Origin of the sequence: Acidaminococcus hominis, assembly GCF_900291475.1 — a bacterium.
Classification (GTDB): domain Bacteria; phylum Bacillota; class Negativicutes; order Acidaminococcales; family Acidaminococcaceae; genus Acidaminococcus; species Acidaminococcus hominis.
Window position 1 is genome coordinate 1 of the sequence record NZ_OLMM01000005.1, and the last position, 57,671, is coordinate 57,671.

Here is a 57,671-nt window from a genome sequence, read left to right on the forward strand (position 1 = left end):
AGAATGGATGTGATCCATCGTGATTGCTCCTTTGTTGATGATTTCTCGCAAAACCATTTTAGCATGAGGCTTCACTATGGATTTTTATTTTTTGATTAACTGTTCAAGTTCATTTTACAACTGACCGATGAATCATAATTACTGAAATTTCAGTATTAGCCTTGTTGGTTTTATTGTATTATTCTATAATGTAAAAGTACACTTAATTATTGACTCATTTATTCTTAAATTTTTTAAGGAGGTCAAAGGAAGAGTTCTATGGATACACGGCTTATCGAACATATCATCAAAATCGCTGAAGAAAAAAGTATCACCAAGGCTGCTGAAAAGCTCTACCTGACGCAGTCAGCACTCAATCAACAGCTGCTGAAGCTGGAACATGAACTGGGTACCGAACTGTTTAAACGAAACAAAGCAGACTGGAGTCCTACCAAAGCGGGGGAGATTTATCTTGAAGGCGGCAAGGAAATTCTCCGAATCAAAAAACAGTCCTACAGACGCATCAGTGATCTGACGGACAGCTATAAAGGCACCATTACTGTGGGCATGACCCCCGTCCGGGGGCCGGATATGTTCATTCATGTCTATCCCCATTTCCATAAAACTTACCCCAATATGGTTGTTGTCCCCTATGAATTGAGTGTTCACCGCATGCAGCCCATGATTGCCTCCGGGGATCTTGATATCGGTTTCGTCACCTTATTTGACAAGCAAAAAATCGATAATGAATATATCAACCTATACGAGGAAGAAATTTTAATAGCAATTCCTTCCTCCTTGGATGTGTCAAAGTCGGTGATTCCTAGGGCAAATGGCCGACCAGCACTGCCACTTAGCGCCTTGAAAGATGAGCCTTTTATTTTTTTAAACAAAGAAACCACCATGCGCCCTTATATCGATAAAATATTCCGGGAACAGCAAATTGTACCCCAACTTCTGTTTGACACCGCCAACACCAATACCATTCTGGAAATGGTGCGCGCCAATATCTGCTGCGGAATTGTTTCTGAATCCACCGCTCGCCGGTATAAGACAGGAATCCAATATTTCTCTTTTGAAAAACCGCTGAAGTGGAATGTTACAGTTAGCTATCAAAAAGGAGTTCTGCTGAGCAAGGCTTCTCTGCTCTTTATTGAGTACGCCAAAAAGTATTGGCTAAGTTTACTGGAACGCAGCCGGAATAATATATAAAAAGACGGGATACCTATTTCAACACGAAACAGGTATCCCGTCTCTTTATTCCAGCATCATAAGGGTGTTACAAGATTCCCTTCTTGATCAAACTTCATGAATTGCGGTTCATCCAGTGCTTTGAGACCCTCATATTTTCCTGCAAGCACATCCTGATAATAGGCTTCTGAAAGCATGATTTTCCCAATATGCAGGCTGTTTTGTATCCGAATTACCCTTGCATGGTCCTTATCTGCATTATTCAGCGTACGGATACAAAATTGAATGGCTTCCTTGTCCGTTGCCATAATAATAGGAATTTCTGCAGAACGGATAACAGTATTGGTAATCGTATTGGGATACATTTTTTGCAAATCAATCTTATCAAAGAGGCGCTTTGTAATTGCACTGGCAAGCCCCGTACCTAATGCATTGCCATGGGACGCTTCGGTCAAATCCAAGAAGCAGGTTCGCTGCACCTTTACCCCACCAGAAGCATAGGGCGTGGAGAAGGTTCCCGTAATATTCGGGTCAACGCCCGTGCCGCTGATGTTTTTGCCGATTTCATTGACTACAAGAACGTCACATTCTCCCACAATCAGCTTAGGCATATTTCCAAAAGCTTCCTGCAGCAGCCCCGGTTCCTCATCCAAAATATCATCGGCGTGAACGGCCACAATTTTAGCCGTTTCATCGTAGGCATTCTCGATTGTCCCTACTCCCATGAGAATCGGCGCCTTTTCAAGAATGACCTTGGCATTAGCCGGTAAATTTTGGGCAATGAGGCCCATCCCATCGCTATGAACACTCTCTGCTCCTTTTTGTTTACCCAAGCCAACAACCATCATCTTGCAAAAACCGCTTTCGTACTTACCTCTAAAAGCATTATGAGGTTTTACGCGACAAGAGACAATGATTCCATCAGATTCGTAGGCTAGGCGATCAATATAAACAGGTTTTCCTAATTCAGAATACCCTAATAAAACAGCATCCATGCAAGAGCGTACCGGACATCCCATGGAGGCTTCCGTAATATTATAGCCTGTTAAAATTTCTGTCTGTCCTTCAGCTGTAGCACCGCCATGACTCCCCATGGCAGGAACAATGAAAGGGTTTGCACCGCGGGATTTTACAAAGTCTACAATCGCTTTAGTAATAACATCCACATTGGCTATACCCCGGCTGCCCGCAGTAATGGCAATGTTTTTCCCAGGCTGAATAAGCTCCGCAACACGCTCCTTGGACATTTCTTTTCTTACTACTTCTGGAATGTCTTCGCGCGCAATCTTAGGCCGTGGAAAAGTCTGTTCTGCCCGAAACATTTTGGGAATGGGTACATCTTTCAACAATTGCGAAACGATACCGCCTCTTTGAATCTCCATAATCAGTTCCTCTTTTCAAGAATAATCAAGGCTAATTGATTTTCTCGGTTATATTACAGATGCAATTGCTGTTCCTTCAGATACCGCATTAGTTTATCCTCAAAGTCAGCAATGTTTTGCTTATTTTGGACGGCCGTCATAAATCGCGGCGTCACTTTATAACAAATTCTATTGGGTGGCGGCGTAGTCATCTCATAGAATTGTATTCCTAATTTTTTAATCCGTTCATCACTTTGCAAGTACTTTGCAGAAGATTCCGGAATAATACTCCAGGTTTGTTTTGACAACACACCTGAAAGTGCGTTAGAAGTCCCAATCACAGCCAGTGGCTGAGCATCAGCACCAAAAATTTGAGTATGCCAGGGCATAAAGGACGGTGACCAATCCGCCAGCAGTTCCTTTCTAACATCCAGTTTAGCAGGATCAAGCACTGCTTTATCTGTGCCAAGATCACCAATGACAAAATGCTTTTCAGAAAACAGCGGCTGGGTTTCCAGGAGATGGCTCATCCTCTGCCGCACAACAAAGCCAAAATCCAATTGATGCTGTTCAAGTTCATTATAAATATGAAAGGACGAATACGTATAACAACTGAGCAGCATCGTATTTTCGACTTGTGCTAAATCTATCAGGTTCTTGTAAAACGGACTAAATACGAAAGTCAGAGATTCCACACTGCCGATTCTAAAGCTCTGCGTCTTTCGTTGGTTATGAAAATTTAAAATCGTGCTGTGCAGAGACATCCATTGTTCTGCCAAGGGGATAAACTCAATACCCGCTTCAGTAAGATAAAACCCTCGTTTCCCTCTTCCTCGGCTTACCAATACGTCCTGAATTTGACGTTCTAAAAGATGAATGCGGTGACTCAGCGTGGACTGAGAAATGCTTAGTTTTTCGGCAGCAACGGTAAAGCTTTTACATTGAACCAGCGTCAAAAAAGTCGCAATCAACTCCGTATCCACTTCATCACTCCTCCAATATCTATTTAATTGATAATATACCACCATATTATCAATTTTACAATTTCTATTTTTCATGGTATGATAACCATAAAGATTTCGAATTTTTCAAGTATTAGCCTTGTACGCTTGATATTCAAAATCTGAGAAAAAGGTGTGAACAAAATTGAATAACTTAATTGTAAAGTTAAATTCTCATGACAACGTTGCCATTGCTGTAAAACCCTTAACGAAGGGGGAAACTGTAACAGAAAGTCTGACTGCACTGGACGATATTCCCCAAGCGCATAAAATCGCACTTTGTGATATCAAAAAAGGTGCAGAGATTCTGCGCTATAATACGGTAATCGGTTACGCCAACAAAGATATCAAAAAAGGGCAATGGATCAACCAGTACATGGTAACCTTACCTACTGCACCCTCCTTGGATAACATGGAATTTGGCACAAATATTGTGACCGAGCTTCCTACTCCTCCCAGAACAAGCTGGCTGGGTTACCCCAATCCCAACGGCGGACCTGCTGGAACCCGCAACATTTTGGGTATTATGACGACGGTCCAATGTGCAACAGGTGTAGTAAATGCAGCGGTAAAAAAAATTCGGGCAGAATTATTGCCGCAATTTCCCAATGTAGATGATGTTGTTCCCATCAATCACTCCTACGGCTGCGGCGTGGCAATCAATGCTCCAGAAGCAGTAATTCCCATCAGAATCCTGCAAAATCTAACTCACCATCCAAACTTTGGCGGTCAGGTTATGGTTGTATCCTTAGGCTGTGAAAAATTAACGGTAGAAAAACTGCTGCCGCCAGAAGAAAATACTCCGGATAATGTTATTGTACTCCAAGAACAACAGGGTTTCTCTGGAATGGTTAATGCCATCATGACCATGGCAAAGAAAAAGCTCACTATATTGAATGAACGCAAAAGAGTAGAACTTCCTTTAAGTGATCTTGTTGTGGGTCTGCAATGCGGTGGAAGTGACGCATTTTCTGGGGTTACAGCAAATCCCAGCGCTGGCTATGCAGCCGATATGTTGGTAAAAGGCGGAGCTACTGTTATGTTCTCCGAAGTAACTGAAGCAAGAGACGGTGTGCACCTGCTTGCCAAACGTTGCGTATCAAAAGAAGTTTGCCAAAAGTTAGCTTCTGAAATGAAATGGTATGATCACTACTTAAGTGAAGCCCATGTAGACCGTGATGCAAACCCTGCTCCGGGCAATAAAAAAGGTGGACTTGCCAATATCGTAGAAAAAGCAATGGGTTCCATTGCTAAATCGGGTACGTCCCCTATTGTAGAAGTTTTATCTCCTGGAGAAAAACCGACAAAGCACGGTTTAATTTATGCTGCTACACCCGCTAATGATTTTGCTTGTGGTACTTGTCAATTGGCCAGTGGAATGAATGTGCATGTGTTTATGACAGGGCGTGGTTCTACTTATGGGCTTGCCTTGGTACCAGTCATTAAAGTTAGTTCCAGAACAGAATTAAAAGAACAATTACCCGATATCATTGATGTGAATGCCGGCACCATTGCAACGCATGATTCCACTATTGAAAAAGTAGGCCTTGAAATTTTTAATCTGATTCTCGACACCGCAAGCGGCAAAAAGAAAACTTTTGCAGAACAATGGAAAATAGAGAATGATCTCTGCGTATTTAACCCTGCTCCCTTAACCTGATTTGATTTCAGCTATAACAATCATATCTACATAAAAAAATCCCCTTTCCGCCAAACTTGGTGAAAAGGGGATTTTTTTATTCGCTTACCATTTCAGTTTTCTGTGGGTGTTGAAGAAGATGAACCCGCAGGCCATGAATACTACGAAGATGGCGGCACCAACGCCGGCGGTAAGGCCAACGCCGCTCATCAGCCAGATAGGAGTCAGACCTACGAAGGCATCTTTCCAGCTCATCAGGGTAGAATATACGCCGTGGCTGTCACCTGCATGGGATTGGGAATCCGGGTCGATGGCACGAACCAGAGCCAGGCCGGTGGAGGTGTTGCCGGTAGCAGCGCCGAAGCACATAACGGCTTTTTCAAACCATTCTTCCTGGGCAAAGGTCTTAGCGCAGAACAGTACCAGGGGTACGGTCAGGGCAGTCAGGACGATGGAGTAGATGGCCAGGGCCAGTGCATAGGTAGCGATGAACTTCAGGTTCAGGGTAGCCATAGCGGTGAATACTACCAGTTCCAGGAAGAAGCCGCTGAGCATTTTGATGGTCTTCAGGTCAACAAATTTTTCCAGATGGAACACTTCGATGAGTTTCCAGCCTACAGCACCGCCGATAACGCCGTGGAGCACGCTGGGGAGAATCTTGAAGAAAGGAATGTAGGTGCCCAGGAACTTGAAGATGCAGGTGCCCAGGAACAGGGAACCCAGCAGCCAAGCGCATTGCAGGGCCAGGTGGTTGATGCTGATACCGGTGGTAACGGTAGTACCGGTGGATTTGCGTTCATTTTCCGGCAGTGCACCGCCGTAGAATTGGGGAGGCTGCTTCTTGGGTTCCTTTACGTAGGTGCCCCAGCCTTTGCGGACGCCGAAGTTTACCAGGGCCATACCAACAACCATGGCCACAATCAGACCTACGGTGGACAGCACCATACCTACAGCCATGTTGCCTTCAATGCCCAGCTTTTCAAAGGAAGCTGCGGCAGCGGCTGCAGTACCATGGCCGCCGTGGAAGGAGAACACACCCATTACGCCCCAGCCCAGGGGCAGGCCCGGCCAAATGTCACGGAGCAGGGCGCCCAGCAGGGTGCCGATGCACATTTGCATACCGAAAGCCGGCATAGGCAGGCAGATGTAGTCCAAATAGGAATGGATTTTTTCTTTGTTGAAGCTTACGCCAAATACCAGGGAAGCCATTACTACGTTGATCAAAACGCCGGGAACGCCGCCCATAACTTTGGGGATTTGGTAGATACCCAAGCCCTGTTGGCCGCAGGCCAGCATCAGCAGGCCGCCGATCAGGGATGCCGGGAGGAATAATTTTTGCAGGGGTTTTACAATTTCACGCACGCCCCAGCCCAGCAGCATGAACATGCAGATCATCATCAGCATATCGAGTAACTGTTTAACTGTCATCTTCGCACCTCATTGCTTTCTTCAAGATAGAAAAATTATTGCGTTCAACCATAAACAAACTTGCTTTTTGTTTGCCTTAGATTCTCCGTACCGGACCCTCTACCCGGTACGGGAACCCTCAGCTGCCAATTTGTGCTCCAGTGAAAGCGGCGAATTTTGGGAACCCTCTTCCTCTCCAGCCGCTTTCCACAAATTGTTTTGCTCTCAGGAGTCTGCCAGGTCTCCAGTCCTGGCAGCTTCCTGTAATAGCCTTACCTAGGGCTTAGCCTTTGTACATGCCGTCGATGACTTCGACGCCTTTATCGGCCAAGCGCTTGTCAACCCATTCTCTCTTGGAGTTGCCGGTTTGGGCAGCCACCAGTTTGGCTTCGTCCTGGGCTTGGAAAGCTTTGGCAGCTTCCAGTACGGTTTCGCCTTCCTGCCAGGGAATCACGATAACGCCGTCCTGGTCCATAACGATGATGTCGCCAGGGTTAATGCTGATACCGCCGCAGGAGATGGGCACGTTGATTTCGCCAGGGCCTTCTTTGTAGGGACCGCCGGGGTTGGTGCCGGTAGCGTAGATGGGATAGGTCATTTTGCGGACAGCGTCGATATCCCGGATAGGACCATCGATGATGATGCCGCCGATGTTCTTGGAACCGCCGTAGGTGAACATGATTTCGCCAATCAGGGAACGGTATTCTTCGCCGCCATCGTTGGAAACGATCAGCACATCACCAGCTTTGGCCATGTTCAGGGCCTTGTGCAGCATCAGGTTGTCCCCGGAACGGGTTTTGATGGTGAGAGCCCGGCCTACATTTACGGGATCCGGAGGATTGCTTTGCAGTTTGATGCGGGGATGCATCCCTACCAGACGGCCCATGGTGTCAGAGATGTTGGCACAGGGGATTTTCTTGAAAGCGTCCAGCAGTTCTTGAGCAACTTCCGGTTTTTGCAGGAATACACGATTTCCAATAGACATTTACAATTCCTCCTTGAAATAGACAGTTCCGAGAATCTAATGTGAATTTATAATTTTCAGTCATTCACTTTTCGTAATTGTATGATATCTTATTGTGTCAACAATGTGAAACAATAATATTGGGGAAAATCCACAAAGAAATTTTGTTGATTTGAATAAAGGTTGATGTAGGCTGGTTGGTTTATGGTTCACTTTGGTGGTGCGGTCCGCGAACCTGAAGTGATGTGGTGCCGAGTATCCCCTCTCCTACAGCACTACCTTCAGAAAAAGGTAGTGCTGCTTTCCTCTCCCCTACAGGGTAGAGGTTTGGGTGCCCTTCGGGCAGATTGGCAGCAAACCCCATCCCGGCTGCGCTTGCTTTCTTGGAGCGCAGCCACCCTTCCCCTTTACCTGTCCGCACAGCGAACAGGTAAGGAGAAGGCAGGCGGCCTGCGGCCGCAAAAAAACTTTTCTTGACCTGCCTGGTATACTTCTTTAAGCTTCTTTATATTGCACACCGCCGTTTTTCTGGATTTGTCACAAAATTATTTTGTTTTACGGGAGCAAAAAAACATCCCCGGAGCGTGGTTCCGGGGATGTTCAGAGGGCGGGGTTAAACCCCTTAGAGGCCGCAGCAGAAAGGGTGTACAGTCCCTTTCTGCCTTGTGTTCCCTATTCTAGAGGGTTTTGCCCTTTATGTAAAACAGTGTTTCTTTGCCGCTGCACAACCAGGGGTTGTGGTGTTTACAAGGCCCGGGTATAGTACCGGGCAGGGTTGTCCACCAGCATGATGTGGAGTTCTTCCGGGGTGATGCCTTCGGCCAGCAGCAGGTCGCCCAGCTTGCTCAGGGCTTCATCCGGATAGGGGGACGCGGGCTGGCCCACATCCGTGGACAGGACCACCTGTTCGGCGCCTACGGCACGGATCCGCTCTGCCATTTCTGCCGGGGTAATATGGCCGGCCTGGATATTGAAGTAGCAGTGTTCCGTCATGGCACCCAAGGCTGCCGCCTGTTTCAGCTGCTCGGTGGTGTAGTAGTCCGCTGCGCCGTCCACATGGGTGGCCACCAGTTTCTGGATGTCCTTGTCATGGGCGGCCTTGAGCACGGCCAGGCCTTCTTCGGCGCTGACGTGGCCGGTGGCCAGGACCATATCGTAGGCTTTGACAATATCCAGGATTTCGCTGATGCCGGGCACCAGCTGACCGTTGTCATCCAAGGCGGTGAGATAGGCAGCAGCCTCCTGGTCACTCATTCCCGGATGTTTCTTTTTCTGGTAGCTGCGGGCTTCCAGAGTGGGCAGCCAGACTACCCGGCCCCCCAGCTTGGCGCAGTTTTCCACGGCGTAGGGGTTGAAGCCGCCTACGGTCCGGTTCAGCACAATGCCGCCGATAATCTTCAGTTTGGGGAACTGGGCCTGGAGCAGGGCAGCCCGAGCGGCGGTTTCCGTAAAGTGGTTTTTCACCAAAAAGCCGGCCATGCCCTTTTCTTCCAGCCGGGCGGCCAGTTCGGGATCCGTGAATTTCCGTTTGCTCACATCGGGAGCTGTATGTACGTGTACGTCATAAATACCTTTTACATCCATGTTGGTTCTCCTTCTTTTGCAGGTAGCTTTGCCTTGAGAAAAAAGGGCTGCGCCAATGCACAGCCCCTAACTTTACTTAGTACGGCAGGAAAATGGGGATCAGGCCTACCACCACCAGATAGGTGAGGATTACCATGGGCAGACCAATCTTCACAAAGTCCATGAACTTGTATTGGGTCCAGCCTACGGTCATCATGTTCTGGGGTGCAGCAAAGGGGGTTGCATAGGAAGCAGCACCGGCCAGGGTGATGATCATGGCAATGGGATACGGGCTAACACCAATCTGCTGGGCAATGGACACGCCGATGGGCATGAACACCAGGATGGTGGGAATGTTGGACATAATCTGGGTCAGGCCGGCAGCAGCTACAAACATGACAGTAGAAATCATGAAGGGGCTGGGGTTGTTGCCCAAAATGGCGATAATCAGGTCGGCAACGGCCTGGCCTGCACCGCTGTCCTTTACGCCTTCGGAAATGACGCCTAGAGCGCCTACCAGAATCAAGCAGTTCCAGTCAATGGCCTTGAAGGCATCCTTGATGGTCATGCAGCGGGTTCCCACGATAACGCAGGCACCCAGTACAGCAGCCACGTGCATGGGCAGGGCCTTGCTGCCGCTGGCGATGATAATCAGCACCACAATCATGGTCAGGGCGGCGATGGTGGCTTTTTGTTTGTTCAGGGGTTTCTTTTCGATTTGGGCAAATTCAGGAACGTAGCCGGTATCGGGAATCATCTTGGAACCGATGAAGGTGAAGTACAGGGTACCCACAATGCACACGCCGATGCCGAAGGGGGTGATGCTGAAGAAGCCGAAGGGTACCAGACCCAGCTTGCCCATGGCAGCAGCGGCAGCAGCGTTGGAGCCTACGCCTACCAGGGTTACGAAGCCACCGAACTGGGCACCAAACAACAGGCCCAGCAGAGCCCGGGAAGGACCTACGCCGGCAGATTCCGCCATGGCCGTTACCAGGGGAGCCATAGCAACCATAACGCCGATGTTGCTGCACACGGAGCTCAGGATGCAGGAAACGATCAGGGTTGCCAGGATGATGTTCCGTTCGCTTTTGCCGGTAATGGCAATCATCTTTTCACCAATCTTGTCGGTGATGCCGGTGTGGAACAGGGAAGAACCGACCACCATCATGCCGGCCAGCAAGATGTTGGTGTTGTTGTCGTAGCCGGAGAACACTGTGCTCATTTTCACAATGCCCAGGGCGCCGTAGGAAATGGAAGCTAAGATAGCAGTAACTGCAATGGGAATGGGTTCCCAGATAAATAGCAAAATCGTGATAAATAGAATACGGTCAGTTGTAAAATGAACTTGAACAGTTAATCAAAAAATAAAAATCCATAGTGAAGCCTCATGCTAAAATGGTTTTGCGAGAAATCATCAACAAAGGAGCAATCACGATGGATCACATCCATTCTAACACAATGGAGGACGTACGTATCCCCGGCCGCCATCTTTCTTTGGAAGAACGTGGTATGATTCAAGCTCTGCATCGTCAAGGGCTTTCCCTTCGCAACATTGCTGCTGCAGTAGGATGTGCTCATACGACTGTTTTCTATGAGCTTCGGCGTGGAACGCCGGAACGAAAAAGCAAGCACGGTCGTGCCCCACAGTATATGGCAAAGCGCGGTCAGAAGGCATACGCAAAGAATCGCAAGAACTCCAGGAAGACTTGCAAAATCGATCATGACGACTGCGAATCGTTCATCCAATGGATGGTAGAACAAGTCCGCCAGGAACGTTGGTCACTGGATGCCTGCGTTGGCTATGCTAGGCGGAACAAGCTATTTACGCCGGAACAGATTCCCTGTACCAAGACGCTTTACAACATGCTTTGGGCTAATAAGCTTCCGCTGTCGCTCTTCGAAGTCCCGCGAGCCTTAAAGCATAAACACCGTCGGAAATGGGTACGTAAGAACAAGCGTATGAAGGGTCGCTCCATTGAGGAACGTCCTGCCGTCGTCAATGAAGGTACCGAAATTGGCCACTGGGAAGTGGACACGGTCGTTGGTCAGCGTGCAGGCCGTGAGGCAGTAGTCTTCACTGCTGTTGAAAAGGTTACGCGCAACTACATCGCCATCCGCATTCCTGGACGTACCTGTGCCGGCGTTGAATCCGCTCTTGCACAGTTGCAGGAGCTATATGGCGCAGAGCGCTTCAGCCAGATTTTTAAGACGATGACGGCCGATAACGGTCCTGAGTTTGAGAACTTGTCACAGTTCGAGAGTCTCGGCACCAAGATGTACTTTACACATTCGTACAGCTCGTGGGAACGGGCTCAAAACGAACGCCACAATGGCTTGCTGAGGGATTTCATCCCAAAGGGCATGTCCGTAGAGCGGTTCTCTGATGAGGATATCCTGAACATGGCAGATACGCTGAACCAGCGCCCACGTCGTGTTTTGGGCTACCATACGCCGTCAGAGCTATTTGATGCATTCCTCGATGAAGTTTATGCTATTGAGTGTGNCGTAGAGCGGTTCTCTGATGAGGATATCCTGAACATGGCAGATACGCTGAACCAGCGCCCACGTCGTGTTTTGGGCTACCATACGCCGTCAGAGCTATTTGATGCATTCCTCGATGAAGTTTATGCTATTGAGTGTGTTTCTTGATTATAGTTGTTCAAATTCAACTTGCAATTTACCATAAATAGAATACCTAATGCCAATGCCATAGGAGTCATTGTCGTCATCCTTTCTTGATTGCCAATGCTTGGTTCGGAAAGCCGGCTCTCCGGTTTCCCTTCATTTTGCCTGCCGTTTTGGCGGTGCAGCCCGCGGCTGCACCGCCAAAACGGAAACTGCTGTGTAACGGTCCCCCTTTCTATTTCACCCGCGATGGAATGAAATGTAAATTAGTAATTTTCAGTCTTTGCATTTTTGGCAATTGTATGATAACTTGAGACTATAACAAAGTAAAACATAGATATTTTGGGTGTGCTACAAATAAAATTTGTGAAAGGGTAGTGCGGTCTGCGGGGTGTAGTGTGGTTCGGCCCTCCGGGCATCCTGGATTTGAAACCCATCCCGGCTACGTTTTATTCTTGGGGCGTAGCCACCCTTCTTCTTCTCCTGTTCGCTACGCAGCGAACAGGTAAGTGGAAGGCAGCGGCCGATGGCCGCGAAATGCTGAGTATTAAACTTTCTCCGTCAGTCACGCAGTGACTGACACCTCTTTCACGCTTGAAAGAGGCTTCCAGGCCACCACTGGTCAAGTGACAAAGAAAGGTAGTATTAGTATTTACATACCGTGATTTCATCTCAAAACCCGTTTAACACACGACCAGTATGGGCCTAAGACCGGCCCATCCAAAGCGTTGCGCTCACATCCAAGAGCAAATCCGTTAGTCAAAAGGCTCTTGGCTAATGTGAGCCATGTGATAGCAGCCTGTGAATCAAGCTCTCTGAGCGAAGATGAACAGCTAGCTGCGAACCACTGAGGGGCTGTCAGCCCGTAGGGATGACTGAGGAAGTTCATCCATGTTTTGCGGCCTCCGGCTGCCTGTCTTCTCCGTTTCAGCTGTGGAACAGCTGAAATGGAGAAGATGCGCCTATCATAAGAATTCCAAAGGCGCAGATGGGGCGTGTTCAAGAGAAGGTGGGGCGCACAGCGCCTCGGATGGGGGCAGCAGGGCCTAATTATAAGCACAAGCCTATCGAGAGAAACGAATCAGAAATACATTCAGCTTTCTGCCTCGTTGCTTGCGGTGAAAAATCCTACGTCAAATTTTCTCAAGTTCCGTTAAACTGTTTACAATTATAAAAGTGAGCAACCGCTTTTTTGTGAAGGAAATGTGAAGTACTAGTCACGAACGCAAAAATGAGTATAATAAAGATAGTTCGATATTAACCGAACAAAAAAAGGAGGATGAAGCTTATGGAAATGGATAAGAAAATGGTCTCTAGTGCCGCCAAAGAAGGTTTTGATTTTGAAGGTTTGCTGCTGGATTTATTCGTTTCTAAGGCATTCTCTAGCAAAGTTCCCAGTATGCTGGACTGGGATCCGATGGCGTATTTCGATTTCGAATAAGCCATTTTATTTCCCGAATATTAAAGTACTTTTTCGCAAACAATTTTCAGAAGTAACCCGGTCAGTTTTTGTTTGACCATGGTTTCTGCCTATTGCGTACTATCTACCTCCATATAGCTCCTTTTCTAGGGAAAAACAACCAAGGGCCGGGGCCTGTACTTCACGTACAGGCCCCGGCCCTTTGGCGTATAGGCGTTTATTCCACGCCCGGTTCCGGTTTATGGACGTAACTGGGGTCCATGGTTTCCACATTCTTAAAATAGTTTTCCAGCAGTTCAATGAAGTACTTCAAATACCGGGCGTGGTACCGATTCTTGAAGTAGGCCAGGTACAGGTTGTGGTACACGGGCTTTTCCTTGTACAGTAAAGGAAAGATGTTCACGTCGGAGGCCAGCTGCTTTTTGGTCTTATTGAGGGGCATGGTGGTACTGAAGGTGGCGGCCAGTGCCTTGGACGAAATGGTTTCGCTCATGCGCAGGTGGTCCGTGCGGATATACACCTGGGGTGCGCAGCCTGCTTCCTCAAAGCAGTTGGTCAAGATGGTGCCCATCCGGTTGGGGGGTGTCAGCATCAAAAAGGGCAGCTTGGCAAAGTCTTTCAAATGGGCTCCGTGCCGGGAGCGTTCCTTGATAATTTCCGTTTCCGCCCCATAGTATTTTTTCAGCAGCCGGTCGGATACCAGCAGATAAATTTGGTTGGCCAGCAGCAGGGTGCTGCTGAGGCCGGGAATATTTTCGTTACGTACGGAGAGGATTACGTCCAGATTCCCTTCCAAAAGCTGGGACTGGAGATGATCCGAGGTATCGTCCGTCAGGTCCATGGACACATGGGGGTAGCGCCTGGTAAGGTCCGGCAGCACCGCCGGCAGGGCAATATTGTAGCGGATGAAGCTGGCCCCAAAGCGAATGGTGCCCCGGGCTTCTTCGGCAATATCCGACAGCACTTCCTTGAATTCCTGCTCCTGGTTCAGCACCTTGTCGGCAAATTGCAGCAGGGAAAAACCGGCGGTGGTCAGGGTCAGCCGGGGTTTCCGGTAGAACAGCGGGATACCGCACCACTTTTCCAGCCGGGCAATGTGGTTGCTCAGGGTCTGCTGGGACAGGAACAGCCGTTTGGCTGTCTGGGTCATGTTCAGGTCCCGGGTCAGTTCTTTAAAGTAGTATAAGCTTTCCAGATCCATAGGGTCCTCCTTGATGCCAAGTTCCGGTGCTCCTTGGGCCAGGCGCCCCGGTAAATTCTCTTAGCCACAAAATTATTTTGTTCCTCCTCCAAATTATAACTGTTTTACTTTGTGGTTGTCAAAAGGTATTATACGGTTGCAAGCAATAAAACAGAAAATTGCGAATTGCCATTTGATTGCAAACCGTTATGTATTTCAAGGAGGAATTGTAAATGTCTATTGGAAATCGCGTATTCCTGCAAAAACCGGAAGTTGCTCAAGAACTGCTGGATGCTTTCAAAACCATCCCTGCTGCCAACATCTCCGACACCATGGGTCGTCTGGTTGGTATGCATCCCCGCATCAAACTGCAAAGCAGCCCCAAGGATCCCATCAACGTAGGCCGGGCTCTCACCATCAAAACCCGTTCCGGGGACAACCTGATGCTGCACAAGGCTCTGAACATGGCCAAACCCGGTGATGTACTGATCGTTTCCAACGATGGCGGCGAAGAATACCGTTCCCTGATTGGCGAAATCATGTTCACCTACGGCGGTTCCAAGAACATCGGCGGCATCATCATCGATGGTCCTATCCGGGATATCGACGCCGTCCGCAAAATGACCTATCCTATCTACGCTACCGGCACCAACCCTGGCGGCCCCTACAAAGAAGGCCCCGGCGAAATCAACGTTCCTATCTCCTGCGGCGGCATCAGCATTAACCCCGGCGACATCATCGTCATGGACGAAGACGGCGTTATCGTGATTCCTTGGCAGGAAGGCGAAACTGTACTGGAAGCTGCCAAAGCTTTCCAAGCTCAGGACGAAGCCAAACTGGTGGCTGCCCAAACCGGCAACTCCAAGAGAGAATGGGTTGACAAGCGCCTGGCTGACAAAGGCGTAGAAATCATCGACGGAATGTACAAAGGTTAATAAAGGAGCTAACGAACATGCCTTGGAAAATTTTACTGCCTCAAGAAATTATGTCTGAAGGCCGCAAACTGCTGGAAGATGCTGGCCATACCCTGATTGCCGGCCGCGGCTTTGAAACTGCCGATGTACTGGCAGATATGAAAGAATACCAACCGGATGCCATGATTGTCCGGATTACCCCGATTACCCGGGAAGTTATCGAATCCAACCCCAACCTGAAGGTTATTGTCCGTCACGGTGCCGGCTTCGACGCCCTGGACGTAAAGGCCTGCCACGACAATGGCGTACAAGCCCTGTATGCTCCGGTGGCCAACTCCACTTCCGTAGCCGAAACCGCTATGCTGCTGATTCTGGAATGCAGCCGCAACGTAACCGTGCTGCACAAGACCTGGGTCAACGACTACTACAAAGCAAAATTGAAGGTGCGCAAGAATACCATTAACGGCAAGACCCTGGGCATCATCGGCTGCGGCAACATCGGCAGTCGCCTGGCCAAACGGGCTTTGGGCATGGAAATGAACGTACTGGCTTACGATCCCTACAAACCGGCTGCTGACTTCCCCGATGGGGTTGAAGTGGTACGGGACCTGGACCGGATCTTCAAAGAAAGCGACTACGTATCCATCCATACCCCCAATACCCCGGTTACCCATCACATTGTGAATGCCGAAACCTTGGCTATGATGAAACCCACCGCTTTCCTGATCAACACTGCCCGGGGCGGCTGCGTGGATGAAGATGCCCTGTACGAAGCCTGCAAGAACGGCACCATTGCCGGCGCTGGCCTAGATGCCCTGAAGAAGGAACCGGTGGATCCTAACCTGCCGCTCCTGACCCTGGACAACGTCATCATGTACCCGCATATCGGCGGCAACACCCAGGAAGCTGCCCACCGTGCCAGCTACTTCTCCGCCATGGGCGTGCAGGAAGTATACGAAGGCAAGGAACCTACCTGGCCGATCCACGATATCGATTATGAAACAGCCAAAACCTATACCGACACCAAGAAACCCAATACCAAACCGGCCGGTATGTTTGACTTCTAATTACTCAGCTTTTGCTTGTTATAGATTATGGATTGTTTACTCTTGAGAAGCCTTTCCTGTAGACACGAATTGCAAAAGGTCCCCTCCTTTTAGTTCAGGCCCTCAAGGGTGAACAGGACATAATCAGCCCCTCCTTTACAGGCGAACCTCAGGGCGCAGAGCAGTCCTCTGCGCTCTTTTTTTAAGGCTGTTATATTGAAATTTCTATTTATTTTTACATTTCTCACAAACTTTTGGATTTAAGGAGGCATATCATGTTCACCCCTGCTACTATTGCCATTATCATTCTGGTACTGGCCGTCATCTCCTTCCTGATGGAAAAGATTCCGGTCAACCTGACCATTATGCTGTCCATGATTGCCCTGGTGCTCACCCGTCTGGTCACCCCCAAAGAAGCCATTGCCGGCTTTGCCAGCACCACCATCCTGATGCTGATTGGCGTGGTCATCGTAGGGTCCGCCCTGTTTGAAACCGGGGTCTGCGACAAGATTGCCCACACGGTCACCAAGTATGCCAAAACGGAACGGCAGCTCATCATGGCCATTCTGCTGCTTTCCAGCATTCTTTCTTCCGCCGTTTCCAACTCCGGCACCGTTGCCGTGTTCATCCCCATTATCATGGGTATCTGCGCCCGGACCGGGTTCAGCCATTCCAAGCTGTTAATGTGTGCCTTCCTAGGCTCCATGTGCGGCGGCCGTCTGACCCTGGTGGGCGATGCGGCCATCAACGTGCTCATCGGCAACCAAATTCTGGAACTGGGCTACCCGTTCGGTTTCTTTGAAATCGGCAAAATCGGCCTGCCCCTGACCATCATCATGATGGTATATATGTACTTTATCGGCTACCGCTTCCTGCCGGACATCAAAATGAAGGGCTTCGATGATGCCCTGTTCTCCTCCCACAAGGAAATCAAACAAGTTTCCAAGTTTAAACAAAATGCTTCCATCATCATTATGCTCCTGGTATTTATCGGTATGATTTTTGAAAAACAGACCGGTATTCCTTCCTACATGGTAGCCATTATCGGCGCTGTAGCTGATGTGTGCTGCGGAATTTTCACCGAAAAGCAGGCCTACCAGCTGGTCAGCATTCAGACCGTTATCCTGTTAGGCGGTATGGTGCCCCTGGCCACGGCCCTGAAAAAGACCGGCGCTGCCCAGCAGATTGCCAACCTGCTGATCACCCTGATCGGCGGCTCCACCAATGTGTACTTCATTACCGTAGTCATCTTCCTGCTCACCATGGTGATGACCCAGTTCATGTCCAACGTAGTAACCGTAACCCTCCTGATGCCCATTGTTATTGCTGTGGCCCGGTCCATTGGGGTTATCCCCTCTGCCCTGGTTATGGTGCTGGGTATCGCTTCCACCATGTCTATCCTGACGCCAATTGCCTGCCCGCCGGCCAACCTGATCTACTCCTACGGTGGCTACAAGTTCTCGGATTATCTCAAGAGCAACATCGGCCTGGCCCTGGTATTTATGGTCACTTGTATCGTGGTTATCCCCATGATTTGGCCGTTCTATTAAGGAGATGCGCCTATGTTTGATGTAAGTATCAAAAACGCCCGGCTGCTGGATACGGAAACCGGGCGGGAAAGCCGGGGCACCGTTCTGGTGAACCGGGATAAAATTGTGGAAGTCCTGCCGGAAGAAGCCGCCGTACCGGCGGCCCGGAAGGTGCTGGACGCCCAGGGGAACTACGTGTTTCCGGGCTTTGTGGACTACCATGTACACCTGTTCCGCCACGGCAGCGGCTTTGGCCTGGACGCCAACCGGCTGGCAGAAGCCGGCGTCACCACGGCCTGCGACATGGGCACGGCGGGCTACGCCAACTACGCCGCCCTCCACGCCTGTGACCTAGTGGGCAAAAAGCTCCGGCTCCACAGCTACCTGAACATTTCTCCTGTAGGCCAGCCAGGCCGGGGCATCAACGAACCCCTGGACGACAAGGTCCTGGACCTGGGGAAAATGGAAGCCCTGCTGGATGCCTATCCTGGGGAAATCCGGGGCCTGAAGGTCCGGATCAGCCAAAACATCGTGGGGGACCTGAGGCTGCGGCCGCTCCAAAAAGCCGTAGAAATGGGCGAAGCCCTGGGGCTGCCCGTCTGCGTCCACACCACCAATCCTCCGGAAAGCATGGGGAAAGTGGCTAGCCTGCTGCGGCCTGGGGATATCTTCAGCCATGTGTACCATGGTTCCGGCCGGACCCTTCTAGGGGAAAACGGCCACGTGGAACCGGAAATCCTGGAAGCTCGGCAGCGGGGCGTCCTGTTTGACGTAGGCAACGGCCGGGTGAACTTCAATTTCCCGGCAGCAGAAGGCGCCTTTAAGGACGGCTTCTACCCGGACATCATCAGCAGCGACTCCACCATTACCACCTTCCATAAGGAACCAGCCATGTGGGACCTGCCCCGGTGCATGTCCAAACTGCTCAATATGGGCATGAGCCTTTCCCAGGTGCTCACCAGCGTCACCACCACCCCGGCCAAGGTCCTGGGGCTGGAGGATACCATCGGCAAGGTGGCCCCGGGCTACTGCGCTGACCTGGTGCTGTGCAAGCTCCAGGAAGGGCCTGTAACCTTCGCCGATTCTGCTGGCAACGAACGCACCGGCACCCAGCAGCTGCTCCCCTACACCACCCTCCGGGCAGGCCGGGTCATCTGGCAGCAGGAACAATAATTCCTTTCGTTAATTTCATTAGTTTCACTCCTTTGCATAGAAGAAAAAACTCCGGCAGTCCTATCCCCCCGATAGGCCTGCTGGAGTTTTTTATGCAGGAAAGGGAAACCATTAATGACAAATTATTTTTGTTGCCAGTTCAATTTATAACTGTTTCCCTTTGTTCTTTATATACGGTAGAATAAAGTTAACGAAGATACTGAAAATTACGAATAACGACTTTATTCCATTTATAAGGAGGCAAAACGATGAACGTAGGATTTATTGGCTTTGGTGAAGCAGCGTACAACATTGCGTTAGGGCTGTATGGGGAAGGGCTCCACGGGATCAAGGCCCATGACGCTCTGCAGAATGACCCAATGATGGGCAAGTTGGTGCACAAGCGTGCAGAAGAAGCCCATGTAGAACTGGTGGACAGCTCCACGGCCATTGCCCAATGGGCGGACGTGATTTTTGCAGCGGTGCCTTCTTCCTTTACTCTGGGGGTTTGCGAAGAAATCAAAGGAGTTCTGAAACCTGGCCAGCATTATGTGGACGTATCCGCTTCCACCCCGGCCATCAAAAAGACCATCTGGGAAGAAATCAAAGCCACCGGCGTTCTCTTTACCGATGCCGCCATGCTGGGTTCCCTGCCTAAAAAGAAACACCAGGTGCCCATTACGGCCAGTGGCAACGGGGCTGCTGCCTTCAAGGAAACCATGGCCCCCTACCATATGGACATTACCCTGGCAGGGGAAGTGGCCGGTTCCGCTTCTGCCATCAAACTGGTGCGCTCCATCTTCATGAAGGGCATTGCCAGCCTGATGATTGAAATGCTGGAAGGGGCCCATGCCTACGGGGTAGCGGACGAAGTGGTGGCCTCCATTGGCAAGTCCATGGACGGCACTTCTTTCGAATCCCACCTGAACCGGCTGGTGACCGGCACCGGCGTCCATGCCAAACGGCGGGCCGCCGAACTGAAGGGCTCCATTGCCCTGCTGGAAGATGCGGGCATTGTTCCCCGGATGACGGAAGCTTCCAAGGCCGTGCACGAATCCCTGGTGGACTTCAACTTTGCGGAAATGTTCATTGACAAGGCTCCCACCCAATGGGAACAAATCATTGATCCCGTTCTGGAAAACCTGCAAAAGAAATAACTATCCCCTCCTGAAAAATAGAATAGAAATAGGCTGTGAGTCCTGCCAGCGCAGGGTTCACAGCCTGTTTTTATCCTGTCTTATTCCCATTTTTTCCGTGCAGACTTATCGCCAATTCCCATTTTTGTCCGGTACTTGTTCACCGTCCGCCGGGCGGCCTTGATGCCCTGCTCTTCCAGTTTTTGGCAGATGCCCTGATCGCTAAGAGGATGTTTCTTGTCTTCGGCGTCAATGATGGACCGAATCAGGTGCTCGAACTTCTCATCGGTGATGACCTGCTGGGTTTCCGTAGTCCCTGCATTCACCAAGAAGGAGTCCGCCGGAAAGGAGCCCCATTTGCAGGCAATGTACTTGTGGCTCAGAGCCCGGCTGATGGTGGAAATGCTCATGCCCGTTTCTTCTGCCAGGTCCGCCAGCTTCAGCGGCTGCCGGTGTCCTGGGCCTTCCCGGAAAAAGGGTTCCTGGTGGGTCACCAGGGCGTGGAACACCAGTACCAGGGTATGGTGCCGCTCGGCCAGGAGCTGCTGGAGCTGCCGGGCCTTGCCCAGCTGCTCTTTCAGGTAGTCCTTTACCTGGTTATTTGTAGTAGTTTTAGACAGCTGGACGTATTCCTGGTTCAGGGTGAACTTGCCGCCCCAATTGTCGTAAACCGTGAGTTTCAGGCCCTTCTCCGTAGCTTCCACAAAGGCGTCTTCCCGCTGGTACAGCACGGGACTGCCCGAGGCAAAGCCGGCGCCGGGCTTAGGGTTCAGCTTCAGAATCTGGTCCCGGGCGGCCAGGATTTTCTGCTTGGTGGTATGGAACTGGCTGGCCAGGGCCGGAATCTGATTGCCGGCCAGCTGCTCCAGGCCTTCCTTGACAATGCGTTTGGCCAGGCAGGTATCCCCATCCTGCTGGCAAAGCTGGAGCAAAAGACATTCCTGGAAATTCTGGGCCCCCACCCCGGCAGGCTCCAGGCTTTGGATTTTTTCCAGGGCCTGCCACACCTGGTCTTCGGTAACCCCGAAGGCCTTGGCCGTATCCAGGGAATTTTCCGTCCAATAGCCCCGGGCATCCAGGGTTCCGGCAATGTACCGGGTCAGCCGCCGCTGGGTTTCGTCCAGCTTTTGGCAGCCCAATTGGACTTCCAAATATTGCTGCAGGGTATAGTCCTGCTTTTTGGCGTTTTCCACCGGGTCGGGCATATCCTCATTCTCGTCCGTGTCCCCCTGATAGGCAGGACGGTAGGACCGGGCTTCTTCCTCGGTCCAGGGAAAGTCCAGCACCGGATTGGCTTCTACAGCCTGGGCAACAAAATTGGTCAAATCCATACTGCTCAGCTGCAAGAGATGCATCTGCTGCACCAGGTGGACATTCAGCTGCTGTTTTAAGGTATGCTGCAACGTTATCTTGCCGTTCACCGCGCTCCCCCCTCTGAAAGTTCTTCGGATGGCGGCTCCCCACCGCCAAAACGGGCAAAACAGGAATCTGCCTGAGCGGCAGACTCCGCAAACAATGCATACTAGGTTCAGCCGTTTTCTGCGGCTAATTTCTTTACTTGGTTGTTATGCCGGGAGGCATAATGACGGTACACATAGACCCAGTAGAACGACAGGGCTATGAGAATCAGGACCCAGGAAATGGGATAGGACAGGTACACCATTTCTACAGGGACTGCCGGGGCCTTGATATACCAAATCCATACCAGCCGAAACAGGCAGGTGCCCAGCAGGTTGATGAGCATGGGGCCCATGGTGATGCCAAAGCCCCGGATGCTGCCCACCAATACGTCGGCACAGCCAAAGATGACGTACAGGGCGCCCACCCAGTGGAGGCGCACGGTGCCGGCGGCAATGACCTGGGGATTGCCGTTAAACAGTTCCATCAGCTGGGGGCTCCACAACAGCATGCAGAGGCCCTCAAACAGCCCCAGGAAGAAGGCCAGAGTCAGGCAGGTGGCTGCCACTTTCTTCACCCGGGCCCATTTTCCCGCCCCCAGGTTCTGGCTGATAAAGGTCATGGACGCCTGGTGGAAGGAATTGATGGCAATGTACAGGAAATTTTCGATATTGGCGGCGGCGCTGTTGGCAGCCACGATGATGCTGCCGTAGGCGTTGATGGCGCCCTGAATGGCTACGTTGGACAGGCTGAACAGGCAGGCCTGGATGCCGGCGGGAATGCCGATCCGGCAGATTTCATACAGGCTTTGCCGGTGTACAAAGAAGCATTTCCAGTGGTAACGCCAGGCACCCTTTTCCCGGGACAGGCAGCGCAGCACCAAAAAGGCGCTGAGCAGCTGGCTGATTACGGTGGCCACCCCTACCCCGGCCACGTCCCAGCCCAGCCCGATAACGAAGTACAGGTTCAGCACCACGTTGGTCAGACCGCTGATCAGGAGGAAAATAAGGGGCCGGCGGGTATCCCCAATGGCCCGCAGCACTGCGGTACCATAATTATACAGCATCACAAAGACGGAACCCAGGAAATAAATCCGCAGGTACAGCACCGTCTTGGCAAAAATATCCGCCGGGGTGGATACCAGCCGGAGGATCCAGGGGGTCAGAACAAAGCCCAGGGCCCCCAGCACCACGCCGCCTACGGCGCCTACGGTAATGGCCGTGTGCAGGGTCAGGAAAATATCCTTCTGCCGGTTGCCGGCCCCTACAAAGTTGGCAATGAGCACGTTGATGCCCACGCCCAGACCGATGAGCAGGTTGGTAAACAGATAAATGATGGACGAGGTGCTCCCTACGGCGGCCAGGCTGTCGTACCCGGCAAACTGCCCTACCACCACCACATCTGCTGCGTTAAACAGCATCTGCAATAGATTGGTTACCATTAACGGCAGACTAAAGCGCAGGATTTTCCCTACCAAGGGTCCCTGGGTCATATCCATGGTCTGTTTGGACAACTTACTCACTCCTTTTATTCAGCTGGTTTTGGCAATCATGCGGCTAAGCTGGCGCAGCTCATCCTGGACGGCCCGAACCCGTTCATTTTGCGACCCATATAGTTTAGCACAAATTGTCTCCGCTTCCCAAAGAGCTTGGTAAGCTTTTTGTAAATTTCCCATGCCCCGCAGGGCCCAGGCCTGATGCTGGCGATTCACTGCGTATTCATGGTTCTTGCCGTAGAACCGGGCAATGTACTCGGCGGCCTGTTCGTAGACCTGGGCCGCCCGTTCATACTGGTGGGTTTCGTACAAAAGCCCCCCTAAGCCGTTCAGGGCCTCTGCATAGTGGGAAATCTCCTCCCCGCTGTGGGCCTGGAATTCGGCCAGGGCCTTGTCAATGCAAGCCTGGGTCTTTTCCGGCTGGCCGGCCTTCCGGTACAGCAAGGCCAGGTTGTGGTACCCGGGCCCCAGTTCCTCCACCCGACCGGACAGTCGCAGATACTGGAGGCATTTTTCCAGGTATTCAGCCGCCTGCTCCCATTCCCCCAGTTCCTGCTCCGTCTGGGAAAGATTCCCGTAAATGCTGGCGCAGGCTGAGGTATTGGTCTGCCGCTGGGCCTGGTAAATGGCTAAGGCATCCTGGAACAGCCGGATGGCATACTTTTTATTCCCGGCCAGGCGATGGGTCCCTGCCAGGTTGTTCAGAAGCGCTGCATACTCCGGACCGTTTTTGCCAAAGCGGCTGCCGATGCACTGTCCCACCTGCGCAAAAACTTCAATGGATTTGTCGTATTGTCCCAGGCTGCGATAGAACAAACCCAGCTCATGGGAAACCTCCAGCCATACCCCCTGATTCTCCTGCTCCCTAGCCTTTTGCTGCCAGTCCAGGAGAAAGGCTTCCCACTCCTTGGGGGAACTTTGCCGGATGGCGCGGGTTCTCTGCTGGTAATATTCTTTCATTAGGTTGTCCATAACTCGCCGCCCCTTTCTGTCTTCCTTATTGTAGCTTTTTTGCGTTTTTTGCACTTTGCTTTCTTCCTCCGTTCCTGTGCCTATTCTCATCTTTTTGGCCGTTCAGAAAGCGAGAATCGGCAAAAAAACAGCGAGGACTTGCACATACTTACAGGGGGTATCCCGCTATAATAAAGGCATAGTCAACAAGCCACGGAAATTGTGGAAAAAAACAGGAGGGTATTACAGATGGATAACTTTACTTTTTACAGCCCCACGTATTTTGTATTCGGCAAGGGCACCGAAAATGAAACCGGCGAATATGTAAAGAAGTACAATGGCCATAAGGTTTTGATCCATTACGGCGGCGGCAGCGCAGTGCGTTCCGGCCTGCTGGATCGGGTAAAAAAGTCTTTGGACGCTCAGGGGATCGGACATGTTGAACTGGGCGGCGTAAAGGCCAGCCCCCACACCGACCTGATTTACAAAGGCATTGAACTGGCCAAAAAAGAAGGCGTAGACTTCATCTTGGCTGTAGGCGGCGGCTCCGTTATGGACTCTGCCAAAGGCATTGCCCTGGGTGTTGTATATGACGGCGACTTCTGGGATTTCTACTGCGGCAAGAAGGGCCCGGTTACGGAAGCTCTGCCGGTTGGCTGCGTAGTAACCATCGCTGCTTCCGGTTCTGAAGGCTCTACGGACTCCGTAGTAACCATGGATACCGAAGACGGCCACCATTACAAACGCTGCGCTGACGGCGACATCCTGCGTCCGCTGTTTGCCATTATGAACCCTGAACTGATGATGACCCTGCCTCCGTACCAAACGGCCAGCGGCATCTCCGATATTATGGCCCACTGCATGGAACGGTACTTCTCCCACACCAAAGAGAATGAACTCACCGACCGTCTGCTGGAAGCTGTTATGCTGACCATGATCAAAGAAGCCCGCCGGGTTATGAAAGATCCCATGAACTACGATGCCCGTGCCAACATTATGTGGGCTGCCATGGTTGCCCAGAACAACTCCACCGGTGTAGGCCGCGCCCAAGACTGGGGCACCCACCATATGGACAACGAAATCGGCATCCTCTACGGAGCTTCCCACGGCGCCGGCCTGGCCCTGCTGTTCCCCTACTGGATGCAATATGCCATGAAGACCCAGGGACCCACCCTGTTTGCCAAATATGCAACCCGGGTATGGGGCTGCCAGATGGACTTCGAACATCCTGAAATCACCGCTATGGAAGGCATCAAAGCATTCCAAGACTTCGTGAAGGAAATGGGCATGCCTACCCATATCAGCGAACTGGGCGGCAAGGAAGAAGACATTCCTAAGATGGTGGAAAGCATGTTCCACGGTGCTCCCAACCACGGCAACTTCGTGAAACTGACTCCGGAAATTGCCGCTGAAATCTACAAGATGGCAATGTAACGTAACGTATCACTCCTAGCAGAAACTTCATAGAAACCCTTCTAAGCAAATTGACCCGATGGGAAAGCCCCCTCTTTCCCCATCGGGCCTTTTTGCGTCCGTAGGTGCAGATATTTACGAACTATGTTGCTTTTTCAATACCCGTTCTACACATGACTCGTATAGGCCTAAGACCGGCCCCTTCAAGCGTGAAGGGGCTGTCATCCTATAGGGATGACTGAGGAAGTTTTGTAAGGTGAATTGTCAAATGCTGATGCATCTAAGTTGAATTTTTGGGAGCCCCACATGGTTGTTAGGGTTCATACCATTCGGTTCGGCTTTGATAAAACTTCTATCGTCACCTTCGGCGCCACTTCCTTCACGCTTGAAGGAAGCGTTCCTATCCACTACTGGTCATGTGATAAAAAGAGAGATTGCAATCATCCACGTACTATGATTTCTTTTCCTATACCCGTTTTGCACATGACTCGTATAGGCCTAAGACCGGCCCGGCAAAGCGTTGCGCTCACATCCAAGAGTCCGGCAAATTTGCAAAGGGACTCTTGGTTTATGTGAGCCATGTGATAGCCGTCCGTGAGCCGAACCCGCAGGGTGAAGGGGAACGGAGCACGGCGAACCACTAAGGAGCAGTCATCTCGCAGAGATGACTGAGGAAGTTTTAATGAAGAACTGCGGTTTTGATTAGACTTCTATCGTCGCCTGAATCCTGGAAAACTTCTTCCGTCAGCCTCTCGGCTGCCACCCCCTTCACGCTTGAAGGGGGCTATAAAGGAAAATGCGACACTTCCTGAGCGGTTCTCTGCTAGCCAGAGTGGTTCGCGGCTTGCTGCTCAGCGTCACCCTCCAGGTTCGCTTTGCTTGGACTGTACCCCTTATTAAGGAGTCCACAGTGATAGGGTAACCAAATAAGGGAGTTGCGTCCCGATGCACGCAAAAAGGTCCTCCCCGCCAAGCGGGAAGGACCTTTCTTTTCGTTTTACAAGGCTGCGGCTCAGGCTTTTTCCGCATCGGCTTTCTGGTAAATAACCACATCCAGGCCTTTTACGTCCACCTGTACCCGGCCGTCGGGAGCTTCCACCTGGTAGGCTTCCGGCTGGGTCGCCATCCGGTGGCTCTTGGAGGCCAGCAGTGGGGTTTCCAGTCTAAAGATGATCAGGCACAGCCACAGGGTGGGCAGGGTCATGAGCAGACCGCCAATATTCAGCAGGCCCTTTACGGCGTTCATGCCGCCGGAGACCACCAGCAGGTAGGCTACGGCAGAAATGGCCGTACCCAGGATGATTTTCATAGCCTTGGGGGGTTCGGAGTCGATTTCCTGGCCGTGCACACACAGGGTAGCCAGGGCAGCGGTGTTGGGGTCAGCCAGGGTAATGAAGGACAGGCACACGGTAATCAGGAAGACCAGCTGCACAGCTTTGCCGCCGGGCATGGTGCCCAGTACCTGGTACAGGGTGGTCTGCATGCCTTCCTGCTGGATCATGGCCCACACATCCATGGTGCCGCTGGTTTGTACGTACATGCTCTGGCCAGCGAAGATGGCGATGAACAGACAGCAGAACAGGGACGGAACCAGAATTTCCACCAGGAGGAATTCCCGGACGGTACGGCCCTTGCCCAGCCGGGCCAGGAACATGCCGATAACCGGTGCATAGATGAAGAAGGAGTTCCAGAAGGTGATGGGCCATTCGTTAGGCCATTGGTCCTGGGGAACCAGGGTGTTGTTGATCATGATCTTGCCCCAGAAGTTGTCCATAATCTGGCCCATGGCTTCGGTGCCGATCTTGCCGATGAATTCAGAGTTGCCGGTGACCACCACGTAGATCATCAGGCCGAAGAAGCAGAACATGCAGGCAGAAGATACGTAGGTCAGACCCTTGTTGATGCCGGTCAGGCAGGAAATGATGAAGAAAGCAGCTACCAGTACGGTAATCACAAAGTACATCAGGGGTCCCTGGGTAATGCCAAAGACGGCGTTCATGCCGCCGGAAATCTGCATCAGGCCGGCTGCCATGGAGTTGGATACGCCGCAGGCTACTGCATAGCCGCACAGGATGTGCAGCAGGGTGGTAATGTGCCGATGCTCCTTACCAGCGGTTTCCTTTACCATGGGTCCCATGGACAGGGATTTCTGGTAGTTGAAGCACAGCAGGGCAAAGGCGGTAGCAGGCAGGGAATAGATGAAGTACTGGACGAAGGACCAGTGGAACATGGCCTGGCTGACGGCGAAGATGGCCGCATCCCGGCTGCCCAGGGCAGCATGGATGGCCAGGGGCGGGGTCATAAATTGGAACATGGGTTCGCCCATGGCCCAGTACAGCAGGCCGCAGCCGATACCGCCGCAGATGGAGATGGACCACCACTGCCAGGTGGTGAAATCCGGTTTGGCATCAATGCCGCCAATCTTGATGTCCCCCCATTTGAAGATGATCAGTACCAGACCCAAGATAACCGTCAGCACGGACAGGAAGTTGATCCACCAGCCAAAGGTGTCCCCAATCCAATACAGCATGGTGGACATGGCAGTACCAAATTGCTTGGTGAAGAATACCCCAAGTATGATTTCTGCGGTCAGGAGAAGTCCTATGACCACCAGGACTTCTTTGTAGATTTTGCCTTTCAGGTTTGCTTCCGGCATTTTCATTTCCTCCTTATTGTATTATTCCGATTTTTTAGGCTGGGTTGGCGCCAGTCCATTACGATTTTCTATATGGCAAAAACCGTGCCTATTTGCCAAAGGCGCTGTAGGCACGGTTCACTTTCCCGAGGGGCTACAGAAAAACTCCAGTACCGGTCAAGGTCCAGAGGCAACTGTTTTATTTTGGATTACGCAAAGTGCAAAAAAATTCAAAAGATTTCTTTTGCACTTTCAGGACGATTTTGCACGCCTAACTTTAAGCATATTTTTGCTCCCCCTGCAAAGATTTTTGTCATTTCTGAATCTTCTCGTTATTTTTCAGAGCTAGAGTACAGCCCAGGTTCAGGCTGCCCACCCGTTTTTCCCAGAATTTTTTTGCACCAGAAAGCTGCCCCAGGGCCGCAAATTATTTTTCTTTCAGGTTAAATACATTTTTTCAGCTGCCCTATATTTTGCTGCCAAAGCTGCCGGTTTCCCGTCGCCATTCAGGCAAAAAAATCCCTGGTCTCCAGGAGGTCCTGAAAACCAGGGTATAGACAAACGCGGCAGCCGGAATGAACCGCGTATGTCACTGGTTAATAGGCTGAGCCGGTTTTACCAACCCATTTTGTTCAGCCACTTGTTGGTGCTGCGGGGTGCCATGGGTTCCCCGTTATCCGGATCGTTGACGCATTCGTCTTCGTAGACGTAGGAACCGTCCAGATTCCGGGGGCGTTTGGCCATGTAGCGGATAAAGCCCAGGGTCAGCCAGCCGCAGATGAAGGCCAGGGGGATACCGCAGAAGGATTTGATGGTCTTAACCCCATCAATGCCGCCCAACACAATGAAGACAGCGGCAATCACGGCGAAGGTAATGCCCCAGAACAGCTTCAGTGCAACAGGAGCTTCTTCGTTTACGGTGGTTTCCTTCATGGTCATACTGGCCAGGGTAATGGTCATGGATTCGCACTGGGTAACCACGGAAATGGTGATGATGATCAGCATGAAAATCTTGGAAACCAGGGGAATGGGCAGTACGTCAAAACTGGTCAGGGTCATGGCTTCTGCCCCATTGGCCAGGTATTGTTCATAGAAATTGACACCGTCCCACAGCTGGGAGTGGAGGATGTTGCCGCCAAATACGGCGAACCACACAATCCCGAACATGGCAGGAGCCACCCATTCAATGGCGATAAATTCCCGGATGGTACGGCCGTAGGCCACTTTTACCATGAACAGGCCTAGCAGCGGTGCATAGGCCATCCAGTCAGCCCACCAGTACATATCCCAATTCTGGGGCCACATGCCGGAATCCGCATAGGGCATGGTGTTCAGGCTCATAGCAATGAAGTTGGATACGTATTCGCCCAGGGATTCGGCAAACAGGTTGCAAATGTAGGCGGTGGGACCAAAGAACAGTACAAACAGCAGCAGGATAAAGAAGAACTGCACATTCTTGTTGGACAGCCAGGTGATGCCTTTTTGCAGACCGCTTAGCGCAGAGGCGTTGTAGAACAGGAACATGAAGAAAATAATCGCTACGTATACCGGCAGGGAAGGCGGATAACCGGCAAAGGCTTTTACAGCAGCGGACAGCTGCATAGCACCGTACCCCAGGCCGCCGGCTACAGCACCGGTCAGGGCGAAGGTGGACAGAGCATCAAACCAGTCGGCTTTCCGGCTGCCAATGACTTCCGGTCCAAAAATAGGGATCAGCAGGGAGCTGGTACGGAAAGGGGCTTTCTTGTTGAGAATTACGTAGGAAAGAATTACGCCGGTCACCACGCAGGTGGCATAGGGAGTAAAACCCCATTGGAGGAAGCAGCGGGCCATGCTCCACAGCACGGCTTGGTTGCTGCCAGGAATCAGGCCCAGGGACTTGGGCGGTTCCATGGCCAGCATCAAAGGTTCAGCCGAGCCCCAGAACACCACGCCGGCGCCAATGCCGGTGCACAGGGAAATCCCGAACCATTGCATATAGGTGAACTTGGGTTTGGCATTGGGACCGCCCAGCCGGATGGAACCAATGGGGGTCAGCATGCAGACCACGCAGAAAATGACCATGAAAAAGCACAGCAGACTCAGGAACCAGCCAAAGTCCCACATGGCATTATGCATGACCAGGTTGTTCAGCACGTTGTAGAAACCCTTGGCATCCACCACGATGGCTATCAGCATCAGGGCGAACAGCACCACTGTCACAGACATGACGATGGGGCGCAGCTCGTACTTCTTTCTCTCTTTACTCATCTCAAAAACCCCTTTCCTTACGATCTAAGATAATAACAGGAAACCTGTTTCCTCCGGTGCTGCCCCTGCACGTTCTTCCATACCCTGGGCGGCTCCGGCGCGGCAAATTCCTCCTTTCTGTTCAGTCCGTTTTTCCTCTAATGCAAATATTCCGATTTTTCAGGACCAGTGACAACCAGTCCTCCTACGCTTTACTATCTTGCAAGAAACGTGCCTGTTTGAAAAAAGTTTGTAACTCATTAGAAAAACTAATGGATATACTGGTTCAAAACCGCCGTTTCAAGCCATTTTTCCAGTTTCTGTACTTTTTATTTTTACACTAAGTGCAAATAAAAAAATGAGGTTTTTGCACCTGCTGATTTTCTTTTTGCGTGCCAAATTATAGGCATTATATTTGCATAGCTGCAAATAATTTTGCTATATTTCAAGATTTTTTCCTGTCGTTTTTCTCCAGGTTTTACGCCATTTTTTATAGCAAAAGCAATTCCTATGCAAATTTTTGCGTTATTTTGCAGAGTCAATACGTCTGCTTTTTAGGCGCAAATTATTTTTCCTTTTTTTACCCTGCAAAAAGCGTTTCACAGGCAGCTGCACCCTTCACAAAAAAGCGGGGCAGGTTTCCCTGTCCCGCGGGCATGGTATGCAGTTAGCCTAAAAATTCGTTCAAATCAATGCTGTCCCGTTTGATCCGGTACTGGAGATTCTGCCGGCTCATACCCAGCTGCCGGGCAGCCGCCGAAATATTGCCGTGCTGGGCCCGGAGGGCCTGGCAGACGGCAGCCCGCTCCACTTCCCGGAGGGTCCGCTTCCGGGTCTGCCGGGTGGGTTTGGCCGGCTCCAGCCCCGGTGCAAAACTGGGGGCCACAGGATAGAAGCCCTCTGCTTCCTCTTTTTGCAGCTGGCTGATGTTTTCCGGGATGTACTCCAGGGTAATCAGGTTCCGGTCATCGGGAAGCACGTTCATGGCATACTCGATGGCGTGCTGCAGCTCCCGGACATTGCCGGGCCAATTGTAGCCCTGGAACAGCTCCAGCACCTGATTATCTATAGTGCGGACGCTTTTGTTCAGCTTCTGGTTGTAGTGCATAATAAAATGCTTGGCCAAAAGGGGAATATCCTCCAGCCGTTCCCTTAGGGGCGGGATTCTCAGGTCCACCACCCCCAGCCGATAGAACAGGTCCCGGCGAAGCTTGTGTTCCTGGAGGGCCTGCTGGGGCGTGATGTTCATATTGGACAGTACCCGGACATTCACCGGCCGCTCCGTCATGCCCCCTACCCGGCGCACCGTACCTTCCTGAAGCACCCGCAGCAGCTTGGGCTGCAGGTTCAGGTTCATGGAGTTGATTTCGTCCAAGAGCAAGGTTCCTCCGTCCGCCTGCTCAAACAGTCCCGGCCGCTGCTCGGCGCCGGTATAGGCACCCTTTTCCGTGCCAAAGAGGATCCCTTCCAGCAGGTTCTCCGGTATGGCCGCGCAGTTGATGGCCAAAAAAGGCCCATTGCTGCGCTTGCTGGCGTTGTGTATGCTCTGGGCAATCAGTTCCTTGCCGGTGCCCGTTTCCCCGTAGATCAGCACCGAGGAGGAGGACTGGGCCACGTGACGGCAGCGGTGAATCAGGGCTGCCATGGCATCACTGGCAAAGACAATATCATCAAAATGGTACTTGGCTTTCAGTACGTTCTTGTGGGAATGCCGGCCCCCGTCCTTGGTCAGGTGCAGCAGCTTTTCCTGGAGGTCGATGACCTTCTTGTGGAGCTGGTCCACGGCGCTCCAGTCCTGCATGACACTGCAGCCCCCCAGGATCTGGCCGTTTTGCACAATGGGGTAGCAGCTGGCCATAATGTCCACGCTTTTTCCCCGAAAGATGGTGTAATGCTGCCGGAAGTCCCGAACGGCTTCCCGATGCTCAATAACCCAGGGCACCCGCAGACCGTCGCCGTCCTGGCTTTGGTACACCTTGTCCAGCTTTTCCCCCACCACTCCGTAATTGGTGAGCCCGTCCATGCGCACCGCCGCATCGTTCAGGAAATAGATTCGGGACTCCTTGTCGCAGACAATCACGGACTCATTGATCTGGTTCAGGGTGCTGAGCAGCATATCGTGGCAGGCTTCGTAGTCCGCTTTTTGAAACACCACCAGGCGGCAGCCCTCCGGCAGCCCCTCCACCTCGGGATCCGGACAGGGCATTACGTATTCTCCAAAAGCAGGATTGCTGTACACCCGCTCCGTCCCGGATTGGAGCAGGGGCATACAGTAGGCAGGCAGGGGCGCGCCCTTTAGTTTTCCTTCCCCGTGGAGCAGCTGGTCCCCTCTGGCATTGATGTCCAGTACCCTGCCGTCCGGGTTCAGGACCAATGCGCCCAGATTGCACTGGGACAATAAGGTAAGTGCTTCTGTGCTTTTCATGGAAAATTCCTCCGATACATATGGCTGTCTGATATTTTTAACATAGTTTAGCCAAAAAGCGGAAGTTCCTATGTAAATTTTTCTTACAAAAAAGGCTGAAAAAACATACCCCATGTCCCTAGAAAAAATGGCCTGCAAATCCATTTCCGGTTTGCAGACCATTTTTTCAATCAGTTTTCCATTTTTAAAATACTTTTTGCATCAACTCAGGAACTCATTCAAATCGATGCCACCCCGTTTGATCCGGTACTGAAGGTTCTGCCGACTCATGCCCAGCTGCCGGGCTGCCGCCGAAATATTCCCCTGGTGGTGGCGCAGGGCCTGGTAGACCGCTGCCCGCTCCACTTCCCGCAGGGTCCGCTTTTTGGCATACTTATCCCGCTTGGGCTTGTCGTAGGGGGCGATCAGCCCCGGCTGAACAGGATAGAAGGCGTCCTTCTCCTCCTGCTGGACCTGGACAATATTCTCCGGAATGTAGTCCAGGGTAATCATGTTCCGGTCATCCGGCAGCACGTTCATGGCAAACTCGATGGCGTGCTGCAGCTCCCGGACATTGCCGGGCCAGTTGTAGCTCTGGAACAGCTCCAGCACCTGGGCATCCACGTTCCGGACGTTTTTGTTCAGCTTCTGGTTGTAGAGCATAATAAAATGCTTAGCCAAAAGAGGTACGTCCTCCATGCGCTCCCGCAGGGGCGGCACCCGAAGGTCCACCACCCCCAACCGGTAGAACAGGTCCCGGCGCAGCTTGTGCTCCTCCAGGGCCTGCTGGGGAGTAATGTTCATGTTGGACAGCACCCGGACGTCCACCGGATGCTCCGTCATGCCCCCTACCCGGCGCACGGTGCCTTCCTGAAGCACCCGCAGCAGCTTGGGCTGGAGGTTGATGTTCATGGAGTTGATTTCGTCCAAAAGCAGGGTCCCTCCGTCCGCCTGCTCAAACAGGCCCGGCCGCTGCTCGGCCCCGGTATAGGCCCCCTTTTCCGTGCCAAAGAGGATCCCTTCCAGCAGGTTCTCCGGAATGGCCGCACAGTTGATGGCCAAAAAGGGCCCGTCCGCCCGGCTGCTGGCGTTGTGGATGCTTTGGGCCACCAGTTCCTTCCCGGTACCTGTCTCCCCATAGATCAGGATGGAGGAAGAAGATTTGGCCACGTGGCGGCAACGCTGCATCAGGGCGGCCATGGCGTCGCTGGCAAAGATAATGTCCTCGAAATGGTATTTGGCCTTCAGCACGTTTTTATGGGCCTTTTTGCCGCCTTCTTTGGTCACGTGCAGCAGCTTTTCCTGAAGGTCGATGATTTTCTTGTGGAGCTCATCCACGGTGCTCCAGTCCTCCATCACGCTGCACCCGCCCAGCACCTGGCCGTTCTGGACAATGGGATAGCAGCTGGCCATAATGTCCACGGCCCGGCCCCGACAGGTGGTATAGTGCTGGCGCACATCCCGGAGGGGCTGCTTGTGCTCAATGACCCAGGGAACCAAGAGACCCTTGTCGTCCTGGCTCTTGTACACATTGGGCAGTTTCTCCCCTACCACCCCATAGTTGGTAAGGCCGTCCATGCGGACTGCGGCGTCATTGAGGAAGTAGATCCGGGAATCCTGGTCGCAGATGATGACGGATTCCTTGATCTGGTTCAGGGCGCTGAGGAGCATATCGTGACAGGCCTCATAATCGGTCTTCTGGAAGACCAGGAACCGGTACCCTTCCGGCAGATCCTCCAGGGTGGGCGTGGGGCAGCGGGCAATGTACTCCCCAAACGCCGGGTTCCCGTACACCCGCTCCTCCACCGGCTGGAGCAGGGGCACGGCGCAGGCGGGCAGGGGCGCCCCCTCCAGTTTGCCGTCCCCATGGAGCAGCTCATCCCCCCGGGCATTGATTTTGCGTACCTGTCCGTCCAGATCCAGGATCAGCGCCCCCAGACCGCATTGGGACAGGGCTGTAAGTGCCTCCGACCATTTCATGACATTTTCCTCCCATCAAAAGGTTTCCGCCTTAGGGACAAAAAGCCTGCCGCCGAAGCGACAGGCTTTCCTCTTAGCGGTTGGTTCCGATATCCAGAACTTCGTGCATGTATTTGATGCTCTTGCGCATAGCGGCAATTTCTTCTTTCCGGCCGTCTTCCAGGGTGTAACCGCTCAGGGGCAGTTCGATTTCCAGGTCGATGGTATCCAGTTCTTCCGGAGCTTCAGCGCGCAGGATCTTCATGACTTCGATTACATCCACATCCCCGTCGCCAATGGCGCAGCCCAGGGAATGGGTGCCGTCAGGATCGGCAAATACCCGGTTGTCGCAGAAGTGTACGCAGTAGGCATAGGGAGCCATTTTCCGTACGCATTCTTCAATGCCTTCGGCCAGCATCAGGGAGTTTATGGTATCGCAGCAGGCACCAATCAGAGGATGGTTCAATTGTTTTACCATCCAGATCACTTCGTCGGAGAACAGGTCGCAGTGGTTTTCGATGGCAATCTTCATGCCGTATTTTTCAATAGTAGGAATGTTCTTCTTGAAATCCAGGACAATCTTGGCCATTTGTTCCATGGCTTCCGGGCACATGGAAGCGTGGGAAATGGGATGGGGATGTTCCACGTCGGTGCTGAATTTCACCAGTTTGGCCCCAATAGCATGGCCGATTTCCAGAGCGTCTTCGATGGTAGCATTAACCCGGGGATCGGAAGGAGCGTTGAAGGAAATGTTCAGTTCCAGTTCTACGCCGTGTTCTTCAGCTTCCTTTTTCACCTTGGCCAGATGTTCCGGCGTGGTATCGTTGTTCAGGTCTACCAGGGTAATATGCAGTACCTGGATGCCTTCTTTTACAGCCAGGTCCATCAAATCTTCCAGGGTGCCGGCCTTTTCAAAAGCGTAATGCTTGCCTTCGCTTTGGAAGCCCCAGCTTTCGCCGTAGCCGCTCAAATGCAGGGTGTAGCTGTGCATCCCCAGTTTAAATTGTCTCTTGGCGTTCTTTCCCGTGATTTTGCTCATGTGATTTCTCTCCTATCATTATTGAAATTTGAAAAACAAATAAAAGCCTTTCGCATCAGCCAATATCTTTAATGCCATGTTCTTCCCGGAACACTTTGGGCGGTTTCCCCGTAATGCTGTGGAAGGCCCGGGTAAAGGTGGAGTTGCTGCTGTAGCCCACCATAACGGCAATCTCCATCATGGTATGGTTGGATTCTAACAACAATTCCTTGGCTCGGTCAATCCGCATTTTCCGCAGATACAGGCTGGGGGAACAACCGGTTTGCTGTTTGAACCAGTCGTTGTAGTAGGTGACGTTGTAGTTTTCCATTTCCGCCAACTGGTTGACGGTAATGGGCAGGTCATAATGCTCGGTGAGATAGCGAATGGACGGAGCAGCGCAGTTTTCCAGCAGTTTGCTGTACAGGAAGCTGTACAGGTAGCGTACGGACTGGCTGTTAGGATTCTGTTTCAGTTCCTTTTGGATCAGGTCCACCAGTTCCGTAATCTGGCCGCACATGGAGACAACCACCGGATAGGACAGCAGCTCTGCGTCCCGGTCCTCGGTGCTGATTTCCGTCAGGTTGATTACCAGAAGTTTGCCGCTGTAGCTGCATTGGTGATCGGTTTCCGCCGGAATCAGGCACAGTTCCTGGGGCGTTACCTTGTACTCCACATCACCAATCTGAATGTCCATGGTACGTTCCAGGGGCACCAGAATTTGCGGATACGCATGGTCATGTTCCCCATAACATTCATGATACAGTTGGATATCAAACTTTTGATTCAGCATTGTCTCCCTCTCCTCTTTCTCACCGAACTGTCTCTCTCAGTTCTGTTTACTTGCGTTATCAATAATCAGAATACGGATATTGGTGAATCACTACATCCAGCCCTCTGACCTTGGCAGAAATGTTGCCGGAAGGGGCAACCACTTCGTCCACCACCGGTGCGGTGCTGATTCTATGGCTCTTGGAGGCCAGCAGGGGTTTTTCCAGTTTGAAGATGATCAGGCACAGCCACAGGGTGGGCAGGGTCATAAGCAGGCCGCCGATGTTCAAGAGGCCCTTAACGGCTTCCATACCACCGGAGACTACCAGCAGGTAGGCCACTGCGGAAATGGCAGTACCCAGGATAATTTTCATCACCTTGGGAGGCTCAGAGTCGATTTCCTGGCCATGAACACACAGGGTGGACAGGGCGGAAGTGTTGGGGTCTGCCAGGGTAATGAAGGACAGGCATACGGTAATCAGGAAAATCAGCTGTACCACTTTGCCGCCGGGCATGGTGCCCAGTACCTGGTACCGGGTGGTCTGCATGCCTTCCTGCTGGATCATGGCCCAGACATCCATAATGCCGCTGGTTTGTACGTACATGCTTTGGCCAGCGAAGATGGCGATGAACAGGCAGCAGAACAGGGACGGAACCAGGATTTCTACCAGGAGGAATTCCCGGACGGTATGGCCTTTGCCCAGCCGGGCCAGGAACATGCCGATAACCGGTGCGTAAATGAAGAAGGAATTCCAGAAGGTGATGGGCCATTCGTTAGGCCATTGGTCCATAGGAGCCATGGTATTGTTGATGGTGATCTTGCCCCAGAAGTTGTCCATGATTTGGCCCATGGCTTCGGTGCCGATTTTGCCAATGAATTCGGAGTTGCCGGTGAGCACTACGTAGATCATCAAGCCAAAGAAGCAGAACATGCAGGCGGTGGATACGTAGGTCAGGCCTTTGTTGATGCCGGTAATACAGGAAATGATGAAGAAGGCTGCCACGGCTACGGTCAGGAAGAAGTACATCACAGGTCCCTGGGTGACGCCGAAAACGGCGTTGATGCCGCCGGAAATCTGCATCAGGCCGGCTGCCATGGAGTTGGATACGCCGCAGGCCACTGCATAACCGCACAGGATGTGCAGGATGGTGGTTACCCGGCGGTGCACCTTGCCGGTGGTTTCATACACCATGGGTCCCATGGACAGGGATTTCTGGTAGTTGAAGCACAGCAGGGCGAAAGCGGTAGCAGGCAGGGAATAGATGAAGTACTGGACGAAGGACCAGTGGAACATGGCCTGGCTGACAGCGAAGATGGCTGCATCCCGGCTTCCTGCTGCTGCATGGATGGCAACGGGCGGCTTCATAAAGTGGAACATAGGTTCGCCCATGGCCCAGTACAGCAGGCCGCAGCCGATACCGCCGCAGATGGAAATGGACCACCACTGCCAGGTGGTGAAGTCGGGCTTGGCATCGATGCCCCCGATCTTAACGTCCCCCCATTTAAACACAATCAATACCAGACCGAGAATAACGGTCAGCACGGACAGGGAATTGATCCACCAGCCGAAGTGGTCCCCGATGTAGTAGGTACTGGTTGACATGACTGCGCCGAATTGCTTGGTGAAAAATACACCAAGGATGATTTCCGCGGCCAGCAGCAGTCCGATGACTACCAGCACTTCCGTGTAAATCTTGCCTTTCAGATTTTCTTCCGGCATTTTGCGATTCCTCCTCTTTTTGGTTTCTCCTCTATATTGGAGCCCTCTCTCCAATCTCTACACTTTTATATATTGCAAAAACCATGCCAACTTTTTTAGTTGTCTGAAAATGGTCAGTTGTAAAATGAACTTGAACAGTTAATCAAAAAATAAAAATCCATAGTGAAGCCTCATGCTAAAATGGTTTTGCGAGAAATCATCAACAAAGGAGCAATCACGATGGATCACATCCATTCTAACACAATGGAGGACGTACGTATCCCCGGCNTGAGTGGTTCGCATTATGCCAATCAGCTTCGCTCTCCGAGCTCGCTTCTTGGAATGCTATCACATGGCTCATATTAACCAATAGTCCCTTAAAAAGCTGATGGACTATTGGATATGAGCGCAACGCTTGAAGGAGCCGTTCAGACCCATCAGGTTTCCAGTGTTTAACAATACCAGCATCATAGTTCCGGCATTAGTTGACCAGTAGTGGCCTAGCATGCCACCTTCAAGCGCTCAGGAGGTAGGGCCCGCAGGGCCTCGGAAGAAGTTTCGATGTGCGGATATGGCTTGAAACAAATGAACACTAAAAAAGGGTGCTGCGAAAAATGAGCTTTCATTTTTTCGCAGCACCCTTTACACCCTTGCGGGCAGCCGATCGAAATACAGTTGTCTTACAGCACCACGTTATCCAGATACTGTTTCAGGAATTCCTGGCACCATTCCATATGCTCCGGAGTGGGAGACGGAACGCCTGCCAGCTTGTAATCCCGGCCCAGTTTCTGATAGGTGCTTTCCCCCAGCCGGTGATACGGCAGCAGCTGGAGGTGCACCAGCCGTTTCAGACTGGCACAGAATTCGCCGATCTTCGCCAGCTCAGCCTCGGTATCATTGATACCGGGAATCAGCGGGGTCCGAATAATCAGCCGGAAAGGATTGGGATCCTTATCCATAGCCCGGAAGTTATCCAGGATAATTTCATTGGTGATCCCGCAGTGCTCCTTATGGAGCGCAGGGGTCACGGCTTTTAAATCCGCATACACGGTATTGATGTAGGGAAGCAGGGATTGCAGAGCATTCCAGGGTCCAAACAGGCTGGTTTCCACAGCCGTATTGATGCCTTCATCCGTGCAATTGTGAAGAAGTTCCCGGGCGAAGCAGGGCTGGGCCAGCAGCTCCCCGCCGGAGATGGTCATCCCGCCCCCCGGTCATGAAGTAGAACGGGCTATCCTTCCGGACTTCAGTCATCACTTCCCCTACGGTCATTTTCTTGCCATAGGTAGTTTTGCCATCCTGGGTGGTTTCCTGGTGGAAATTCTGGCTTTCCGGGGTGGAGTACCATTCGCATTGCAGCGGGCACCCCTTCAAAAATACCACCGTTCTCATACCGTCCCCATCGTGAATGGAAGACCTTTCAATCCGCAGGACCATCCCTGCCAGCTGTTCCGCAACCATACTCCCCACATCCTCTCAAATAATCCGCTTATTTAGCCACGCAGCATTTGTCTACATGCCACTTGTTGATTTCGGTACGTCCAATGATTTCGTCCTGGGTTTCCTTGCTCAGTTCAACGAAGAAGGCGGTGTAGCCAGCTACACGGATCAGCAGATCCCGGTGGTTTTCCGGATGCTTCTGGGCGTCAATCAGGGTATCCCGGTCTACGCAGTTGATCTGTACATGGTATACATCCAACAGGTTCATGGTCTTCAGCATGTTCATGGCGTTCACCATGCCGCCGTTGCCTTTAATCAGTTCCGGTTCGAACTTCATGTTCAGCTGGGTGCCCTGGGTATAACGAGCATGCGGCAGATGGCTTACGGATTTCAGCAGTGCGGTAGGACCATTCACGTCGGTACCGCCGGTAGCGCCGATACCATCGGTCAGAGGGGTCTTGGCTTTACGGCCGGAAGGCAGTGCGCCAACCCATTCACCAATAGGAGTGTTGCCGGATACAGGCAGCATGCCCATGGTCATCTTACCAAACTTGGTGTTGTATTTTTCGAACTGGTCAGCTACGTGAGTGTAGATAGCGCCTACGCAGAAGTCAGCTTTGGGATCATCGTTGCCGTACTTGGGAGCTTCCAGGCACAGTTTCTGCACGTCTTCATAGCCTACGAAGTTGGCATCCAGGGCCTTGATCAGGGTATCCATGGAAACTTTCTTGGTATCGTAAACCAGGTACTTCACATCGGCGATGGAGTTGATGATATCTGCCTGGCCAACGGTGATAACGCCGCCGCCTGCGCTGTATTTGGCACCGCCGGGCTGGCTGTAATCCAAGCCGGATTCCATGCAGTGTTCATAGCTCAGGGACAGGGCAGGTACTGGACGATAGCGCATGCTCAGGTAATCCAGCAGCTGGTTGCCGCTGACGATAACGTCTACCGCATAGTCGATATGTTTCATTACGGCATTCCAGAAATCGTCAAAGGTCTTGAAGTTCCGGGGATCGCCGGTGGAAACGGATACCCGTTTGCCGGTAATGCGGCTGACGCCGTCGTTCAGGGCCAGTTCAACCATGGCGCCCATGTTGATATCGGCAATATCGGTATATTGTTTCATACGGCCGGACAGGTTGGTTTCTACGCAGCCGCAGGGGTTCCAATCCCAAGCTTCACGCAGGGGCACGCCCTTGTTCTGCATCATGGAGATACCAACTTGGTTGGAGTAGATGGCCGGCATGGTCAGGCCGCGGCTGATGGATTCAACAGCCTTGTGCAGCAGGGAATCCGGGTTCTTGGCAATATCATAGGTGAAGCCCAGGTTCGGTTCCTTGAAGCGGACATCTTCGGTAGCTTGGATCATCATGTAGGACAATTCGTTGGAAGCATCGTTGCCATATTGGTCAATACCGCCGCAGGAGGTTTGTACCGTGATGCAGTAACCAGCAGCATATTGGGCGGTTACTTCATCCTGGAACAGGGACATTTCAGCAATCTTGATCCACAGGCAGTCCAGCAGTTCCTGTGCGTCATCGTCGGTGAGGATACCAGCAGCCTTGTCGGCTTTGTAGTACGGATACAGGTATTGGTCCAGACGGCCCAGGTTGTAGGAAGAAGCGTTCTGTTCCATGAAGATTGCATATTCGTAGGACAGCATGCTTTGACAAGCTTCGTAGAAGGTGCGGGCAGGATGTTCAGGCACCCAGCGGCAAACTTCTGCAATCTTCAAGAGTTCCTGTTTCCGGGTTTCGTCCTTTTCTTCAGCAGCCATCTTTTCGGCCAGGTCTGCATGACGGTTGGCCAGGAGAACGATGGCATCGCAGTCCATGATTTCTGCTTTGTAGAAGTAGCTCTTTTCCAGATCGCCAGGGTTGGCATCGTCCAGTTTAGCCAGGGCTTCTTCGGCTTCCTTCTTGATGCCGCCCAAGCCTTTGGTCAGGATGCGGGTCCAGCCCGGGGTATTTTCGCCATAGCCGCGGACGGCTTTCCGGTCGATATAAATGATGCCGTTGTCCCGCAGGGTGTTCATATCCTGGGGAGCCATCAGACGCCAGCGGTCAAACAAGCATTTGTTCTTCCAGTAATCGGAAACATCTTCCTTGAAGACCTTCTTGCCTTCTTCGCTCAGGTAGAACGGGTCATAGGGACGGGTACTGATGGTATCCAATTCCCGGTCAATGATGGAAGCAGAGCTGTCAGCGCACAGAACGCCGGCACGGGGTTTAAAGGCTACGCCGCCGACCAACAGTTCATGGGGCAGAATGTAGATGTTCTTATCTCTGCACTGATGATAATACCCAGTGGCCTTTTGGATGATCCAGGGTTGTCCTTCAGATTCCTTGAAGCCTTCGGTCAAATACTTTGCGTTGTAAACGTCCATGTCCACCCGGGTTTCCAGGTACTGTTTGCGCAATGCTTCAATCCGTTTCAAATACTCTTTTGCCATGATAAAACTCCTCCTTATCACTTTCCGGCTATCGACTGCCAACACTTACGGGCCAATTTCTTTTTTGGAGACCTCTCCAATGCTTTCACCTATATGTATTGCAAAAACCGTGCCAATTTAAAAAATCTTTTGTCAGCATTGCCTGTACTTTGCCAATTTTCAGGTAATTCAGTCTTGAAAACCCGCACGGGCTGTGCCTTCCGGGGACTTTGCCCCTTTTGGGAAGAAAATCCTGTTTTCCTGATTTCCAGTACAATTTCAGGGCCAAAGAGCAGCCAAACTGCAAAAAATAACGGCTTTTGGCTAAATTATTTTTGCATGCCCGCAAATTGTTTTGCGCAAAATATTCTGACATTTGCGGTTTTTGCAGGAGTAACAGGATTCGTTTTTTCGGGGATTTTTGCTGCTTTTCACGCAAAAAAACAGGAACTGCCGGCTCCCAAGGGAACCAGCAGCTCCTGCTATATATGATGCTAAACAAGCTTCCTATTATTTTTTCGGGGTGAAGACGCCTTCACGCAGGTATTTCTGCAGTTGTTCGTCGTTCATGTGGCCGATATCCAGGTAATCCAGGGTGTACTTGCTTTCGCCAGCCAGGTCGCGTTTCAGCATGGTGGAAGCCAGCAGGATCATAGCATCGATGATCGGGGTCTTTACGCCGTATTTCTTGCCCAATTGGCTCATCAGGTAGCAGCCAACAGGAACGTCTTCAGTGATGTAGCGGTTTTCCAGGTCGAACGGGCCATCGCCGAAGAAGTTTTCGTATCTTTCGTTAAAGGGAACTGCGAAGTCAGGGCCCATGTATTCTTTGCCGTACATGGTGGTACGGGAGAAGAAGTCTTCATAGTTTACAGTGCACAGGCCGATGTTCATAGCTTTGGCCAATTCTTTTTCTTCTTCCCAGAATTGAGCTTGTACTTCAGCAATGCCGGGGCACAGAGCGAAACCATACAGGGAGTAGTTCTTCTTTTCTTGACCCAGAACGGTGTCGAAGTTCTGCATGGTGGATACGCCCAGAACGGTGCCAGGAACGTGGATTACAGGGTTAACGTTGGACAGGTTGATATCCAGAACGGTGTTGCCGGTTACGAAACCATGATGGTATTCGCTGCCGTCTTTAGCAACCGTTACTTCGCCTTCAGCGTCCATGATGGCGCCGAATGCAGGAATGTACCAAGCGGAAGCCATGAAGGCATCGTTATCGGTCATAGGCAGAGCGCAGCCGCGGATGGTGGTGATTCTGTCTTCTACTTTGCATTCGTTGGTGGTAACGCCGCCGCGTTTTACAACACGGATGCCGTAAGGAGCAGTGTACCAAGCACCTACGATGACTTTCTTGGTGCAGTTCAGTTCACGCATCAATTTGCGGAAAATGAAGGTGCCACAGTTATCCGGCAGGATGTGGATGACTTGGCCATCTTCCAGCAGAGGAATCAGTTCACGGAACAGGTTTTCGTGAGCCAGAGCTACCGTAGCAACGATGATGATGCCGGCGCCTTTTACAGCTTTAGCCATGTCATCGGTAGCCAGGGCAACCTTTGCAGTGCCTTTGCGATTGTAACCAAAATAAGAGAATTGGTTGCCGCTCAGGGTAATACCGGTTTTTTCAATGTTGACGAAGTTGCGTTTTGCGAAAGCAGGTTGGTCCCAGATCCGAACTTCCTTGCCAGCCAAAGCGCAGTCAGCTGCCATGGTCTTACCAACGGCACCGCCGCCCAGAACTGCAATAGGCATGTCTTTCAAATAGCTCATATCCATTTTATATTTCCTCCTTTTACAGCTGCCGGCTCTGGCCGGGCTGTTATAAACTGCTTAGGTTTAGCGGAAGCAGCTCTTTGTTTTGTTGTCCTCATTATAGCTAGTACAGGTTTTGGGTTCTTTGCGACAACCCATTATTTTTTTGCCGTTTGTCGGATGGTTGGCAAAGGGACAAAAGCCTTCCTTATATAGCAATTTTGCTTTTTTTCTCCAACTGGCGGAAGGGATTCCTGCAAAGTCCAGGAAGCCGCACGGCGCCTTGCTTTGCGCCGTTTTCTCCTGCTTTTTTGGCATTTTTTCAGGAGGCTTTGGTGGCCTGGTGTGAAAAAAAGCAAAATATATGCGATGGAGTGCAAAGCACCGGAGGCCAAAAAAGGGTATATATGAGATAACTTCAAAAATCGGTCCGCTTGCGCCGGATCGATTGTCAGTCATTACCCAATGATTGGCTGACCCGGTGAAGCAGAAGGTTATTCTTGAACAACAATTTAAGGGAGGACGTAAAATGGCTAAGAAAATTGAGTTGATGGACGGCAACCAGGCGGCTGCCTATATCTCCTACGCATTTACCGAAGTAGCCGGTATTTTCCCCATCACCCCTTCATCTCCGATGGCAGAACACGTAGATGAATGGGCTGCAAACGGAAAGCTGAACTTATTCGGACAACCGGTTCAGGTTGTAGAAATGCAGTCTGAAGGGGGCGCTTCCGGTACCGTACACGGTGCGCTACAATCCGGTGCCTTGACCACCACCTACACCGCATCTCAGGGCCTGCTCCTGATGATCCCCAATATGTACAAGATCGCTGGCGAAATGCTGCCGGGCGTGTTCCATGTTTCCGCCCGTACCCTTTCCGCCCATGCCCTTTCCATTTTCGGTGACCACTCCGACGTAATGGCCGTCCGGAACACGGGCTTTGCCATGCTGGCATCTTCTTCTCCGCAACAGGTTATGGACTTGGGGGCTGTTGCCCACCTGGCTGCCATCCACTGCCGGATGCCGGTGCTGCATTTCTTTGATCGGTTCCGTACTTCCCACGAAATCCAAAAGATTGATGCTTTGGATTACGAAGACCTGCGGCCTTTGGTAGACTACGATGCCATCCGGGCCTTCCGCAAAAACGCTTTGAACCTGGAACATCCGGCTACCCGCGGCACCACCGTAAACCCGGATATCTTCTTCCAATGCCGGGAAGCCTGCAACCAGAGAGTGGCTGCCATTCCTGATGCTGTAGAACACTACATGCAGGGAATCAACAAACTCACCGGCCGCAGCTACCATCTGTTCAACTACTATGGCGCTGCCGATGCCGACAGAATCATCATTATGATGGGTTCCGGCGCAGAAACTGCCAAGGAAACCGTGGATTACCTGGTAGCCAAAGGCGAAAAGGTAGGCCTGATCAACGTTCATCTGTACCGTCCGTTCTCTGCCGACTACTTCCTGAAAGCCGTTCCTGCTACGGTAAAGAAAATTGCCGTACTGGATCGAACCAAGGAACCTGGCGCCATGGGCGAACCTCTGTACCAGGATGTATGCAGCATCTACAAGAACAAGGGCATTCCTATGGAAATCGTGGGCGGCCGCTACGGCTTGAGCTCCAAGGATACCACTCCTGGCCAAATCCTGGCTGTCTATGACAACCTGAAACAGGACAAACCCAAAAACGATTTCACCATCGGCATTGTGGACGATGTAACCTTCACTTCCCTGCCGGTTACCCAGGAAATCGAAACCTCTCCTGCCGGCCAGACCAGTGCAGAACTGTGGGGCATGGGTTCCGACGGCACCGTAGGCGCCAACAAGAACTCCATCAAGATCATCGGCCATACCACCGACCTATACTGCCAAGCCTACTTTGTGTACGATTCCAAGAAATCCGGCGGTCTGACCCAATCCCATCTGCGTTTTGGCAAAGAACCCATCCGTTCTCCGTACCTGGTAACCCAGGCTGACTTTGTAGCCTGCCACACCCCGTCCTACGTGCATAAATACGATATGGTAGCCAACCTGAAAGAAGGCGGCACCTTCCTGTTAAACTGCGGCTGGAGCGATGCAGAACTGGAAACCCACCTGCCGGCAACCATGAAACGGGCCCTGGCAGCCAAGAAAGCCAAGTTCTACACCATTGATGCTACCTCCATTGCCCGGGAAATTGGACTGGGGAACCGCACCAACACCATTCTGCAAGCTGCTTTCTTCAAACTGCTGAATGTCATTCCCATCGATCAGGCTGTTACTGCCATGAAAGATGCCATCTATAAGACCTACTACAAGAAAAAGGGCCAGGCAGTGGTAGACAAGAACAATGCTTCCATTGAATACGGCATTGAAAAACTGCACCAGGTAACCATTCCTGAAGCTTGGCTGACTGCTGAGGATGCTCCGGTAGAAAACAAGAACCCGGAATTCATCCAGGAAGTGGTAGAAGTCATGAACCGTCAGCAGGGCGACAGCCTGCCGATTTCCACCATCACCAAGTATGGTCTGGAAGACGGCACCTGGCCGGCTGGCACCACCAAGTACGAAAAACGTGGGGCTGCTGTGGATGTACCGGAATGGCAGCTGGATAAATGCATCCAGTGCAACCTGTGCTCCCTGGTTTGCCCGCACGCAGCCATTCGTCCTGTACTCCTGGACGCTGCTGAAAAAGCGGCTGCTCCTGCCGGCTTTGCCACCAAGAAAGCTTTGGGTGCAGGTCTTGGCCAATACGAATTCCGTATGCAGGTTTCCCCGTATGACTGCACCGGCTGCGGCAGCTGCGCCAATGTGTGCCCTGCCAAGGAAAAAGCCCTGGTGATGAAACCACTGGAAAGCCAGCTGGGCGAAGCTCCCAATTGGGATTATGCTGTAGAAACCGTTACCGTGAAGAAAGATGCGGTCAGCGACAAGAACGTCAAGAGCTCCCAGTTTGCCAAACCGTATTTTGAATTCTCCGGTGCCTGCGCTGGCTGCGGCGAAACCCCATACATCAAACTGGTTACCCAGCTGTTTGGCGACCGGATGTACATCACCAACGCTTCCGGCTGCTCCTCCGCTTACGGCGGCTCCACTCCTTCTTCCCCGTACTGCACGGACAAGAAAGGCTTCGGTCCTGCCTGGGCTATGAGCTTGTTCGAAGACAACGCTGAATACGCTTACGGCTACCTGCTGGGCCAAGATGCGGTAAAACGGGAACTGAAAGCTTCCGTTACGGCCCTGAAGGCTAAGGGCGTAGCTGTGGAAGCCTGCCAGGCTTACCTGGACAAGGCAGACGTTACGGCTGAATCCCGGAAGGTCAGCGATGATCTGCTGGCTGCCCTGGAAAACAACGCCAGCGAAGAAGCGGAATTCATCCGTCACAATAAAGAATACCTGGCCAAGAAGAGCGTTTGGGCCTTCGGCGGCGACGGCTGGGCTTACGATATCGGCTACGGCGGTTTGGACCATGTACTGGCTTCCGGCCGGGACATCAACGTACTGGTACTGGATACCGAAGTGTACTCCAACACCGGCGGTCAGGCTTCCAAGTCCACCGAAGCTGGCGCCATTGCCAAGTTTGCTGCCGGCGGCAAGGAAACCAAGAAGAAGGACCTGGGCCTGATGGCCATGAGCTATGGGTATGTGTACGTAGCCCAGGTAGCCATGGGTGCCGATCCTGCCCAAACCCTGAAAGCCATTCGGGAAGCTGAAGCTTATCCGGGCCCGTCCCTGGTTATCTGCTACTGCCCTTGCATCGAACACGGCATGAAGTGCGGCATGGGCCTCAGCCAGAACGAAGAAAAGAAAGCCGTAGAAGCTGGTTACTGGCATCTGTACCGCTTCGATCCCGACAAGAAGAAAGCCGGCGAGAATCCCTTCACCCTGGATTCCAAGAAACCCACTGGGGACTTCCGGGCCTTCCTGCTGGGCCAGAACCGGTATGCATCCTTGAAGCTGTCCTTCCCGGATAAGGCGGAATAACTGTACAACAAGTGTGCACGGGATGCGGAAGAACGGTACAACACCTACGCAGCCCTGGCCGGCAAATAATGATATAGCCCTCTCTCTAACCGGTCCGCCTCCTTCGGGCGGCGGATCGGATTTCTTTTTCCAATAAAGGAGAACCCAAAATGACTTTGATGACTGCTGCTGAATACGTAGAAAGCCTGCGCAAGCTCCACACGAAAGTATATATGTTCGGGGAAAAGATTGATAACTGGGTGGACCATCCCATTATCCGTCCTTCCATCAACTCTGTAGCCATGACCTATGCCCTGGCCCAGGATCCCAAATACAAGGACCTGATGACCGCTACCTCCAACCTGACCGGCCATACGGTAAACCGCTTCACCCACCTGCACCAATCCACCGATGACCTGATCAAGAAGGTAAAGATGCAGCGCCTGCTGGGTCAAAAGACCGCCAGCTGCTTCCAACGCTGCGTAGGCATGGACTCCTTCAATGCCGTTTATTCCACCACCTATGAAATCGATGAAAAATACGGCACCCATTACCATGAAAACTTCAAGAAATTTCTGATCTACGTACAGGATAACGACCTGACCGTGGACGGCGCCATGACCGACCCCAAAGGGGACCGCTCCAAGGCTCCCCATGAACAAGCCGATCCCGATATGTTCGTCCATGTAGTGGAAAAACGGCCGGACGGCATTGTAGTCTGCGGCGCCAAGGTGCACCAGACCGGTTCCATCAACTCCCATTGGCACATTTTCATGCCCACCATTTCCATGAAGGAAGCGGACAAGGATTACGCCGTAAGCTTTGCCTGCCCCACCGATGCAGATGGCCTGTACATGGTCTACGGCAGACAATCCTGCGATACCCGGAAAATGGAACCCGGTGCCTGCATTGACCTGGGCAACGCCAAATTCGGCGGCCAGGAAGCCCTGGTGGTACTGGACCATGTGTTCATTCCCAACGAATACATTTTCCTCAACGGCGAATATGAATTTGCCGGCATGATGGTAGAACGGTTTGCCGGTTATCACCGTCAATCCTACGGCGGCTGCAAAGTAGGCGTAGGCGATGTGGTGATTGGGGCCGCTGCCCTGGCTGCCGAATACAACGGCGTAGAAAAAGCCAGCCACATCAAAGACAAACTGATTGAAATGACCCACCTGAACGAAACCCTGTACAGCTGCGGCATTGCCTGCTCCTGCGAAGGCTGCCCCACCAAAGCCGGGAACTACCAAATTGATATGCTGCTGGCCAACGTGTGCAAGCAGAACATCACCCGGTTCCCCTACGAAATCGTCCGCCTGGCAGAAGACATTGCCGGCGGCCTGATGGTGACCATGCCTTCCGAAACGGACTTCAAGTCCAACACGGTAGTGGGCCGCAACGGGGAAACCATCGGCGAAATCTGCAACAAGTTCTTTGCCGGCCGGCCTGCCGTTTCCACCGAAGACCGTCAGCGCATCATGCGTTTCCTGGAAAATATGTGCCTGGGCGCTGCTGCTGTAGGCTACCGGACCGAATCCCTGCACGGGGCCGGTTCTCCTCAAGCCCAGCGGATCATGATTGCCCGCCAGGGGAACATCGACGGCAAAAAACAGCTGGCCAAGAATATTGCCGGCATCAAAGATTAAGCCAAAATCTGTTTCAATCTTGCTTTTTAATTCAACATGCGGTATTCTTCAAAGAAAGGAAACAGGTTTCCGCCTGTTTCCTTTCTCATACCATACGCCGCGATGCGGCTCTCTAGATTAAGGATGTGAAACCATGCCTCGTAGATTTGAGATTGTAGAAAAGGAAGTACTGAACCCCAACATTACGCGGATTTCCATGTACGCTCCGTTGATTTCTGCCAAAGCCAAGGCTGGTCAGTTTGTAATCCTGCGTTCCAACGTGGATGCAGAACGGATTCCCCTGACCATCTCCTCTGCAGAAAACGGCTGCGTAGACGTGATTTACCAGAAAATCGGCGCCAGCACCATTGACCTGGACCAGCTAAACGTAGGCGACTGCCTGGCTGACCTGGCAGGCCCCCTGGGCAAACCCACCCCCGTGGAAGGCTATGGCCATGTGGCAGTAGTCGGCGGCGGCCTGGGCTGCGCCATTGCCCTGCCGGTAGCCCGTGCCCTGCACGAAGCCGGCAACAAGGTAGAGCTGATCAGCGGCTTCAAAACCAAAGATCTGGTAATCCTGGAAAAGGAAATGAAGGCAGCTTCCACCAACCTCTACATGTGCACGGATGATGGCATCTACGGCTACCACGGCTTTGTCACCAACAAGCTGGAAGAACTGATCAACAGCGGGGAAAAGCTGGACCATGTATTTGCCATTGGACCCCTGCCCATGATGAAGTTTACTTCCCTCTTGACGAAAAAATATAATATCCCCACCACGGTAAGCATGAGCCCCCTGATGATCGACGGCACCGGCATGTGCGGCTGCTGCCGGGTAACGGTGGACGGAAAACTGCGCTTTGCCTGCGTGGATGGCCCGGACTTTGACGGCCACAAGATTGATTATGATGAAGCCATTGCCCGGAACCGTTCCTATACGGAATTTGAATCTAAAGAGCGGGAAGAACATCTTTGCCGCCTGACGGGAGGAAAACGCCAACATGCCTAATCCGAATCTGAACCTGCAAGCTACCAAAACGCCCATGCCGGAACAGCCGGCGGACGTCCGCAAATGCAACTTCCTGGAAGTAGCGCTGGGCTACACGCCGGAACAAGCCATCAATGAAGCCCGCCGCTGCCTGCAATGCAACAATCCTGCCTGCGTAACCGGCTGCCCGGTAGGCATTCCCATTCCCCAATTCCTGGAAAAGACCGCTGAAGGCGACTTTGCCGCTGCCTACGAAATTCTGTCCGGGGCCAATGCCCTGCCGCGGATTTCTGGCCGGGTCTGCCCCCAGGAAAACCAATGCGAAGGCAAATGCGTCCGGGGCATCAAACAGGAATCTGTTTCCATCGGCCGGATTGAACGGTTTGTCTCCGACTGGGCTGCCCACAACAACGCAGAAAACACGGAAACCGCTCCCAAAAACGGCCACAAGGCCGCGGTCATCGGTTCCGGCCCTGCGGGCCTGACCTGCGCTGGGGAACTGGCCAAAAAAGGCTTTGACGTTACCGTTTTTGAAGCTTTCCATGTGCCCGGCGGCGTGCTGAGCTACGGCATTCCTGAATTCCGCCTGCCCAAAGCCATTGTGGCCCAGGAAGTGAATAAATTAAAGAAAATGGGCGTTACCATCGAAACCGATATGGTTATCGGCAAGGTACTGACCATTCCTGAACTGTTTGAACATGGGTTTGAAACCGTCTTCATTTCTTCCGGTGCCGGTCTGCCCCAATTCATGAAGATTCCCGGAGAAGGCCTGGTAGGCGTATATTCCGCCAACGAATACCTGACCCGGACCAACCTGATGAAGACCTATGATCCCCGGAGCAACACCCCCATCCTCCACAGCAAGCGTGCTGCCGTAGTCGGCGGCGGCAACGTGGCCATGGATGCGGCCCGGTGTGCCCGCCGGATGGGTGCGGACGTGCATGTACTGTACCGCCGGGGCGAGGCTGAACTGCCTGCCCGGCTGGAAGAAATCCATCACGCCAAGGAAGAAGGCATCCAGTTTGACTTCCTGACCGCTCCCCTGGTAATCCATGGAGACGACACCGGCCGTGTCTGCGCCGTAACCTGCCAGAAGATGCAGCTGGGCGAACCGGACGCTTCCGGCCGCCGCCGTCCTGTACCCATTGAGGGCAGCGAATACGACCTGCCGGTGGACATGGTAATCATGGCCATTGGTACGTCCCCCAACCCCATGAGCTACGAAGGCACCCCCGACCTGGAGCTGACCAAAAAAGGCTGCGTCCAGGCTGACGAGGAAACCGGTGCTACGTCCGTGCCCGGCCTGTACGCCGGCGGTGACGCTGCCACAGGTGCCGCTACCGTAATCCTGGCTATGGGTGCCGGCAAGAAAGCTGCCGCCCATATGGCCGAATACATGCTGAACAAATAAGGGACTTGCCCCTGAACGCAAGACAAAACCACACACACGCAAACGAGGCTGGAAAAATGAATGTTCATTTTTCCAGCCTCGTTTTTTATTTTTCCGGCAGCTGCGCAAAAGCTCCCATACCCCAGGCTCCGGCAGCCCCGGCAGCAGCAAGCTCCGGGAGCTTTTCCCGGGTAACGCCTCCGATAGCCCAGACGGGCACCGGGGAGCGGCGGCATACCTCCTGGAGCAGCGTCACCCCTCTGGGGGCCAAATTTGGCTTACAGGCGGTGGTATAGATATGACCCAACGTCACCCTTGCGGCACCTAGTTTCGCCGCTGTAAGGACGTCTTTCAGGCTATGGCAGGAGGCTCCCAGGGGCGGCAGGGCGGCCCGTTCCTCCGGCCTAAGGCGCTCCAACACCGGAAGCGGCAGGTGCAGGCCCTCGGGGCGCAGTTCCCGGGCCGCTTCCGGGTAAAAATGCAGAATGCAGGGCACCCCGGCCCGGCGGCACAGAGAGAGGACCTGCCGGGCCAGCTGCCGATAAACCTCTGGATTTAAATCCTTTTCCCGAAGCAGCAGGGCCGCAGGCCGCTGGGCCAAAATCCCTTCCACCTGTTCCAGCAGGGGAACCTGGTACAGCTGGCGGTGGGTGACGCAGCCAAAGGGCAGGCTACACGTAAAGGTAGTCATTGCGCACCGGCTGGAGGCCTTCCCGGTCCAGATCCTCCGTCATGGCCCGGAGGCTCCGGCCGTCCTGGATTTCAAACTGTTCGTCCCCTTCGGACCCGCTCTGCTCTCCAGTATACTTTTCCTCGTGGTCCCCGATGCCCGTGGACACCCCAGCGGAGACCTTGGTGGCCGCAATGCGCACAATGCCGTTGCGAAAGGCCGCGGATTCCCGGCTGGAAACGGTAATTCCTGCAAAGGGCAGGAACAGCCGGTAGGCGCAGAGAATCTGGCACAGCTGGCGCTCCCCTACGTCCTGGGGGTTGATGGAGGCGTTGTTGATAATGGGCCGCAGCCGGGGGCAGGACAGGCTCATTTCCGCCCAGGGATACTTCCGCTGGAGGTAATACACGTGAAGGGCTGTGGCCAGGGCGTCCTTGCGGAAATTGGACAGCCCCAAAAGGGCTGAAAAGCCCACCCCCCGCATGCCGCCCCTAAGGGCCCGTTCCTGGGAATCAAACCGGTAGGGCCATACCCGTTTGTGCCCCAAGAGATGCAGGGTTTCGTATTTTTTCAGATCGTAGGTCTCCTGGAATACGGTGACCGAATCCGCCCCGCAGGCATGGAGATACCGATACTCGTCGGTGTTCATGGGGTAGACCTCCAGACCCACGTTCTTGAAGTACTTGGCGGCCAGCTTGCAGGCCTCCCCGATATACTCCACGCTGCTTTTGGCCCGGCTTTCCCCGGTAAGCAGCAGGATTTCCTCCATGCCGCTTTGGGCGATTACCTGCATTTCCTGCTCCATCCGCTCCCCGGTGAGCTGGAGCCGGTGGATGGGATTGTAGCAGTTGAAGCCGCAGTAGATGCAGTAGTTTTCGCAGTAGTTGGCCAGATACAGGGGTGTGAACAGATACACCGTGTTGCCAAAATGCCGGCTGGTAACTGCCCGGGCCTTTTGGGCCAGTTCTTCCAGGAAGGGCTCCGCCGCCGGGCTGAGCAGCGCCTTCAGGTCCTCCACGGTCACCCGCTCATGGCACAGGGCCCGGCGCACGTCCACCGCCGTATAGGCGCTGGGGTCATAGGACTCCATTTGGCTGATAACCTTTTCCCGAACCTCCGACTGGAGCTGCTCCATGCCGGGCAGGTATTCCATCGGGTCCTTCCGGCAGGAAGGGTCGTTTTCCAGTTGGTGTTTCCGTTTCAGGGCAGCCGGGGTTAGATTCTTGCCGTCCACCAAAAATTGATTTTCTTCTTCCATCAGGCATCCTCCCGCAAAAAGCCAGTCAAGGGATCGCTGGAGGCGGCGCCCCGGCTGAGCACCCGTCCCAGGCCGGACAGATACGCTTTCCTACCGGCTTCCACCGCGCTGCGGAAGGCCTGGGCCATGAGAGGTAAATCCCCGGCAGTGGCCAGGGCGGTATTTACCATTACCGCAGCGGCCCCCATTTCCAGGGCTTCACAGGCCTGGGAAGGCCGGCCAATGCCCGCGTCCACAATGATGGGCAGGTCAATTTCGTCCAGGAGGATCTGGATAAAGTCCCGGGCGGACAGGCCCCGGTTGGAGCCAATGGGCGCAGCCAGAGGCATAACAGCCGCAGCCCCGGCACTGACAAGGTCCCGGGCCGCATTCAGGTCCGGGAACATATAGGGCAGCACCACAAAGCCGTCCTGGGCCAGAAGTTCCGTGGCCTTGATGGTTTCCTGGTTGTCCGGCAGCAGGTACCGGCTGTCCCGCATGATTTCAATTTTCACGAAGTTCCCGCAGCCCAGTTCCCGGGCCAGTTTGGCAATGCGCACCGCCTCCTGGGCATTCCGGGCGCCGGAGGTATTGGGCAGCAGGGTTACGTCTTGGGGAATGTACTGAAGGATATTGTCCTGTCCAGTGGTATTGGTCCGGCGGACCGCCAGGGTAATCATTTCGGCACCGGCGTCCTGAATGGCCGTTTGAATTAACGGCAGGGAATATTTCCCCGAGCCCAGAATAAAGCGGGAATGGAAGATTTTGCCTCCCAGCTGCCAAGTATCATTTGCGTTCATAGTATTCATCCTTTCCAATTTTTTCTGTTTCTCCAGCTAGCAGCTGAAGCACCGTAAGGGCCTCCTGGGCCGCACACAAATTGACCCGGGCCCCGTAGAGCCCGTCTCCGTCCCGGATATCCGCCGTCCTGTCCCCGCACAGGTAAAAATGAGGGGACAGTTTGCGCACCCGGACCCGGTTGCCGGAGGAAAAGCCGGCCATACCGGAGGCGGCCACCAGCACCGCCTGGGGAAAGCACTCCCGGACCGTATTGCACAAAAGTGCCTTTTCCCGGGGCCCGTCAAAGGCTTCTACAATCAAGTCATAGCCGGCCAGCTCCTGGGGGATATTTTCCGCCGTCAGCCGCAGGATCCGGGGCACCAACTCTGCGTAGGGGGTAATCCGCCGCAGGCTCGCCACCAGGGCCTCCGCCTTGTACTGGCCCAGCTGGTCCATAAAATACAGCTGCCGGTTGAGATTGGTGGCTTCCACCCGGTCGTCGTCCACCAGCCGTAGGTGTCCTACCCCAGCCCGGACCAAAAGCTCCGCTACCCGGGAGCCTAGGCCCCCCAGCCCGCAAATGGCCACCCGGCCCTGGCGGAATTTGGCCTGACGCGCCGCTCCGTGGCGGCTTTCCAGGGCGTCAAACCATTCTTTTTGGCTGAGCATCTCAGCCCCCGCCTACAAACGACACGATCTCCAGCACGTCTTCCGGCTGGAGCAGCACCGAGGCATACTGGCTTTTGGGCACAATGTCCCCGTTTCGTTCCACGGCTACGTTGCCCAGGTCGATCTGCCGCTCCCGAAGGTACGCCAGCAGGGTCCGGCCCTCAGCCTTTTCTTCTTTTCCATTGATTCGCATTTCCAAGGCCTCCTTGTTTTGGGACAACAAAAAAGAGAAGCCACCTGAATCCGGGTAACTTCTCTTGCCGTTTTGCTCGTTTGCATCCCTACGTTGGCATTATCCAAATCAGGTTCACGGGTCGAAGGGCCTACCTTCCTCTCAGCCTGTCCGGCATTTCTGCCTGCAAGCTCCCCTGCCCTGCGGTTTTCACCGCCGGCTTCTCTATTCTGTTTGCTTTTGATTATACCGCTATTTTCTGGAAATTGCAAAAAACAGGTTAACTTTATACGCTCCCAAAATCTTCCGTTTGCCGCCCGAAAAATACAGATCAGGCCTTGAAAAAAAGCGGAAAACATGGTAAAATACTCTCCATGAATGCTACTGTAGCTCAGTTGGTAGAGCATCTCATTCGTAATGAGAGGGTCGTAGGTTCGAATCCTATCAGTAGCTCCATTTTTTTACCCTTTTTTGGACCTGCCGGGTTTCCGGTCTCCCCAGGGAGACGGAGACCTGTTTTTTTATGCCCCAAAACGGCTCTTTTCTGGGAGGATTTCGCCCCACCCTTCCTGCTATACTGAAAGTATGGAAAAACGCAGGATTGCCCCCTGCCCTGGCAGGAGGCAGCAAAGGAGGAGCCTATGGATATTACAGAGATCATCAAGGAAAAATTGGCAGACCGCAGCCTGCACCAGCGGGACCTGGCGGAACGGACGGGCATCCGGAAGGACTCCCTGTCCCTGTACGTGAACCGGAAGCGGGAGCCCAATCTGGAAACCCTGCTGCGGATTTTGGAGGGGCTGCATTGCAGCCTGGAGGTCCGGGATGAGGAAACCGGGGAAACCTACCAGGTGGCCGCCGGGGATTAATTTCCCCAAACACTTACCTGGGAGGATTTCACCCCACCCTCCCTGCTATACTGAAAGTAAGGGAAGCTGTAGGGCCTGGCTAAAGCCGGATTGGGGAATCCGGGGCGCCGGGCCCACCAGAAAGGATGGATGCCTATGGAAGATTGGGAAGAAGATAAATACCTCAAGAAAAAACGCCTGTCGGTGCGCATGGAGGAGGAGCCCCTCCGGCGGTTTGGGGAGCTCTGCCGGCAGCAGGGCACTACCCCCAGCCACGTGATCCGGGATTTCATCTTCCGGTTTATTGCCCGGAACTCAAAAACCCCCAGGCAGGGGAACGCTTCTGGGGAAAGCAAAAAACAGGATGTGTGACCACCAGGGTCATACATCCTGTTTTTGCTTTATCATAATTGAATCAGCTTGAAGACGCAGCCGTTTGTGTCCATGACCCGCTGGGCCAGCCGCTGGCCCCGTTCCACATCGGCGGTAAAGCAGATTTCCGTTTCCCCGATGCCTTCCGTCTGGGCCAGTCCCCGGGCCGCCAGGTCCTCGATGGCATCCTGGGTGGTCCGCTCTGCCGGGTCCAGAATGGTCACCTGGGATCCCAGGGCCTTTTGCAGCTCTTCCCGGACGAAGGGATAATGGGTGCAGGCCAGGAGCACCGTATCCACGTCATGGGCCTTCAGGTCGTCGGCATATTCCTGTACGGCGCTGGCCAGTTCCGGAGTGCCAAATTTCTCCCCTTCAATCAGGGGCACAAATTTAGGGCAGCCCTGCCCAAACACCTGGATTTCCGGGTCCATGGCCTGGATTTCCCGTTTATGGGCCCCGGTGGACACCGTAAAGTCCGTGGCCACAAAGCCCACCCGTTTGTTCTTGGTTACGCCTTTCACCATCCGGGCGCCTTTGGCCATACCGATAACGGAAAAGTCATACCCGTTTTGGATCACGTCCTTACCCAGCACCGTAATGGTGTTGCAGGCCACCACCAGCTGCTTGATGTGCCGTTTGTCCAGGTAGGCGGTCATATCCCCTACAAATTCAATGATCTGTTCCCGGGACCGGTTGCCATAGGGCGTCCGTGCCGTATCCCCGATAAAGATAAAATCCTCGTGGGGCATTTTTGCCCGGAGCCATTTCAGCACCGTCAAGCCCCCTACTCCTGAATCGATTACGCCAATGGGTTGTTTCTTATCCATCTGTATGCCCCCTCTTTAGACTGCCGCGCCGGCAGGTTCGTTCACCTTCTATTATACCGCAAAACAATCCTGTATTTACAAAAAATTCAGCAGCGGTCCAAAAGACCGCTGCCAGTTGTTGCAAAGCTGGGTGCTGAAGGAAAAATAAACGGACAAATTTCTCCGTTTTCCCCTTTAGCCCATAAAAAAACAGGTGCAGTTCTCACCACACCTGTACGCTTTTAGGCCAGGCTCTTTAAGAATATGGACAGGCCGTTGGCTGGCAGCTGTCCCGGTGCCGAAGCTTTGCCGGCAGTGCCGAAGGTAATGCAGGAACCGAAGGCTTCGCCGCAGATCCTGCTGATGACGCCCTTGTGCCCCATGGACATGGTAATCACCGGCGTTTCATCGTGTTCTTCCTTCATGGTCAGGGTGGCATCCAACAGGGTCAGCACA

Annotated in this window: 44 protein-coding genes, 1 tRNA gene, 2 pseudogenes and 1 riboswitch (1 of these 48 running past the window's edge); of the genes and pseudogenes, 18 read left to right on the forward strand and 29 right to left on the reverse strand. The window is 52.8% G+C overall.

The window, feature by feature from the left end:
• Positions 1-258 precede the first annotated feature (258 nt).
• Complete coding sequence (locus C7E10_RS06460) at positions 259-1,191, forward strand: LysR family transcriptional regulator (RefSeq protein WP_105326530.1); 933 nt, start codon at positions 259-261, stop codon at positions 1,189-1,191.
• 56 nt (positions 1,192-1,247) lie between these two features.
• Here the strand turns inward: C7E10_RS06460 and C7E10_RS06465 are convergent, their stop codons facing one another.
• Positions 1,248-2,552 (reverse strand): nickel pincer cofactor-dependent isomerase, group 22, encoded by a 1,305-nt coding sequence (locus tag C7E10_RS06465; protein ID WP_105326531.1) that lies wholly within the window; start codon positions 2,550-2,552, stop codon positions 1,248-1,250.
• Positions 2,553-2,605: 53 nt separating this feature from the next.
• Positions 2,606-3,514 (reverse strand): LysR family transcriptional regulator, encoded by a 909-nt coding sequence (locus C7E10_RS06470; protein WP_160101847.1) that lies wholly within the window; start codon positions 3,512-3,514, stop codon positions 2,606-2,608.
• A gap of 163 nt (positions 3,515-3,677) precedes the next feature.
• Between C7E10_RS06470 and garD the strand changes: the two genes are divergently transcribed.
• Positions 3,678-5,192: a galactarate dehydratase gene (gene garD, locus C7E10_RS06475; RefSeq protein ID WP_105326533.1), complete on the forward strand. Its 1,515-nt coding sequence runs from the start codon at positions 3,678-3,680 to the stop codon at positions 5,190-5,192.
• Between the two features lie 84 nt (positions 5,193-5,276).
• Here garD and C7E10_RS06480 read toward each other — a convergent pair whose 3' ends face one another.
• From C7E10_RS06480 to C7E10_RS06495, 4 genes are all read right to left on the reverse strand, one after another.
• Positions 5,277-6,599: a sodium/glutamate symporter gene (locus C7E10_RS06480; protein ID WP_105326534.1), complete on the reverse strand. Its 1,323-nt coding sequence runs from the start codon at positions 6,597-6,599 to the stop codon at positions 5,277-5,279.
• A 262-nt stretch (positions 6,600-6,861) separates the two neighbouring features.
• Entirely contained in the window at positions 6,862-7,563 is a 702-nt protein-coding gene (locus C7E10_RS06485; protein ID WP_105326535.1) for an RraA family protein, read from the reverse strand.
• A 723-nt stretch (positions 7,564-8,286) separates the two neighbouring features.
• Complete coding sequence (locus tag C7E10_RS06490; protein ID WP_105326536.1) at positions 8,287-9,126, reverse strand: DUF6282 family protein; 840 nt, start codon at positions 9,124-9,126, stop codon at positions 8,287-8,289.
• Between the two features lie 76 nt (positions 9,127-9,202).
• Positions 9,203-10,429: an SLC13 family permease gene (locus C7E10_RS06495; RefSeq protein ID WP_105326537.1), complete on the reverse strand. Its 1,227-nt coding sequence runs from the start codon at positions 10,427-10,429 to the stop codon at positions 9,203-9,205.
• Between the two features lie 110 nt (positions 10,430-10,539).
• Here C7E10_RS06495 and C7E10_RS06500 point away from each other — a divergent pair.
• Together C7E10_RS06500 and C7E10_RS12055 are read left to right on the forward strand one after the other, a co-directional pair.
• Positions 10,540-11,601, forward strand: a pseudogene (locus C7E10_RS06500) (IS30 family transposase); the annotation flags it as partial.
• 1,417 nt (positions 11,602-13,018) lie between these two features.
• Positions 13,019-13,171, forward strand: a complete 153-nt coding sequence (locus C7E10_RS12055) for a hypothetical protein (RefSeq protein ID WP_158572323.1) — start codon at positions 13,019-13,021, stop codon at positions 13,169-13,171.
• A 196-nt stretch (positions 13,172-13,367) separates the two neighbouring features.
• Here the strand turns inward: C7E10_RS12055 and C7E10_RS06505 are convergent, their stop codons facing one another.
• Positions 13,368-14,351, reverse strand: a complete 984-nt coding sequence (locus C7E10_RS06505) for a LysR family transcriptional regulator (protein ID WP_105326538.1) — start codon at positions 14,349-14,351, stop codon at positions 13,368-13,370.
• Between the two features lie 212 nt (positions 14,352-14,563).
• Here C7E10_RS06505 and C7E10_RS06510 point away from each other — a divergent pair, with 212 nt between their 5' ends.
• The 5 genes from C7E10_RS06510 to C7E10_RS06530 all read left to right on the forward strand — a co-directional run bounded on the left by C7E10_RS06510 (position 14,564) and on the right by C7E10_RS06530 (position 20,128).
• Positions 14,564-15,265, forward strand: coding sequence for an RraA family protein (locus C7E10_RS06510; protein ID WP_105326539.1), 702 nt, complete (start codon positions 14,564-14,566; stop codon positions 15,263-15,265).
• Positions 15,266-15,282: 17 nt separating this feature from the next.
• Positions 15,283-16,311 carry a hydroxyacid dehydrogenase gene (locus tag C7E10_RS06515; RefSeq protein WP_105326540.1) on the forward strand — a complete coding sequence of 343 codons (1,029 nt, stop codon included), beginning with the start codon at positions 15,283-15,285 and terminating at the stop codon, positions 16,309-16,311.
• Between the two features lie 254 nt (positions 16,312-16,565).
• On the forward strand, positions 16,566-17,840 hold the full coding sequence (locus C7E10_RS06520) for an SLC13 family permease (protein ID WP_105326541.1): 1,275 nt from the start codon (positions 16,566-16,568) through the stop codon (positions 17,838-17,840).
• A gap of 12 nt (positions 17,841-17,852) precedes the next feature.
• Positions 17,853-18,992 carry an amidohydrolase family protein gene (locus C7E10_RS06525; RefSeq protein WP_105326542.1) on the forward strand — a complete coding sequence of 380 codons (1,140 nt, stop codon included), beginning with the start codon at positions 17,853-17,855 and terminating at the stop codon, positions 18,990-18,992.
• Between the two features lie 248 nt (positions 18,993-19,240).
• The gene (locus C7E10_RS06530; protein WP_105326543.1) at positions 19,241-20,128 is read left to right on the forward strand and encodes a DUF1932 domain-containing protein; all 888 of its coding nucleotides are present in this window, start codon (positions 19,241-19,243) and stop codon (positions 20,126-20,128) included.
• Positions 20,129-20,208: 80 nt separating this feature from the next.
• Here the strand turns inward: C7E10_RS06530 and rpoN are convergent, their stop codons facing one another.
• From rpoN to C7E10_RS06545, 3 genes are all read right to left on the reverse strand, one after another.
• The gene (gene rpoN, locus C7E10_RS06535) at positions 20,209-21,528 is read right to left on the reverse strand and encodes an RNA polymerase factor sigma-54 (RefSeq protein WP_105326544.1); all 1,320 of its coding nucleotides are present in this window, start codon (positions 21,526-21,528) and stop codon (positions 20,209-20,211) included.
• A 107-nt stretch (positions 21,529-21,635) separates the two neighbouring features.
• Positions 21,636-23,027 (reverse strand): MATE family efflux transporter, encoded by a 1,392-nt coding sequence (locus C7E10_RS06540; protein WP_231086110.1) that lies wholly within the window; start codon positions 23,025-23,027, stop codon positions 21,636-21,638.
• 9 nt (positions 23,028-23,036) lie between these two features.
• A complete protein-coding gene (locus C7E10_RS06545; protein WP_105327405.1) occupies positions 23,037-23,972 on the reverse strand; it encodes a tetratricopeptide repeat protein in 936 nt (311 codons plus the stop codon).
• A gap of 228 nt (positions 23,973-24,200) precedes the next feature.
• On the opposite strand from C7E10_RS06545, the gene C7E10_RS06550 reads away from it, so the two are divergent.
• Positions 24,201-25,385 (forward strand): iron-containing alcohol dehydrogenase, encoded by a 1,185-nt coding sequence (locus C7E10_RS06550; RefSeq protein WP_105326545.1) that lies wholly within the window; start codon positions 24,201-24,203, stop codon positions 25,383-25,385.
• A 991-nt stretch (positions 25,386-26,376) separates the two neighbouring features.
• On the opposite strand, the gene C7E10_RS06555 is transcribed toward C7E10_RS06550, so the two are convergent.
• The 11 genes from C7E10_RS06555 to C7E10_RS06595 all read right to left on the reverse strand — a co-directional run bounded on the left by C7E10_RS06555 (position 26,377) and on the right by C7E10_RS06595 (position 41,975).
• Entirely contained in the window at positions 26,377-28,020 is a 1,644-nt protein-coding gene (locus tag C7E10_RS06555; RefSeq protein ID WP_105326546.1) for a BCCT family transporter, read from the reverse strand.
• Positions 28,021-28,614: 594 nt separating this feature from the next.
• Positions 28,615-30,249, reverse strand: a complete 1,635-nt coding sequence (locus C7E10_RS06560) for a BCCT family transporter (RefSeq protein ID WP_105326547.1) — start codon at positions 30,247-30,249, stop codon at positions 28,615-28,617.
• Positions 30,250-30,563: 314 nt separating this feature from the next.
• Positions 30,564-30,770 (reverse strand): hypothetical protein, encoded by a 207-nt coding sequence (locus C7E10_RS11960; protein WP_146109049.1) that lies wholly within the window; start codon positions 30,768-30,770, stop codon positions 30,564-30,566.
• A gap of 125 nt (positions 30,771-30,895) precedes the next feature.
• The gene (locus C7E10_RS06565; protein WP_105327406.1) at positions 30,896-32,653 is read right to left on the reverse strand and encodes a sigma-54 interaction domain-containing protein; all 1,758 of its coding nucleotides are present in this window, start codon (positions 32,651-32,653) and stop codon (positions 30,896-30,898) included.
• Positions 32,654-32,854: 201 nt separating this feature from the next.
• A complete protein-coding gene (locus C7E10_RS06570; RefSeq protein WP_105326548.1) occupies positions 32,855-34,612 on the reverse strand; it encodes a sigma-54 interaction domain-containing protein in 1,758 nt (585 codons plus the stop codon).
• 73 nt (positions 34,613-34,685) lie between these two features.
• Positions 34,686-35,630 (reverse strand): sugar phosphate isomerase/epimerase family protein, encoded by a 945-nt coding sequence (locus tag C7E10_RS06575; RefSeq protein WP_105326549.1) that lies wholly within the window; start codon positions 35,628-35,630, stop codon positions 34,686-34,688.
• A 55-nt stretch (positions 35,631-35,685) separates the two neighbouring features.
• Entirely contained in the window at positions 35,686-36,402 is a 717-nt protein-coding gene (locus C7E10_RS06580; protein WP_105326550.1) for a helix-turn-helix transcriptional regulator, read from the reverse strand.
• Positions 36,403-36,460: 58 nt separating this feature from the next.
• Entirely contained in the window at positions 36,461-38,101 is a 1,641-nt protein-coding gene (locus tag C7E10_RS06585; protein WP_105326551.1) for a BCCT family transporter, read from the reverse strand.
• Positions 38,102-38,760: 659 nt separating this feature from the next.
• On the reverse strand, positions 38,761-39,282 hold the full coding sequence (locus C7E10_RS06590; RefSeq protein ID WP_199614557.1) for a glycyl-radical enzyme activating protein: 522 nt from the start codon (positions 39,280-39,282) through the stop codon (positions 38,761-38,763).
• Positions 39,209-39,541, reverse strand: coding sequence for a 4Fe-4S cluster-binding domain-containing protein (locus C7E10_RS12210; protein ID WP_199614556.1), 333 nt, complete (start codon positions 39,539-39,541; stop codon positions 39,209-39,211). The genes C7E10_RS06590 and C7E10_RS12210 overlap by 74 nt, the downstream gene beginning before the upstream one ends.
• A gap of 28 nt (positions 39,542-39,569) precedes the next feature.
• Complete coding sequence (locus C7E10_RS06595) at positions 39,570-41,975, reverse strand: glycyl radical protein (protein WP_105326552.1); 2,406 nt, start codon at positions 41,973-41,975, stop codon at positions 39,570-39,572.
• Positions 41,976-42,149: 174 nt separating this feature from the next.
• Here C7E10_RS06595 and C7E10_RS06600 point away from each other — a divergent pair, with 174 nt between their 5' ends.
• A complete protein-coding gene (locus C7E10_RS06600; protein WP_105326553.1) occupies positions 42,150-42,446 on the forward strand; it encodes a hypothetical protein in 297 nt (98 codons plus the stop codon).
• 18 nt (positions 42,447-42,464) lie between these two features.
• On the opposite strand, the gene C7E10_RS06605 is transcribed toward C7E10_RS06600, so the two are convergent.
• On the reverse strand, positions 42,465-43,733 hold the full coding sequence (locus C7E10_RS06605; protein ID WP_105326554.1) for an NAD/NADP-dependent octopine/nopaline dehydrogenase family protein: 1,269 nt from the start codon (positions 43,731-43,733) through the stop codon (positions 42,465-42,467).
• Between the two features lie 505 nt (positions 43,734-44,238).
• On the opposite strand from C7E10_RS06605, the pseudogene nifJ reads away from it, so the two are divergent.
• From nifJ to gltA, 4 genes and pseudogenes are all read left to right on the forward strand, one after another.
• Positions 44,239-47,745: pseudogene (gene nifJ / locus C7E10_RS06610) on the forward strand (pyruvate:ferredoxin (flavodoxin) oxidoreductase).
• Between the two features lie 80 nt (positions 47,746-47,825).
• Positions 47,826-49,304 carry a 4-hydroxyphenylacetate 3-hydroxylase family protein gene (locus C7E10_RS06615; RefSeq protein WP_105326555.1) on the forward strand — a complete coding sequence of 493 codons (1,479 nt, stop codon included), beginning with the start codon at positions 47,826-47,828 and terminating at the stop codon, positions 49,302-49,304.
• Positions 49,305-49,437: 133 nt separating this feature from the next.
• Positions 49,438-50,292 (forward strand): sulfide/dihydroorotate dehydrogenase-like FAD/NAD-binding protein, encoded by an 855-nt coding sequence (locus C7E10_RS06620; protein ID WP_105326556.1) that lies wholly within the window; start codon positions 49,438-49,440, stop codon positions 50,290-50,292.
• Complete coding sequence (gltA, locus tag C7E10_RS06625) at positions 50,285-51,682, forward strand: NADPH-dependent glutamate synthase (RefSeq protein ID WP_105326557.1); 1,398 nt, start codon at positions 50,285-50,287, stop codon at positions 51,680-51,682. Before C7E10_RS06620 ends, gltA begins: the two co-directional genes overlap by 8 nt.
• Positions 51,683-51,767: 85 nt before the next feature.
• Here the strand turns inward: gltA and C7E10_RS06630 are convergent, their stop codons facing one another.
• The 5 genes from C7E10_RS06630 to thiS are packed head-to-tail and all read right to left on the reverse strand — an operon-like array spanning position 51,768 to position 55,210.
• On the reverse strand, positions 51,768-52,352 hold the full coding sequence (locus tag C7E10_RS06630) for a thiamine phosphate synthase (RefSeq protein WP_105326558.1): 585 nt from the start codon (positions 52,350-52,352) through the stop codon (positions 51,768-51,770).
• Positions 52,333-53,589, reverse strand: coding sequence for a 2-iminoacetate synthase ThiH (thiH, locus tag C7E10_RS06635; protein WP_105326559.1), 1,257 nt, complete (start codon positions 53,587-53,589; stop codon positions 52,333-52,335). Before thiH ends, C7E10_RS06630 begins: the two co-directional genes overlap by 20 nt.
• Positions 53,589-54,368: a thiazole synthase gene (locus tag C7E10_RS06640; protein ID WP_105326560.1), complete on the reverse strand. Its 780-nt coding sequence runs from the start codon at positions 54,366-54,368 to the stop codon at positions 53,589-53,591. The genes thiH and C7E10_RS06640 overlap by 1 nt, the downstream gene beginning before the upstream one ends.
• Entirely contained in the window at positions 54,355-55,017 is a 663-nt protein-coding gene (thiF, locus tag C7E10_RS06645) for a sulfur carrier protein ThiS adenylyltransferase ThiF (protein ID WP_105326561.1), read from the reverse strand. Before thiF ends, C7E10_RS06640 begins: the two co-directional genes overlap by 14 nt.
• Before the next feature lies 1 nt (position 55,018).
• Complete coding sequence (thiS, locus tag C7E10_RS06650; RefSeq protein ID WP_105326562.1) at positions 55,019-55,210, reverse strand: sulfur carrier protein ThiS; 192 nt, start codon at positions 55,208-55,210, stop codon at positions 55,019-55,021.
• Between the two features lie 68 nt (positions 55,211-55,278).
• Positions 55,279-55,396, reverse strand: a riboswitch (TPP riboswitch).
• 173 nt (positions 55,397-55,569) lie between these two features.
• Between thiS and C7E10_RS06655 the strand changes: the two genes are divergently transcribed.
• The 3 genes from C7E10_RS06655 to C7E10_RS06665 all read left to right on the forward strand — a co-directional run bounded on the left by C7E10_RS06655 (position 55,570) and on the right by C7E10_RS06665 (position 56,409).
• Positions 55,570-55,645, forward strand: a tRNA-Thr gene (locus C7E10_RS06655).
• 185 nt (positions 55,646-55,830) lie between these two features.
• Complete coding sequence (locus C7E10_RS06660; protein ID WP_105326563.1) at positions 55,831-56,058, forward strand: helix-turn-helix domain-containing protein; 228 nt, start codon at positions 55,831-55,833, stop codon at positions 56,056-56,058.
• A 135-nt stretch (positions 56,059-56,193) separates the two neighbouring features.
• On the forward strand, positions 56,194-56,409 hold the full coding sequence (locus tag C7E10_RS06665) for a hypothetical protein (protein WP_105326564.1): 216 nt from the start codon (positions 56,194-56,196) through the stop codon (positions 56,407-56,409).
• A gap of 32 nt (positions 56,410-56,441) precedes the next feature.
• Here the strand turns inward: C7E10_RS06665 and murI are convergent, their stop codons facing one another.
• Positions 56,442-57,236 (reverse strand): glutamate racemase, encoded by a 795-nt coding sequence (gene murI, locus C7E10_RS06670; RefSeq protein WP_105326565.1) that lies wholly within the window; start codon positions 57,234-57,236, stop codon positions 56,442-56,444.
• 221 nt (positions 57,237-57,457) lie between these two features.
• Positions 57,458-57,671, reverse strand: the 3' end of a protein-coding gene (gene aroD, locus C7E10_RS06675; protein WP_105326566.1) for a type I 3-dehydroquinate dehydratase. The gene runs 542 nt beyond the window's last position; only the last 214 of its 756 coding nucleotides appear in the window; the start codon falls outside the window, past its right edge — the gene reads right to left on this strand; its stop codon occupies positions 57,458-57,460.

Excerpts from the sequence above, each read along its gene's own strand:
- C7E10_RS06570 (WP_105326548.1), bottom strand. The coding sequence starts at position 34,612 with ATGAAATGGTCGGAGGCACTTACAGCCCTGTCCCAATGCGGTCTGGGG.
- C7E10_RS06485 (WP_105326535.1), bottom strand. The coding sequence starts at position 7,563 with ATGTCTATTGGAAATCGTGTATTCCTGCAAAAACCGGAAGTTGCTCAA.
- C7E10_RS06580 (WP_105326550.1), bottom strand. The coding sequence starts at position 36,402 with ATGCTGAATCAAAAGTTTGATATCCAACTGTATCATGAATGTTATGGG.
- thiS (WP_105326562.1), bottom strand. The coding sequence starts at position 55,210 with ATGCGAATCAATGGAAAAGAAGAAAAGGCTGAGGGCCGGACCCTGCTG.
- murI (WP_105326565.1), bottom strand. The coding sequence starts at position 57,236 with ATGGATAAGAAACAACCCATTGGCGTAATCGATTCAGGAGTAGGGGGC.
- C7E10_RS06560 (WP_105326547.1), bottom strand. The coding sequence starts at position 30,249 with ATGAGTAAAGAGAGAAAGAAGTACGAGCTGCGCCCCATCGTCATGTCT.
- C7E10_RS06490 (WP_105326536.1), bottom strand. The coding sequence starts at position 9,126 with ATGGATGTAAAAGGTATTTATGACGTACACGTACATACAGCTCCCGAT.
- C7E10_RS12055 (WP_158572323.1), top strand. The coding sequence starts at position 13,019 with ATGGAAATGGATAAGAAAATGGTCTCTAGTGCCGCCAAAGAAGGTTTT.
- C7E10_RS06545 (WP_105327405.1), bottom strand. The coding sequence starts at position 23,972 with ATGGACAACCTAATGAAAGAATATTACCAGCAGAGAACCCGCGCCATC.
- C7E10_RS06555 (WP_105326546.1), bottom strand. The coding sequence starts at position 28,020 with ATGCCGGAAGCAAACCTGAAAGGCAAAATCTACAAAGAAGTCCTGGTG.
- C7E10_RS06520 (WP_105326541.1), top strand. The coding sequence starts at position 16,566 with ATGTTCACCCCTGCTACTATTGCCATTATCATTCTGGTACTGGCCGTC.
- C7E10_RS06605 (WP_105326554.1), bottom strand. The coding sequence starts at position 43,733 with ATGGATATGAGCTATTTGAAAGACATGCCTATTGCAGTTCTGGGCGGC.
- C7E10_RS06480 (WP_105326534.1), bottom strand. The coding sequence starts at position 6,599 with ATGACAGTTAAACAGTTACTCGATATGCTGATGATGATCTGCATGTTC.
- thiH (WP_105326559.1), bottom strand. The coding sequence starts at position 53,589 with ATGGAAGAAGAAAATCAATTTTTGGTGGACGGCAAGAATCTAACCCCG.
- C7E10_RS06615 (WP_105326555.1), top strand. The coding sequence starts at position 47,826 with ATGACTTTGATGACTGCTGCTGAATACGTAGAAAGCCTGCGCAAGCTC.
- C7E10_RS06460 (WP_105326530.1), top strand. The coding sequence starts at position 259 with ATGGATACACGGCTTATCGAACATATCATCAAAATCGCTGAAGAAAAA.
- C7E10_RS06590 (WP_199614557.1), bottom strand. The coding sequence starts at position 39,282 with ATGACCATCTCCGGCGGGGAGCTGCTGGCCCAGCCCTGCTTCGCCCGG.
- C7E10_RS06565 (WP_105327406.1), bottom strand. The coding sequence starts at position 32,653 with ATGAAAAGCACAGAAGCACTTACCTTATTGTCCCAGTGCAATCTGGGC.
- C7E10_RS06530 (WP_105326543.1), top strand. The coding sequence starts at position 19,241 with ATGAACGTAGGATTTATTGGCTTTGGTGAAGCAGCGTACAACATTGCG.
- C7E10_RS06660 (WP_105326563.1), top strand. The coding sequence starts at position 55,831 with ATGGATATTACAGAGATCATCAAGGAAAAATTGGCAGACCGCAGCCTG.
- C7E10_RS06515 (WP_105326540.1), top strand. The coding sequence starts at position 15,283 with ATGCCTTGGAAAATTTTACTGCCTCAAGAAATTATGTCTGAAGGCCGC.
- C7E10_RS06620 (WP_105326556.1), top strand. The coding sequence starts at position 49,438 with ATGCCTCGTAGATTTGAGATTGTAGAAAAGGAAGTACTGAACCCCAAC.
- C7E10_RS12210 (WP_199614556.1), bottom strand. The coding sequence starts at position 39,541 with ATGGTTGCGGAACAGCTGGCAGGGATGGTCCTGCGGATTGAAAGGTCT.
- C7E10_RS06550 (WP_105326545.1), top strand. The coding sequence starts at position 24,201 with ATGGATAACTTTACTTTTTACAGCCCCACGTATTTTGTATTCGGCAAG.
- thiF (WP_105326561.1), bottom strand. The coding sequence starts at position 55,017 with ATGCTCAGCCAAAAAGAATGGTTTGACGCCCTGGAAAGCCGCCACGGA.
- C7E10_RS06510 (WP_105326539.1), top strand. The coding sequence starts at position 14,564 with ATGTCTATTGGAAATCGCGTATTCCTGCAAAAACCGGAAGTTGCTCAA.
- C7E10_RS06575 (WP_105326549.1), bottom strand. The coding sequence starts at position 35,630 with ATGAGCAAAATCACGGGAAAGAACGCCAAGAGACAATTTAAACTGGGG.
- C7E10_RS06665 (WP_105326564.1), top strand. The coding sequence starts at position 56,194 with ATGGAAGATTGGGAAGAAGATAAATACCTCAAGAAAAAACGCCTGTCG.
- C7E10_RS06505 (WP_105326538.1), bottom strand. The coding sequence starts at position 14,351 with ATGGATCTGGAAAGCTTATACTACTTTAAAGAACTGACCCGGGACCTG.
- C7E10_RS06595 (WP_105326552.1), bottom strand. The coding sequence starts at position 41,975 with ATGGCAAAAGAGTATTTGAAACGGATTGAAGCATTGCGCAAACAGTAC.
- gltA (WP_105326557.1), top strand. The coding sequence starts at position 50,285 with ATGCCTAATCCGAATCTGAACCTGCAAGCTACCAAAACGCCCATGCCG.
- C7E10_RS06585 (WP_105326551.1), bottom strand. The coding sequence starts at position 38,101 with ATGCCGGAAGAAAATCTGAAAGGCAAGATTTACACGGAAGTGCTGGTA.
- C7E10_RS06630 (WP_105326558.1), bottom strand. The coding sequence starts at position 52,352 with ATGACTACCTTTACGTGTAGCCTGCCCTTTGGCTGCGTCACCCACCGC.
- C7E10_RS06640 (WP_105326560.1), bottom strand. The coding sequence starts at position 54,368 with ATGAACGCAAATGATACTTGGCAGCTGGGAGGCAAAATCTTCCATTCC.
- C7E10_RS06525 (WP_105326542.1), top strand. The coding sequence starts at position 17,853 with ATGTTTGATGTAAGTATCAAAAACGCCCGGCTGCTGGATACGGAAACC.
- C7E10_RS06465 (WP_105326531.1), bottom strand. The coding sequence starts at position 2,552 with ATGGAGATTCAAAGAGGCGGTATCGTTTCGCAATTGTTGAAAGATGTA.